Here is a 54,669-nt window from a genome sequence, read left to right on the forward strand (position 1 = left end):
CGAAGAGGTTTGGCGCGCCGCGCGCAAGGAGGAAGTCTTCAACGCCGCCCAGTTGCAGGAAATCCTGCAGCGCCGGGCGCCGATCTACGACAAGTCGGCCGACGGCCACTACAACCTGATTTCGGCGCTGCATAAGTCGGTGCGCGGCTCGGACCCCGACGCCGCGCTGTATTACCTTGCGCGCATGCTGGACGCCGGCGAGGACCCGCTGTTTTTGGCGCGGCGCGTCGTGCGCATGGCGGTGGAGGATATCGGGCTTGCCGATCCGCAGGCGCTGGTGATTTGCAATGCCGCCAAGGATGCCTTCGATTTTCTTGGGTCTCCCGAGGGCGAGCTCGCGATCGCGCAGGCCGTGATCTATCTCGCCACCGCGCCGAAATCGAATGCCGCCTACAAGGCCTTTGGCGCGGCGACGCGCACGGCGAAAGAGGGCGGGTCGCTGCTGCCGCCAAAACATATTCTCAATTCGCCGACAAAACTGATGAAGTCGGAAGGCTATGGCTCCGGCTATGAATACGATCACGACGCGCCGGACGCCTTCTCCGGACAGGACTACTTTCCGGAAGCGCTGGGGCGGCAGACCTTTTACGATCCGCCCGATCGCGGCTTCGAGCGCGAGATTCGCAAGCGGCTGGATTACTGGGCGAAGCTGCGTAAGGAACGAGGCCATCGCGAATGAACAGTTTTGAGAACCTTCTGAGGCAGGCTATTTGGACCGTCGCATGTGTGGTGACGCTGGCGTCGCCGCTTGCTGCCGCCGCTGACAGCGTCGAGGTGGCGCCGGGCGTGCAGGTGACGAAGCGAAGCTATACAGCGCCGACCAACGAGCAGCCGTTCTTTGGATTTGCGGTCAAGAATTCGGAGGAGAAGGCCGCCGACGAGAAATTCGTAAGCGCCATCATCGGGGCGACAGGCTCTCGCGAAAAAGCCTTTGACGAAATAACCCTGCGTGGTTGGAGGGCCGTGAATACCGGCAAGATACGTGAGGCCGCTCTGCGGTTTAATCAGGCGTTTCTCATTTCACCGGAGCAGAGCGCCGTCTATCACGGCCTCGCGGTGGTCGCGCAATTTCGCTTCAATGATCTCGATGCCGCCGATGAACTGTTCAGGATCGCGCTCAAACAGCCCAATCCGGTGAAGGCGCTCAGGGCCGACTATGGCCGCATGTTGCTGATCGCAAAACGCCCGCGCGATGCGCAGCCCGTGCTGGAGCAGGCGGTCAAGGATGCGCCGAATTTCGGCGACGCCTGGACCAATCTCGCCATCGCGCGCTTCCAGAACGGTGACGCGGCGGCCTGCGCAGCAGCGGATGAAGCCGCCAGGAAGCGTCCATCCAACAACTCCGGAGCCGACCTGACCATGGTGAGAAGCGCCGCGCAGTGCAAATAGCGCCGGTGATCTTCCGCGTCAGCCCGACCTTACTTCGTAGACTCGAATGCTCGAAATGAAAGGGTTGCCTTGCGCCATCTTCTCGGCGTCGTCGAGGCTTGCCGCGTTGATGATTGTGAAGCCGGTAATGGAGTCGGGTCCGAGCGGAAGGTCCTTCGTTCCGCCTTTCGAGATTTCGCGACCATTGCAGAGGCCGCCCATGTCCACGGTATGCGGCTTGGTTGCCTCGAACCATTTGCCCCAGGCGGCCATGATTTCCGGAGTGGGCTTTTCAAATCCGTAGTGCAACAGAACGAACTTCTTCATGCTCGGCTCCTTTTCATCGATCGGGGCAATTGCTTTTTCTTTGGAGAGGTCGCCTTCGGCGCGATTGCCTCGGCATACTGCAGCGAAAGATCGATCCAGAACGCGCGCTTGTCCGCGTCGGCCAGTAGCTCCTCTGGCAACCGAACATATTCACGCATCGGCCGGCCCTTCATGGGCTCGAAAACCCGTTCGCCAAATTCGGCGCTGAACCGGGCGCGATCTTTCTCCGAGAGCCGCATGACGAAATCGTTCTGGTGCAGCCCGATAAACAGATTTCCGTTGGCGAAGGCCGCCGGGTAACCGAACATCTTGCGGCGGGAGATATTTGCGCCTGGCGGAACCGACTTGTCGAACAGGTCGATCAGCGACTGCGGTGATTTCGTCCAGGCCACCGGCACCTCCGTCAGTTTGCGGCGGGCGCTATGCGCCGGCGTTCCGCAAGGTCGAACAGAAGGGGAAGCTTGCGGACGAGGGCCATCGAGCCGCTCACGCTGGCGCGCTTCGCATCGATCGCGTCCTGCAGGGACACGCTCGTCCCGACAATCTGGAGCACCGCGTCGAACGGGGCTTCCAGCGTTCCCTTGCAATCGGTGATGCCTCTCTCAATCGCCGTCCCGAAGCCGCCGCCCGCGACGGTGAAGCCTGCCGATTTCTTGCCATGGGTGACCTCAAGCCCGATCCTGATTTCCGGCACGGGAGAACGCTTCGCAATGGCGTCGAGGCCAAGCAGCACCCAATCCGGCTCGAACGTGTCGCCCGGCACCGGCGGGAACAGGAAGCGGCCGCCCCAGCGGATCAACTCCCGGATCGCGGGCTGAACTTCCCGGCCGATCTCGGTCAATTCGTATACCTGCGCATTGGCCGGCGGCGGCAAGGCGGTGCGCCGTACGACGTTGCACTCGATCAGGGCGGTGAGGCGCGTTGTCAGCAAGGTGGGGCTCATGCCGTCAAGATGACCCAGGAGATCGCCAAATCGCTTCGGCCCAAGAAGAAGCTCGCGGATAATCAGGAGAGTCCAGCGCTCGCCGATGATCTCCGCTGCGCGAGCGAGTGCGCAGAATTGCGGATAGTGAAGATTGCTCATGCCGTCGAGGTTGGCTCCTCCGCATCATGACGATAGGCGAGGGCGATCAACGGCCCCACGACTGCGAATTGCAGGATCGTGAACGCGGTTTCGAGCAGCACGTAGTCCGGCACGGAAACCATCACATTCTTGGCTGCGACCGCGAGCGTGGTGAACGACCATGACAGCAGGCCAGCGCCAAGTCCGTACAGCAGCCCGTCCTTCAGAAACGAGCCGCTACGCTGTGCGAATACGCGCGGGAACAACCACGAGAATATCGCGCCCTGGATGATCATCGAACCCAGTCCGAAGGCGATTGCCGGCTCGTCGCGATAGATCTGGAGCGCGTGGTACTTCTGCTCAAACAGGACGAGGTGCCAGACATAGGCGATCGGAAACGAGGGAAGCAGATAGGCGGCAAAGCCAAGCCAAAAGCCGCGGGCGCCGGCTGGACGGGCAACGTAAGATGCTGCTGGCATCGGAATAGCTCCACCGTACTACATTTTTTATAGTACATGCTATAAAAGCTGGAGTCAAAGGCGGCAGCGTCGCCGTGCGGCGTTCCGGGCGCGAGGCCGTAATGCCCCTGAGCTCTGTCGCTATTTCCCTGTCTTCACGAAATTCAGGATCTGATCGGTCAGCCGGGTGTCGGCGGTGTTGATCGAATACACCTCCGACATGTGGCTGTGCTGCGGCAACAGGATAGCGCGTGCGCATCCGGCGGCGCGTTTGCAGCTTGCATCTTTCGCGAGATCGAATTGCAGCACGAAGCCTTCCGGGTCCAGTTCGGCGGCGGCCATCATCAGCGGGATATCCGTTGTTGCCAAACCGGACAGTGAGGATCGTTCGACGTAGCGCGCGGGATCGGCGCCGAAATAGGCGCGCCCGGTATCGGCGAGCGGTGTCGCGGTCAGGTCGTAAACTCCCGAGAGCATGATCGCGCCGGCCAGGCCGCCACCCTTCACCTTGTGGAATTCGGGATGCGCGACATAGTTTGCGACATGAACCGCGCCGGCGGAATGTCCCATCAGGTAGATGCGCGCCGGATTGCCGCCACGCTCGCCGATCTTGTCGGCGATCCACTTGACCGCGGTGGCGATATCCTCGGTGCCCGCCGGCCAGGGTGCCAGTGGCGCAAGCCGATAGGTCACGTTGACCCCGACGAAGCCGTTCCTTGCCGCCCATAGCATGATGTTGTCGTAGAATGGGCTGGTCGGTGTGGTCCGCTTGTTGCCGCCGACGAAGGCGCCGCCATGGACAAAGATCAGCACTGGCCGGGCCGATGTCAGGTTATCCGCTGCGAATATATCGAGCAGGTTGCGATCGGCAGGGCCGTATTTAACGTCCCGGTCGACCTTGACGCCCTGATACGGCTCTTTTTCCTGCAGCGGCGCGTAGAGCTCCACCGTCTTGGGTGGGTCGATGACGCGGCCGAGTTCCAGGAGCTTCCAGGCCAGATCTTCCGGCATCTGTGCCCACGCCGTGCTTGCGACCAATGCCGCCAGAACGGTCAAAGCCGATCTTGATAATCTCATCCGGCCTGCCCAACGTTTCTTGGTTGTTTGGCCTAACATGGCCGATCCGGAACCTGATTTGTACTGAATTCGCCGTGACAATTCACGACGCACTCGGAGGCGGAATTACTATTTACGTAAGTCGTAAATGCTGCGAGGTAGATATCGTCGATTATCATTGAGGGAAGACCATCGTGCCTCGTACACCTATCCATCCGGGCGAACATCTTGCCGAGGAGTTGCGCGAACTTGGCTTGAGCGCTGCCGAGCTTTCGCGTCAAATTGACGTGCCGGTGAATCGGATCACGGGGATCATTCACGGTCAGCGCGGTATCACGGCCGATACGGCGCTGCGTCTTGGGCACTGGTTTGGCACTAGTCCGCAATTCTGGATGAACTTGCAGCAGAATTACGAGCTGCGTCTTGCCGAAAGTGAGGTAGGTGCAAAGATCGCGGTATTGCCGCGTCGTGCCATCCGCCCGACAGGTCGAAAGCTTGGAAAAACGGCATGAGTCGACGCGTCAAGAGACCTCTCCGCCCCGCGGGTGATCGCCCGAAGGGCGCGCGTCCTTATCGAGGCTCGTCAGCCGAGCGGCCGCCGGCACATCGTCTTGGCGGAAAGCCGGCGGCGCGGTTTGCGGCCCCGCCGCCCCGTGCAAAGCCTCTTGTCGCCGAGTCGGCGAAGGTTGCGCCGGAGCCGCCGCCGCTGCCGACCAAGGTTCAGACCGTCGTCGTCACGGCCGACGAAAACAACATGCGCGTCGACCGCTTCCTCGAAGCGCGCTTTCCCGGCCTGTCGTTCTCCCACATCCAGCGCATCGTCCGGAAGGGCGAGTTGCGCGTCAACGGCAAGCGCGCCGACAGCAAGGACCGGCTCGAAGAGGGCCAGAGCGTTCGCATTCCGCCGCTGCGGCTCGATGCGCCAAAGGGAACGGGTCTGCTCTCTGAAGCCGCGACCAAGACGCTGCAGGCCCTGAAGGAGATGACCCTTTACGAAGACGCCGACGTCGTGGTGCTGAACAAGCCGGCGGGGCTGGCGGTGCAAGGCGGCTCCGGCATCACGCGCAATGTCGACCAGATGCTGGAGGTGATGCGCGACGCCAAGGGGCAGAAGCCGCGGCTGGTGCATCGGCTCGACAGGGAAACGTCGGGCTGTCTGCTGGTCGCCAAGACGCGCTTTGCCGCCACCGCGCTCACCGGCTCGTTCCGCCACCGCTCCGCGCGCAAGATTTACTGGGCGCTGGTGGCGGGCGTGCCGAAGCCGAAGCAGGGCCGCATCTCGACCTATCTCGCCAAGGAGGAGAGCGAGGAGGACAGCATCATGCGGGTCGCAAAACATGGCGACGAGGGCGCCAGCCACGCGGTGACCTATTACGCCGTGGTCGAGACCTCGGCGCAGAAGCTCGCCTGGGTGTCGCTGAAGCCGGTCACCGGGCGAACCCACCAGTTGCGCGCCCACATGGCGCATATCGATCACGCCATCGTCGGCGATCCCAAATATTTCAACAAGGAGAACTGGGACCTGCCGGGCGGCCTGCAGAATCGCCTGCATCTGCTGGCGCGGCGGCTCGTGATCCCACATCCGCGCGGCGGCGTGATCGATGTCAGCGCGCCGCTTCCGCCGCACATGCTGCAATCCTGGAATCTGCTCGGGCTGGAGCACGATCGGTTCGACCCGATCGAGAACGCGCCGGAAGAGTAACAGAGCGACGGCGATAGTCATTCCGGGGCTCGCGACTTCGTCGCGACCCGGAATGACGCAACGGAACCTGGATATTGAGAACCGGGGGGTTCGGGCGAGCGGAACTCGGCTTCAGCCGGCAGAACCAGCATCGCAGCTTGCCGCCGCAACCTCCTCATCGCCTTTATTTGCATCCACCGGCATCGTATTGTCGGGACTGGATTATCACCGACCTGCTGGAAGCCGCATGCGTGAACTATTCGATGAAGTTGCCGGACAGTCTCCGCTCGATCCGACGGAAGCGGTGCGCCGCGCCACGCGCGTGCCCCAGCGCAAGCGCATCTACAAGGAAGCCGGCGTCGCGCCGGCCGATGGCGGGTTCGCCGTGACGCTGGATGGCAAGCCGATCCGCACGCCTTCCGGCCGTCAGGTCGTAGCGCCGGCCAGTGGCATTGCCGAGCACATCGCCGCCGAATGGAATGCGCAAGGCGAGACCATCGATCCCCTGACCATGCCGCTGACGCGCTTCGCCAATTCTGTCGCCGAGGTCGCCGATCGCGTCGATGCCGTGGCCGACGATGTCGAAAAATACCTCGGCTTCGACTTGCTGTTCTATCGCGCCGGCCATCCCGAGGCGCTGGTCGCGCGGGAAGCCGCGCACTGGGACCCGGTGCTGTCATGGGCCGCGAACGAACTCGGGGCTCATTTCATCCTGTCGGAGGGGATCGTGCATGTGACCCAGCCGGAGCAGGCGATTAAGGCCGCCCGTAGCGTGTTTCCGGCCGACCCTTGGGCCGTGGCGGCGCTGCATGTGGTGACGACGTTGACAGGCTCCGCGCTACTGGCGTTGGCATTGCTGCGCGGGGCCCTCGATTCCGACCAGGTTTGGACGGCCGCCCATGTCGATGATGACTGGAACACGGAGAAATGGGGCGCGGACGAGGAGGTGGCGGCTCGCCGGGCTGCCCGGCTGGTCGATTTCCGGGCCGCGGTGACCATTCTGGACGCCCTGAAGGCCTGAGCGCCAGCTGCCGGTTAAGGAGAGGTTTACGGCGCCGAGGTAGGCTTCGGGCTTGGCCGAGACCTCACACTATGGCGAATTCCATTAATCCCGTTCTCCCGGTGCTATCAGCCCAAGACGCTGGCAGCGTGGCGCCCGAACTGGTGCTGCAGCCGGGTAGCGTGGTCAACGCCCAGGTGCTGAAAGTGCTGTCCGCCGACCTCGTGCGGATTGCGATCGCCAGCCTCTCGATCGATGTGGCCTCGGAAATTCCGTTGCAGCAGGGCCAGAACCTGCAGCTTGCGGTATCGCAGACCAAGGACGGCATCCGCCTGGCCGTGGTCGGGCAGGGCAGTGATGCCGCCGGGGCATCCGCCGACGCCGTCAATTTGTCGCCCGATGCGCTGGCCGATGCCGCCGTCAATCGACCGGCCATCGTGTCGGCGAAGAACGTGCTGACGCCGCTGGAGCGGGCGGCCGTCTCCGTCGCCGCCCAAGCCGCGGCGACCGAACAGGACAGCCTGGCGCCGCTGTTTGCCAATCTGGGCGCGGCGATTTCATCCAGCAATCTGCCGCCAAAATTGCAAGCGGCGATCGCACAGGTGCTGGCGCAACAGACCAGTCTCGATCAGAATCTCGACGGCGCCGACATCAAGACGGCGTTCCAGAAGTCCGGAATATTCCTCGAAGCGTCACTGGCGTCGGGCTCAGTCCCACCAAGCGGTGTACCCGATCTCAAGGCCGCGCTGATCGTGCTGCGTCAGACGTTGCAGTCGGCGCTCGGCGTCAATTCGACGACCGCACTACCGGCGACACCGGCCGGTGCACAACAAGCTGCGCCGTCACCGGCCGCTGCGAGCCTTGCGCCGTCCTTGTCGCCCAACGTCGATCTGCCGGAAATCCTGCTGCCGCAGGCGCGATTGCTTGCAGCCGAAAATCTCGCGCTGCCGGTCCATGCCGCCCGAAGCCCGCTGGCCACCCCGCCTGATGCCGGCGCTACGCTGAAGCTGCTGCAGGAAGCGCTGCAGGAACTCGGCGTTCCAATCAGGAGTGCCACAGCCACGCCGAAAGACGTTCGGAGCGGCGACGTCACCTTCCACACCAACACCCCGCCGCCGCCCATCCGCGGCGGACTGCCGGCCGCACAGCCGATTGCTTCGCCCACCATCGCGCCGCATGCGCCGCTCGAGGCGACCGCCCATCATCTGCTCGATGATACCGATGCCGCTATCGCGCGGCAGACGCTGCTGCAGGTCGCCTCCTTGCCTGATCGCATCGATCATGCGGGGCCAAAAGCCGACGTCGCGGCGCCACGCTGGAACTTCGAAATTCCCTTCGTAACGCCGCAGGGCACCGCGATGGCGCAGTTCGAGATTTCCCGCGATGGCGGCAGCGAGGCTGTCGAGGCGGTCAAGCGGGTGTGGCGCGCGCGATTTTCCCTCGACGTCGAGCCGGCCGGTCCGGTTCATGCACTGATATCGCTGACCGGCGACAAGACTTCAGTGCGGATCTGGGCGGAGCGGCCCGCGACCGCAGAGCAACTGCGCGCCGGGACATCGCAATTGAGCGAGGCGCTCAGCCGGGCCGAATTGCAGCCCGCTGACATCGTGATCCGCGACGGCGCGCCGCCGCAGGCCGCGCCCGCCGCCCGTGCCGGTCATTTTCTGGACCGCGCGCTATGAGCGTCGAAACCAGAAGCAAGTTTGCGGTCGCGCTGCATTACGACAAGGCCGGCGCGCCGCGGGTCGTGGCCAAGGGCAAGGGCGTCGTCGGCGCGAAGATCATCGAGCTTGCCCGGGAACACGACATCCCGATCGAGGAGAACGAGGTGCTGGCGGGCGCCTTGTCCCATGTCGAAATCGGCGACGAGATTCCGCCGGAGCTCTACAAGGCGGTCGCCGAAGTGCTGATCTTCGTGCTGCGGCTGTCGGGGCGAATACGGTGACTGCGGTGTTTTTTCGCGCGAGCGGATGTCGGCTTGCGCCGGGAACATAGGGCAACTAAAGGCCCGCTTGTCATAGTTTTTCCACGATGCCATCCGCATCGTCGGCATTCCTCAACCAGCTCGGATATCCTCGTGATCAATCGTCGTCATGCGCTCGGCCTGCTTGCCGCCACGAGCCTCTTGCCCGCGCGCGGCCTTGCCAACGTCTCCTATCAGCGCAGCGAGTTTCGCGACGATCTGGCCAAGCGGTTTTTCGACCTCGGCACGACCGGCACCTTCGTTGGCTACAAGGTGGACGATTACCTGATCATCGCCAGCGACAAGGTGCGCTCGGGCGAGGGCAGGCTGCCGGCCTCGACCTTCAAGATTGCGAATTCGATCATCGCGCTGGAAACCGGCGTGGTCGAGGATCCCGACAAGGACGTCTTCAAGTGGGACGGCGTGACGCGCAGCATCGAGCCCTGGAACAAGGATCATACGCTGCGTTCGGCGATCGCGGCCTCCGTGGTGCCGGTGTATCAGGAGATCGCGCGGCGCATCGGGCAGGAGCGCATGCAGAAATATGTCGACCTGTTCGACTATGGCAACCGCGACATCGGCGGCGGCATCGACCAGTTCTGGCTGACCGGCAATCTGCGCATCGATCCGATCCAGCAGATCGATTTCATCGACCGGCTGCGGCGCGGCGTGCTGCCGGTCTCCAAGCGCAGCCAGGAATTGACCCGCGGCATCCTTCCCGTGACGAAGGTCGGCGACGCCACCATCCGCGCCAAGAGCGGCTTGCTGGGCGCGGAAGCGGGCAAGCCGTCCTTGGGCTGGATGGTCGGCTGGGCCGAGAAGGGCAGCCAGCAGACGGTGTTCGCCATGAACATGGACTGCAAGGAGCAAAGCCACATCGCCGCCCGCATGACGGTGGTGCAGCAATGCCTCGCCGATATCGTCGCGATGTAGCCCCTCCGGTTAGCGCCGGCTGAGCGCCAGCGAGACTGACGTGACGTTCGTGCCCTGGGGCTGGATCGATACCGTCTGCTTGCCGCCACGGGTCGTCAGCGACAGGTGAGCCGAAAAGTTGTCGCCTCGGGCGGCGGCATCGACATGATCGCCGGCGGCGCGCCCGGTAAGCGTTCCGGAAGCATTGCGGCTCGCTTCGCTCCATGAGCCTGAAATCGCGCCGCCACGGTATTCAACCTCGCTTGCGAGATCGAAATTGTAACTCTGGCTCGCGCACCTCAGGTTGAGTTGAAGCTGATCGCCCCTTCCGGCGACGTCGTAAGACGCGCGGCAGCGCAATTGCTCGCGTTGTCCGTCACTGGTGCTGAGCACGCCGCCGCCTGACCATGTACCCGCCATCGCAGTGAAGGGCGAGGCAGGTGCCGCCATCGCCGCGCTGGCGGTCAGGCTGAGTGATGCCAAAAGAAGCGCTGCTCTCGTGAGATTGGATCCGTACATCTGATGGGCCTCCTTCGGTTTGGCAATCAACGTCATCAAACGGCTCACGGTTCCTTCACCGGCAAGTGTGCTGCGAGGTTCCGTTGCCCGAGATGGATGTCGGCCGTGAAACGATGGGCCTCGTTGCCGCTTTCCTCGACAGGGAGCGGCACAGCATCACGGCGTATGGTCAATCCGGCTCCCCCGACAATCGGCCGCTCGATGGCGACACGATGTTCGAGATCGGCTCCATCACCAAGGTGTTCACCGCGCTGGTGTTTGCCGACATGGTGCTGCGCGGCGAACTCGCACCTGATGATCGTGCGGCGAAGTATCTGCCCGCCAGCGTCAGGATGCCCGATTTCGAGGGTGCGCCGATCACGCTGATGGACCTTGCGACGTATACGTCGGGCCTGCCGCGGATGCCGTCGAATTTCGCGCCGAAAGATTGGAGCAATCCCTATATCGACTACACGACCGAGCGGCTCTACGACTTTCTCTCGAACCACAAGCTCGGCCACAAGCCGGGCAAGCACTACGAATACGCCAATCTCGGTTTCGGCCTGCTCGGCCACATCCTCGAACTGCGCGCCGGCAAGAGCTACGAGGAGTTGGTGATCTCGCGGATTTGCACGCCGCTCGGCATAGAGGATACGCGCATCACGCTTTCGAGCTCGATGCAGCAACGTCTGGCGCGTGGCCACAGCGCCGCGCTGACACCCGTCGCGAATTGGGATTTTTCAGTGCTCGCCGGCGCCGGCGCGTTCCGTTCGACGGCGAACGATCTGATGAAATTCTTGCGGATGTGCATGAATCCCGCTGACGGGCCGGTCGCCTCGGCGGTGAAGATGACGCTTTCCAAGCGCCGTCCAATGATGGAGGAGAGCGACGTGGCGCTGGGTTGGTTCATTTCGTCGCGGTTCGGCGATGAATTGATTTGGAAGAGTGGAGGCACCGGCGGCTATGCAAGCTTCATCGGCTCATCGATTAAAACCCGACGAAACTGTATCGTGCTCTCCAATGCGGCTGACTATAACCCAAATATCGCGCTTGGCATGCATCTCATCAATGCGGCATACCCGCTCGCAAAAATTCGCCGCGAGGTGCCGGTCGACCCTGCCGTGCTTGCGGCCTATGCCGGACGTTACGAGCTGACTCCGATCTTCGCGCTGACGGTGCGCGCCGATGGCGCGCGGCTGTTCATCCAGGCGACGGCACAGCCCGAGGTCGAGGTTTACGCCGAGAGCGAGACGGAATTTTTCGATCGCGTGGTCGATGCCCAGATCAGCTTCGCGCGGTCCGAAGGCGGCGTGGCGCCGTCGCTGACACTGCATCAGAACGGCAAGGACCTGCCGGGCAAGCGCCTGCCTTAGCGTGATCCAAATGCAGCCAAGGTCAATTCGAAGGCTTCCCGATCCGTCCCAGATGGGTGAAGCCAAAACCGGTGGCGTATTTCAGCCCGTAGCCGAGCGCGCGGTCGAGGCCGATATGGGCCAGCCAGATCATGGCAATCGAGAGCGTGAGCGGGGCGGCGGTGGCAAATCCGGTTGTCATGATCGCCATCGGCGCGAGGTAGCTGTGCGCGGCGTTGTAGACGAAGGCCCCGGTTCGCGGTCCTCCCAGATAGGCGGCAAAGCTGAGGTCAGGCACGAAGAACAGCAGGGCGTAGACCCACCACGATCCGTCCCAGATATAGTAAAGCAGCGTCATACCGATAAAGAGCGCTAATCCCTCCAGCCGCAGCACCGTTCGCACACCCCCTGTAACGGCGCCCGAGGTGTCGGCGCTTGCGGTATCGGTCATTCCGGTCCCCATAGTCAGGATGCCCATATAGGAGGCGCCGGGCCGCGGTACCAGAGGCGGGATGAGGGTGTTTCCGCTTCCGAAAAGGCCGTGTTAGAAGGCCTTCAAATCGTTACCCAAAAGGCGGGCGGAAGCAGCATGAAGGATATCCTGGACACCCTCGAAGAACGGCGCGCCGGCGCCAAGCTCGGCGGCGGCGAAAAGCGCATCGAGGCGCAGCACGCTCGCGGAAAATTGACCGCGCGGGAGCGCATCGAGCTTTTGCTCGACAAGGGCTCGTTCGAGGAATTCGACATGTTCGTCGAGCACCGCTCGACCGAATTCGGCATGGAGAAGACGAAAGTGCCGGGTGACGGCGTCGTCACCGGCTGGGGCACCGTCAACGGCCGCAAGACGTTTGTGTTCGCCAAGGATTTTACCGTGTTCGGCGGTTCGCTGTCCGAGACCCATGCGCTGAAGATCACCAAGCTCCAGGACATGGCGATGAAGGCGAGGGCGCCGATCATCGGCCTCTATGACGCCGGCGGCGCGCGCATCCAGGAGGGCGTGGCGGCGCTCGCGGGCTATTCCTACGTGTTCCGCCGCAACGTGATCGCATCGGGCGTGATCCCGCAGATCTCGGTCATCATGGGCCCGTGCGCAGGCGGCGACGTCTATTCGCCGGCGATGACCGACTTCATCTTCATGGTAAAGAACACCAGCTATATGTTCGTGACCGGCCCCGACGTGGTGAAGACCGTCACCAACGAAGTGGTGACCGCGGAAGAACTCGGCGGCGCCTCGGTGCACGCGACGCGCTCCTCGATCGCCGACGGCGCGTTCGAGAACGATGTCGAGACGCTGTTGCAGATGCGCCGGCTGATCGACTTCCTGCCGTCCAACAACACCGACGGCGTGCCGGAATGGCCGAGTTTTGACGACATCGGCCGCGTGGACATGTCGCTGGATACGCTGATCCCCGACAATCCGAACAAGCCCTACGACATGAAGGAGTTGATCCTCAAGGTCGTGGACGAGGGCGACTTCTTCGAAATCTCCGAAGCGTTCGCCAAAAACATCGTCACCGGCTTCGGCCGCATCGCCGGCCGTACGGTCGGCTTCGTCGCCAACCAGCCGATGGTGCTGGCGGGCGTGCTCGACTCTGACGCCTCGCGGAAAGCCGCGCGCTTCGTCCGTTTCTGCGACGCCTTCAACATCCCGATCGTGACGTTTGTCGACGTGCCGGGCTTCCTGCCGGGCACCGCTCAAGAGTATGGCGGCCTGATCAAGCACGGCGCAAAACTGCTGTTTGCGTACTCGCAATGCACGGTGCCGCTCGTCACCGTCATCACCCGCAAAGCCTATGGCGGCGCCTTCGACGTGATGGCTTCGAAGGAAATCGGTGCCGACATGAACTACGCCTGGCCGACCGCGCAGATCGCCGTGATGGGCGCCAAGGGAGCCGTCGAAATCATCTTCCGCGCCGACATGAATGATCCCGAGGCGATCGCCAAGCGCACCAAGGAGTACGAGGACCGCTTCCTGTCCCCCTTCATTGCCGCCGAACGCGGCTACATCGACGACGTCATCATGCCGCATTCAACGAGGAAGCGGATCGCAAGGGCGCTGGCGATGCTCAGGGATAAGAAGGTCGAGATGCCGGCGAAGAAGCACGACAATTTGCCATTGTGACAGGTGCTGTAGGGTGGGCAAAGCGAAGCATGCTCACCATCCAGATATCCAGCGGCAATGGTGGGCACGCTTCGCTTTGCCCACCCTACCAAGGCCTCACAAATTCGCCTACGCCGCCTTGTGCTGCTGCTTCATGAACTCCGTCGCGCGCTTCTTAAGTTCAGTCGGCGATACGTCCTCGATATGCGTGCCGATGTGCCAGCTATTGCCGGCCGCGTCCTTCACGCTGCCGCTGCGGTCGCCATAAAATTGATCCGCGGGCTCCATCAACGATGTCGCGCCGGCTTTGAGCGCCTTCTGATAAACCGCATCGACGTTGGGTACGTACAGATACAGCATGGTGGATGTTGGTTGTGCACGCTCCGAGGAGTCGGAAATCATCACGATGGAATCTCCGATCTTGAACTCCGCATGCATGACCTTGCCGTCGGGCCCCATCATCGGCTCGAAGACCGGTTCGGCTCCGAAGGCCTCTTTCATGAAGCGAATGACCTTCTCCGCCCCGTCGACGACGAGATAAGGCGTGACGGTGTGAAATCCCTTGGGAACCGGTTTTACCTGTGTTGCCATGGCTGTCTCCTCTGGTTTGATGGACTTAAATCCATGCAGGACGGCCCAGCCCGCTTATTGTTTTGCTGGCGATTGTCGATCCGGTCTTTGAGCAAAGTGTGGCGACTGCGTTCCGCGCACTGGTGGTCGCGTCAACGTGTGTCCGCTGCCAAGTTCCCCTAGCCGGAGAACCTAACCCGGCAAAAGAGGAACAAAATCGTATTCGCCGACCCCCTGCAGGACCAGGAAGGTGAGCGACTTCGTGCCAGCGTTGGTCACCAGATGCGGTCGCGTCGGCCTCACGACATAGACTTCGCCGGGCCTCAAATTCACTTCCTCTTTCGGATCCTGCAGGAACAGCCTCATCTGGCCTTCCAGAACGTAAAAAGTATCGGAGACCTTGGTGTGGGTGTGCCACGGCACCTTCTGGGTTGCGGAGAGCTGCAACTCCATGATGCGAAAGCCGGGACGCGCAGCGTGCTCCGCACGACGTTCGACGTCGTAAAGGTGACTGGCGTCCTTGATGGGCTGCGGCTGGTTCATGACGGCCTCCTTCGGATCATCCGCCCCCATCAAGTGGTGATGCCGCGCAAATGATAGCCTTGCTCTGCCGTTCGCGAAACTGTCGGGGAGGTCCTACGTCGTTCACTCCTTGTCGTCCCTTATGCGCTGCTCCCCCTCGCGAAGCCGTTGCGCGATCGCCGTTCGTCTTGGGATCAGCGCGGCTTCGTCGGCGAGCCGTTGCGCAAGGTCGGAGTGATATTGCTGCACGACGTCGAGGACCGCTTCCTTGGCGAGTCTTCGGTGGTACTCCGCTAGGAATTTGTGCAAGTCAGCAAGCTGTTCGTCATCCATCGCTATCGCGCCTCAGCCGCGATCTCGGAATATACAGCAACCCGTTGATCCCGCACAGCTTGCACCATCCCAATCTCGGTGGGGTTTCACCACCCGGCCGAGTAAAGCGGCGACTGCGGCACGCTCAAGTCGGTATCTGGCCGTCCTTTTAACCGTTTGTTAACCATAAGGCCCCTAACTTAAGGGGACTATCCGGTCATCATCAGACGATTCCAGTGCGGTTCGTTCGGGGAGAACAGCCGATGTCCGTTGAGATTCTGACCTATGCAGCCCTGGGCGCCCGCCTGAACATCTCGGCAGCGGCCGCCCGTTCGCTTGCCAGGCGGCTCCGATTGCCGCGCTCGCTTTCCGATGACGGGAAGGCCCTGGTGAGCGTTGATCTCGCTGAAATCAGGCATACGCCACACCCACCGGGCGGTCACCGGGCGGGCGAGGCCGCCCAGTTGAGGGCGCTCGTCGTAACGCTGCAGGCCGAGGTCGCGCAGTTGGAGGCCAGGGCAGCCGGTCATCGCGCAGATTTCGAGTACGAACGCCAGCGCGCTGATCACCTGATCGCCGAGCTGCTGCAGGCGTCTGCTGAGACCAAAGCCGCCAGGGAGGCGACGGCGCGGCTTGAGGGGGAGGTGGCAGCGCTTCGGACCACTCTCCGAACTAGCAGTCCGAGCGAGAATCACGGACATTCTGCGCGCCGGCTGGGGCATCTGGCTGCGAGCTTGGTGGAAGCAGACCGCAAGGCTGGTCGTGGGTAACAAATCTCTTCCTATTCCGCGGTTTGGCGGAGCAACCGTGGGGCAAAAATGGGTGGCACCGATATTCGCGAGTTGAGGGCGCGCATTATCGTGTTCGGGGTGGGCGGTGCCGGCGGCAATGCCGTCAACAACATGATCGACGCGGGGCTTGAAGGCGTCGAATTCATCGTCGCCAATACCGACGCCCAGGCGCTCACCAGTTCGAAGGCCAGGCGCGTCATCCAGATGGGCACGCAGGTAACCGGTGGCCTAGGCGCCGGTGCCCAGCCCGATATCGGCCGCGCCGCGGCGGAAGAGGCCATCGACGAGATCCGCGATCATCTGACCGGCGCGCACATGGTGTTCATCACCGCCGGCATGGGCGGCGGCACCGGCACCGGAGCCGCGCCCGTGATCGCCAGGACCGCGCGTGAACTCGGCATTCTCACCATCGGCGTCGTCACCAAGCCGTTCCAGTTCGAGGGCCAGCGCCGCATGCGCTATGCCGAAGCCGGCATTGCGGAACTCTTGAAGGCGGTGGACACCCTCCTGATCATTCCGAACCAGAACCTGTTCCGGGTGGCCAACGAGAAGACCTCCTTTGCCGATGCCTTCGCGATGGCCGACCAGGTGCTTTATTCGGGCGTGGCCTGCATCAGCGATCTCATCGTCAAGGAAGGTTTGATCAATCTCGATTTCGCCGACGTGCTCTCGGTCATGCGCGAGAAGGGCAAAGCGATGATGGGCAGGGGCGAAGCTTCCGGCGGCAAGCGCGTGCTCAACGCTGCGGTAGCTGCGATTTCCAACCCGCTGATCGAGAATCCCTCGATCAAGCGCGCCAGTGGCCTCATCGTTTCCATCACCGGCGGCCGCGACCTGACGCTGTTCGAGGTCGATGAAGCCGCCACCCGCATCCGCGACGAGGCCGATCCGGACGCCAACATCATCGTTGGCGCGACCTTCGATGCAAGCCTCGAAGGCATCGTCCGCGTCTCGGTCGTGGCCACCGGCATCGATAATCTCGACGCGACAGGCCAGACGCAAGCCACGGAAGGCCTGCTCACAGACCTTGCCGGCAGGCTGAGCAACGACCGGCGTCGCGTCGCCGAGCGTGGCGTATCGCAGCCGCAATTCGCCAGCCCGCCCTCGCTGATCCCGCCGCCTCGCCACCTCGAAGCACGGACGCCGATCGCCGAACCGGCGCGGCATGCGGCACCGCAGCGCCTCGATCCCTACGGTCGAGCTTCTCCCGCGCGCAATCCGATCGAGGAAAAGGTTCTGGATCTCCCGGCTTTCCTGGGCAGCAAGGCCAACTGACCCGTCATAAGAGCCAACTCGCCTGGAGGTGGTAGACCGCCGCGATGCGACTTCAACAAGTCCATCGTCGAGGCACCCGCGCGGTGCCTGAAGGTCTATTGCCCAAAATCGGTCCTATACTTTCCATCCTCCAGCCTTGCTTTGGTCAAAACGACGGTAGGAAGTGTCTAAAATCAGACGACCGTCCATTCAGGTGATCGCAAACCGGGCAGGAGGCGCTCATGGATACCGCGGTAAATACCAGGCAAACCGATCCACGCGATGTCAATCCGGGACTGTCCACGCAAGACATCGAACTGGTCGCGCGCGCCGATGAACGGCTCGCGCATGCTTATGAAAAGATTGCCCGCGCGGATGAACAGCTCGCGCTTGTCAATGAACAGATTGCCAGGCTGGAGAAAAAGCCCGTTAACAGCCTTCGTCAGTCATCGCGCGGCAGGCCGGCGCTGCGCGGCTTTATCGGTCTGCTGTTGACAGCGGGAATCTGTATCGCTGCTTTCGCTTCGCAATCTTATGGCGAGGCGGCGAGGCTGATGATCGCCCCGTGGGTACCGCAGCTTGCTCCGGCTTCGTCGTTGCCATCGGACACACCGAAGCTCGCCGCCCAGCAGAGCGAGCCTATGGTTCAGGTAGCTGCAGCGGATGCCACAGTTTCGCAATTGCAGCCTCCGGATCAGACCGCACCGCAAGACGCAGTCGCGGCTCCGGTCTCTCCCGAGGTGACACAATTGCTCCAAACGATGACGCGTGATCTCGCCAACGTGCAGCAGGAGATCGAACAGCTCAAGGCTGGCCAGGAAGAGTTGGTCCGCGAAAATGCCAGCACCGCCCAGCAGCTCAAGGCAAACCAGGAGCAAATGGCGCGCGTGATCGCGAACGCCTCCGCGCAACAGCCGCGGCCCAAAGCATCAGCGACGACATCGGCCAATCCGCCACCGCCGATTGCGACCTCTCCGCGCAAGCCCGTGTCGACTGCTCCGCCGACACAAACCAGAGTGCAAGCGCGAGCGCCGGTACAGTTGCAGTCCGGACAACAATAGTTTTCGCCAGCGCTGGCCGAAAGCTTGTGCCGGCAGATGGGGACAAACGGCAGTTGGAACTCGGGCAGAGTATGTTCACTCTGCCCCAAGCACTCGACAACTTGTTCCACTGCGCTTTCGATCCTAGATAGCGGACGGAGCCTTCGATTTTGGATGGCCGCATGATCATGAAGATCTTGCTGCTACTCGTTCTGTCCATGGTTGTCGTCGCACGGGAGGCGGCGGCACAGGAAGTACAATGCGACCGCGAACGCGCGGCCATGGTTGAATCTATCAGAGCCTACGCCCGTCGTTCCCAAGCCAGTGTTTTGGGACAACGGGGCCTCTCCGAGAGAGTTCTCGAGGCCATGGGGCGAACGAAACGCCATCTGTTCATCCCTGAGCGGTCCTGCTCCATCGCATACGCGGACAGGCCGGCTTCGATCGGCCACGGCCAGACCATATCGCAGCCGTTCATCGTGGCCTTGATGACGGAGCTGGCCGAGGTCACGCCGGATCATGTCGTGCTCGAGGTCGGTACGGGATCGGGCTATCAGGCCGCCATCCTTGCGCATCTGGCACGGAAGGTCTGCACCATCGAGATCGTCCCGTCATTGGCCGAGGCTGCCGCGAAAACACTCAAAGAGTTCGGATATGACAATGTGAGCGTCAGAGCGGGTGATGGTTATGCTGGCTGGCCCGAATGCGGTCCTTTTGATGCCATCGTCGTAACGGCGGCACTTGGCGAGGTGCCGTCGCCGCTGATCGAGCAGCTTAAAGTGGGTGGCCGGCTCGTCATGCCGGTGGGATCCGCCTATACCAGTCAGCAACTCACGGTCGTCGAGAAAGTCGCCCCTGACAAGACGACCACGCGGGCAGTTGCCCCCGTGCGCTTCGTGCCCTTCACGCGTTCGAAAGATTAAGAGCCGGTACGGCGGCTCAGATAGAAAAAAGCAGGGAGCAGGCCTTGAGCAGTGCAAGGTTAAAACATTACGGCTGGGGCCGCGAAGACGAAGGCATGACTGCCGAGGAGCAGGCCTTTGTGCTCGGCCGTTACCGAGAAAAATTTGCACGCGATGCGTTCGAGACAAAAGTTGTCCCGCGCCTCGAGGACCTGGCATTGCGCGCGCCGCGCGTGGTGCCACCGGCCTCACTTGCCGCTTTTTGCACGAGCGACCGATACGACCGCGCCGCGCACGCCTACGGCAAATCCTATCCAGACTACGTGCGAGCCATGCTCGGCGATTACGATAGCGCGCCCGACGTGGTCGCCTATCCCAGGAACGAAACAGAGATTGCCGCTGTCATGGACTGGGCCGGTGGTGTCAGCGCCTCGCTTACGCCGTTCGGAGGCGGGTCGAGCGTCTGCGGCGGTGTCGAGCCGCGCGTTGACGGTATCAGATATAAAGCGGCCGTCACACTGGACTTGCGCAATCTCGGCAACGTCGTCGAGGTGGATCAGATATCGCGCGCCGCACTGATCGAGGGTGGTGCCTTTGGTCCATCTCTGGAGAACCAGCTTAAGCCGCATGGTGTCACGTTGCGTCATTTTCCGCAGAGTTTCGAGTATTCAACACTTGGCGGCTGGATCGCGACGCGGTCGGGCGGTCATTTTGCCAGTCTCTACACGCATATCGACGATTTCGTTGAAAGCCTGCGCGTCGTGACGCCGCGCGGCATAATGGAAACACGTCGCTTGCCGGGATCGGGTGCCGGACCGAGCCCCGACCGTATGTTCATAGGCTCCGAAGGAACGCTCGGGGTGATTTCGCGCGCCTGGATGCGATTGCAGCCGCGCCCGAAATTCCGTGCCGGCGCGTCGGTTCGTTTCCACTCGTTCTTCGGTGCGGCCCGCGCGCTGCGCGCGATCGCACAGGCCGGTCTCTATCCATCGAACTGCCGCATCCTTGATGCGCAAGAGGCATTCAACACTGGAGCTGCCGACGGCAGCGTCGCGATCATGGTGCTCGGTTTTGAATCGGGCGACCATTCGCCGGATGCCTGGATGGCACGCGCGCTCGAATGCTGCGCCGACCATGGCGGGATACCGGAGGCGGCAAAGGCCGGCGATGCACATCTCGAAGGCGCGGCAGGAATCTGGCGTAACGCATTCATTCGTATGCCCTATGCGCGCGAGTTTCTGACCCCGGCCGGCATCATCAACGACACCTTCGAAACCGCGATCACCTGGGAGCGGTTCGAAAGCTTCCACGACAAGGTGAAGGAGGCAACGGAGCGTGCGATTCTCGAGGCGACTGGCGTAAAAAGCGAGGTCACATGCCGCTTCACCCATGTCTATCCTGACGGGCCCGCGCCATATTTTTCTTTCCATGCACTCGGCCGCCACGGCGCTCTGCTGGAGCAGTGGCAGGCGATCAAGAATGCGGCCAGCGATGCGCTGATCGAGGCGGGCGGGACGATCACGCATCATCACGCTGTCGGCCGCGATCATCGTCCCTGGTACGATCGTCAGCGCCCGGAGCTTTTCGCGACCGCGTTTCGGGCCGCAAAAAGAGAACTCGATCCGCAAGGCATGCTCAACCCTGGAGTGCTCATCTCCCCGTAAGGAAATTGGCGCGGCAGCAAAAACATGGAGGAACGGCAGAGGCTCGCGTCAGACATCTCGCGGCCTCCTTTTTCCGAAGCTAGGACGCTGGTCTCGCCTTAGCCGGCAATTCGTTACTGGCCTCTACCCGACGACCTGGAAGGCGTCAGCGGCACGCAAGACGGTGCCGTCCTCCCAATGGCGTCCGATCAGCATCATGCCGACGGGGAGCCCAGCAGACATGCCAGCCGGAACCGTGGCGGCCGGATGGCCAGTGACGTCGAACGGGCAAGTGTTGGAAATCATTTCGAGTGCCCGGGCAACGTAGTCCTCGCGGCTCGCGTCCGGGGCTGGGAGCAGCGTAGCTTTCAAGGGTAATGTCGGCATGAGCAGGAGATCGACGCCGCTGAGCGCCTCATCATAGGCGGCGCGGAGCACGCGCGCGAGGTTTTGGGCCTTGGCGTAGTAGCGGCCCTGGTAGTTGTCCTGCATGTACTGGCCGAGCAGGATGACAAGCTTGACGGTCTCCGAAAGGTCGTTGGCGCGCACCCGCCGGCTCCGGCCGTAGAAGTCCAGAAGGGAAGTTGTGTAGTGCCCCTTCCAATTGGTTCCCATGCTGTTGCCGGCGACCATCAGCATCGTGGCGCCCTCAACGGCAATGGCGTTCCAGATATGGATGCCGTCGCGGTGGAGAGGGATCGATAGCTCGGTCACGGTTGCCCCCGCTCGGGTCAGGCGCTGCGCCGCCTCGCGTACCATGGAGTCGACATCGGACTCCGAATTGGGCCAGCCAAACCCTTCCTTGACCATCCCGATTCGCAAGCCGCGGGCGTGTCCGCTGAGCTGCTTGGTGTAGGCGTCGATCCGCAGTCCCGCCGGTTGGCGCGGGTCGAGGCCATCTGCCCCGGCGAGCACCTCGAGAAGCTGGGCGGCATCGCCGGCGGTGCGGGCAATGGGCCCGGTGTGATCGAGTGTCAATTCAATCGGGAAGACGCCTGTGTATGGTACAAGCCCGTGGGTGGGCTTGTGGCCAACTGCTCCGCAGAACGAGCTGGGAATTCGGATCGACCCGCCTTGATCGCCCCCGATGGCCATGTCGCACTCGCCGGCGACGACGAGCGCCGCGCTGCCACTGGAAGAGCCTCCGGCAGATCGCTTCGGGTCGTGCGGGTTAAGCACGGGTCCGGTGTCGGAGGTATGGCTGCCACCGGAGAAGCAAAGATGCTCGCACACCGCCTTGCCTACGATCTCCCCACCGGCATCGAGGATGCGGGTCACAATGGTCGCGTCCACATCGGGGACGTAGCCCTCCAGCACGTTGGAGCCGTTCATCATCGGGACGCCGGCGACGCACACATTGTCTTTGATGGCGATTTTCTTGCCCGCCAGAGGTCCCGACGTTGCGCCCTTGATCGAGCACCTCCAGTACCAAGCGTTGAGCCGATTGTCCGAGGCAGGTGGACGGAACCCCGGGTCTCGCGGGTACTTCACTGTCAGCGTCGGCTCCGCAAACTGGTCCAGCCGACGGTACGACGCGAGCACACCGTCCATAAGGTTGCGGAACGACGCCAGATCGTCGCGGCTGAGATTCAAGTTGTAGGATTTGGCGACGCGCTCCAGTTCAGGCAACGGTGGCTTGCGCAGAATTCGTGGTGCCGTCGCCGTCGGGGGTGGCGCTTGCATGCTGGCCCCGGTGGCCGCTCGAACGGATGTCGTCGCGGCGACGACGGCCGCCGTTACCCCGGCAGTGCCGGCATGAAGGAAGCGACGGCGCGAATAGTTTGGCGATGCTCTCATAGCATATCCCTCCTTCGACCAATGGGTTGACTTCTCGATTTCCCCGCTCGCTCTGAAGTATTGGGACCGACAGGGGTCAGTGGCCCCGACGGTCACTGAACGGACGCTGCCGACGCTGCGGCCGGCGTGCCAAGCTGCAACATCTCAGTGAGCTTTTGCATCCGGACAGGGCTGAGGCGCAGCAGCCGCATGAGATCGGGAAGTGAAGAGTGTGCGGAGATGAAGACCGCTACAGGATGCCTCCAGCATCCACGCGCGACTACGGAGCGACGCGCCGTCCGAAGGCAGATTATCGTGCAGCCGGCGGCGATCTTCAAGAGCTGTGGCTGTCACCGCACTCGTGAGCCATGTTGCAGAGCACTCGACCGTCGCGACACATGCACGGCAAGCCACTCGCGCGATGTCGCTTCCTGGTCCCTTTTCCGACATCCGACATACGCCGAACGTCCGCTCTCTGCGCTAACAGCGGCCGATCCTGCAAGTCCCGATTTGGCGGGACGAGCTGGCCCCGTTCACCAAGGCGCAGACGGAAGGGTCGACTACCGCCTGCCTGCACTTATCCAGTACCGGTAAGATGATGTAGTCGTGCTTTGGGACCACTTGCGGTCAGATCCAACGTCGCCAGCGTGATAGGCAGGTTGAAACGGCGTGGTCCAGCACTTCCAGGATTAAGATAAAGCACCCCGCCTGTCGTCTCAATCAGCGGCCGATGCGAATGGCCGGAAATAACCACGTTGATCCCGCACTCCGCCGGATCAAGTTGCAGGTCCTGGATGTCATGAAGGATATGGATCGACTGCTCGCCAAGCCTGACCGTCTCTGTATCAGGATAATTCTCCGCCCACGGCCCTTTATCGACGTTCCCCCTGATTGCAATAACAGGCGCAATCCGGCGGAGTCCGTGGATGACTTCGGGGCGGCCGATGTCACCGGCATGGATGATGTGGGCTACGCCGGCCAGCCGTTGCTCGGCTTCAGGACGCAGAATCCCGTGTGTATCCGAGATAACTCCGATTCTAAGCACGACGGGTGGTCCTGATCGTCCGAACGCCCCTTGAAGATTTAGGAACGACCTGTGCGTGGGTGAATGGTGAGTAGCCAATCTATAGAAATGGTGTAGCCATCTTGCCCTGTTCTGCGCTGATAACCTCCGGCTGTGCTCTCTGGGTCCGCTTCGCGCTGATTGTGTTGAGTAAGTCCACGAACTGGCAATTTGGGATCGAACGATGCGACCGGCGCACGGGTGCTTGATTGTCTCTAAGCGGGCTGGAGCGCAAGGTCCGGGATCAGCTTTGCGAGCTTCCGGAGGCTCTGGGCCGTTGCGTCTGCCCAGCAGCGGCGCCAAACCGGAGAAGTGACGATGCGGCGCATCGCGACTTCAAACCGGCTCGGGCGAGATGTCATCTTGTTTGCATGCGGCGGCAGTCAGGCTGATCGGCCCAGAGGATGAGCTTTCGTGACTGATACGAAGACATGGCCCGCAAGAAGTAAAGTCGTGCACTCTGCACACGAACTTGGGATTCTGCTCGGACGTCAAACAGTCGTCCTCCGTCACGAGGCGCGAAACAGCCGCGCGATCTCCACAGTACATCACATCAAGGGGGGTGGTCGAGGCCGAGGTATTCCGCAACACGAAGACCAGCAGCCAACCTATCCGCACTGCGGCTCTACGAAGAAACAGTCCCTTCGGTGTAGCGTGCTCTTCATCGCCCTTGGCCGATGAGCCTTTCGAGATTTCCGGCACCGCCCCGCGGGAAACGGCGTGCATCGCATCGTACATGTAACGCTCCTGCTTCGTTGAGCGTGCGCATGATGAAGTCCGGATGTCGCAGAACTTTGCCGACCGCGACCGGAAATTGTCGCGATCTGTCTCAGGAACACTGCATTGCATAGTTCGCGACAGTTGCGGCCAAGCTTGATGGCCACTCCTGTCATCCGCTCTTGAATGACCTTGTGAATGACCTTGCTCTCAATGCGGCTTCTTAAGTTGCATCAAGCCTGAACAGGCATACGGGTCTTGCGACAATTTGCGACAAAGATGGCTCACCGGGACAACGTTCTGCGACAGCTTGCGCCTAAATTGCTTCAGCCAGATCGGGGAATCATGCACATGAGGCCGGTTCCCGCTCGGATCGGCCGGCATCGGAATCGGGATCCTGCGATCCCGATCCGATGACGCGACGGTCTCAGTGAAGCCAGCCACAAGCATTTGATTTCGGTCGATCACACGCGGCCGATACATTCTGTTACACTTTATCGATGGGTTGGGTGCAGGACTTCAGTATGATCCGGGACGGAGCAAACTAGATGGACTCGGCACCGCACATCGCCGTCGTGGATGATCATCGCGATATTCGCGATCTGGTCGGCAAATACTTGATGCAGCATGGCTACCGCATTAGTCTTGCGGAGAGCGCTGTTGCGCTCCGCCGCTTGCTCGAACGAAGTGCTCTGGACCTGGTGGTTCTTGACGTCATGATGCCGGGCGAGGACGGACTGTCCCTCTGCCGCCATCTGCGCAGCACCACGGATCTTCCCGTTATCCTGTTGACCGCGATGGCTGAGGAGACCGATCGAATCGTCGGCCTGGAAGTAGGTGCCGATGACTACGTGAGCAAACCGTTCAATCCCCGCGAACTTCTCGCCCGTATCAAAGCAGTGCTTCGACGAGTCCAAAGTCTTCCGCCGCAAAAGGGCCGGCTTGCGACCAAGGTTGTACGCTTTGATCGATGGACCTTTGACGTCAACCGGCGCGAGTTGACGGGCGACGACGGCGTTGCTGTGCCGCTCAGCACGGCGGAGTTCCGCCTGTTGTGTGCATTTCTTGACCATCCCGGCCTGGTACTCAGCCGCAATCAGCTTCTCGACCTGACGGTCGGCCGGGATGCCGATCCATTCGACCGGAGCATCGACAATCAGGTCAGCCGCTTGCGGAAAAAGATCGAGGCCGATCCGAAAGTACCAGCCTTGATCAAGACTCACTGGGGCGGTGGATACAGCCTCGCCGCCCAGGTCGAGCAGCCATGATGAGCTTGTGGAAGCGTAGTCTTGCGGCCCGTTTCATCTGTTTCACGCTGCTGTCTTTAGTGCTGTCACAAGCAATCGTGTTCTTCATTTCGTGGGATGAGCACGGGCAGGCGATTCGGAAGGCCGCGAAAGGCGAGATATTCAGCCGGTGCGCCTCGCTCGCCCGGGTCCTGGAGGCGACGCCTCCAGCGCTGCAGAGCGATATCCTTAATGCCAGCAACACCAGTTCAGCGAGATATTGGATATCGACCAACGGTCTGAAGGATGCCTCCGCGTGGCGAGAGGAGGCATGGGAGCGCTTGGCGCAGCCATTGCCGCGCCTATCTTTTCCCGGTCACAACGTGCCCGCCGAGGTGAGACCGGATTTCGCCCGAAACACTGCCACCACCAGCAGCGCCACCTCCTCACACTGGATCGACCTAAGGCCGGAAGCCTGGCCGCTGTCCCGACCAGCGAAATTTCTTTATCTCGATGATGCCACCGGCATGGGTTTGGCCGTTCAGTTGGCAAACGGCGCATGGCTGAACACAGCATTTGCCAAACCCGCGCAGGACGGCTTCTGGACCTCCAAGTCCACCTTGGCACTCGGCCTCTCCGCGTTGTCGTTGTCGATTATTGCCGTATTCGCCGCTCGAGGGATCGCGCAACCATTGCGCCGCTTGGCGGTAGCGGCCGAAGCCTTCGGCCGTGGTCAGGAGATCGTACCGCTGCCGGAAACCGGCCCCGACGATATCCGGCGTACCGCCGAGGCATTCAATCGCATGCAGGAGCGCCTGCACCGTTTCGTCGACGACCGCACCAGAATGCTGGCTGCCATCGGCCATGATCTGCGCACACCTCTGACCTCGCTCCGTTTGCGTGCGGAGTTTGTGCCCGACGAGGACGTCCGCGAGAAAATGCTCTCCACAATTAGCGAGATCCAGACGATGACGGAGGCGACTCTCGCATTCGCTCGCGAAGATGCGACCGCAGAAAGCACGCGGACCGTGGACCTCTCGGCTCTCGTGGAAAGTCTCTGCGATGATCTCGCTGAACTCGGTTATGACATCTCCTTTTCTGAAGGGCAGAAGATCAGCTATAGCTGCCGACCAGACGCACTGCGCCGCGCGTGCCGCAACCTCGTCGAGAATGCCATCCGGTATGGCGAGCGCGCGCGCGTCAGCGTGGAAAGGCAAGCGGATAGTGTCGAAATCACCGTCTCGGACGACGGCCCCGGTATTCCAGACAGTGCGAAAGAGCAGGTTTTTACGCCGTTTTTCCGGATTGAGAATTCGCGGAACCGCGAAACAGGAGGCGTGGGTCTCGGCCTTTCCATTGCCCGGACCATTGTCCGCCACCACGGCGGCGATATCGTCTTAACCAATAAGCAGAAGGGGCTGCAGGCGGTCATTAGCCTGCCAGCGCTGGACGGCGGGCCGCCGCCTCCCATCAGCCGCCCGGTCGCAGGAGCGAGGGACGTTACCAGCGCTCTCGAAAAGGCAGGGCCTTCGTCGGTGGCCACGCCAACGGCTGCCACTCATTGATCAGGTGACGCAAAGATAACTGACTTCGAAGGTCATTTGTGCAGCACGTTGGTGTGGTGCGGCAAGCGGGTGCGATAGGGAACTCGCTACTCATGGATGAGTTTGTTTCTGGGTTCGCAGACCTTCAATCCGGAGGGAAGCCATGGAGCATCTCCGCTACCCGAACGAAACTGCCGAGTACCGTGCTGTCAGAAACGCGCTTCTAGACGACGAGATCGCACTTCGTGCCCACATTGAAGCTGTGGCAGCCAAGCGCCGCGCCTTGCCGCTCGGCGGCGAAATACCGGAAGACTATGTATTCGAGCGGATCGGCAAGAATGCAGCGCCTGAGAAGGTCAGGATGTCCGAGCTGTTCGGTCCGCATGACACGCTCATTCTGTACAGCTTCATGTATGGACCCGAACGGGAGCTGCCGTGTCCCGGTTGCACGCACTTGCTCGATGGGCTCGACGGTGCGGCAAGACACATCGGCCAGCGAGCTGCACTTTACATTGTCGCGAAATCCCCCATCGCACGTCTCGCCGCGTGGGCTCACGAGCGCGGCTGGGACCATCTGTCGTTTGTGTCTACGGCGGGCAATAGCTACGACGCGGATTATTTTGGTGACACGTCGAAGTTTCCCAAGGGCTTGCGTGCGCAGCATCGCGTTCCGGATGGCGAGAACTGGGACGAAACGATCTTCAACGTGTTCAAGAAGAGTGGCGGAGCAATCCGTCACTTCTGGGGTTCAGAGATGAGCTTCGCACCAACCGAACCCAATCAACATCATCGCGCCGGAGATCTGGTAGACCCCTTGTGGGGTCTGCTCGATATGACCCCCGAAGGGCGTGGAGACTTTTTCCCCAAGGTAAAGTACGATTGACCCTCGGATCGACGGTCCGTGATGGAGGGAGCGACACGATGTCGGCGGTGCCAGAAGTCAAGTCCGCAGGCGCGGACGACCGGGCAAACGCGATCAGCACCATTGTGCTCGGCTTTGCGGCCGATCCGATGGCGCGTTTTGCTTGGCCCGATCCGTCCGAATACCTCAGAACAATGCCTCGGATGGTCAATGCCTTCGGCGGCCGGGCTTTCGAGCATGGCACAGCCTACATCACCGAAGGGGCCCGCGCTGCCGCCTTATGGCTGCCGCCGGGCGTCGAGCCGGACGAAGCAGAAATGGACGCAATCATGGAGGAGTCCCTGCGCCCGGAGATCGCCGGGGATATCGCGGCCATCATGAAAGGAATGGCCGAACATCATCCGCATGAGCCGCATTGGTATCTGCCTCTTATCGCCGCCGATCCGAAATGGATCGGGCAAGGGCTTGGCGCGTTGCTGATGAAACATGCGATTCGGCGATGCGACGAGGAGGGGATCGCGGCCTACCTCGAAAGCTCGAACCCGCGCAACATTTCGCTCTATGAACGCCACGGCTTCAAAATCACCGGGAGAATCCAAAGCGGCTCTTCGCCAGTGGTGACGCCGATGCTGCGGCCCGCATCCTGAACGCTCGACGCGCTCGCGCTATCACCGTGCATCTCAAGAATAAGCGCAATTGCGCTTACTCCGAGAGGTTCTAGGGCGACCTTCGCATTGACCAGAGGATAGCGTTGGTGAGGAATCGCTGGAAGCGCGCGTCCCGCCAAACTGACGGCTCGTGGCCTAGTGCCGTATAGAACACGCGTCCCTCGCCGTAGAACCGAGTCCATGCGAGAGGCCAACCATAGAATCGTTGATGCACGCCAGCCTTGCCAAGGTCCACCGAGCCTGGATCGAGGCGCAGGAGCACGCGTGATCGACGATAGTCGAAGTCGCTGATTTGGTAGATCTCGTCCTCGACCTGCAACGATTTCCCGAGGAAAGCTACCAGAGGATCGCGCGGATCAACCACCTCGATGGTGACGGTCTGATGCCAGGGATGACCATTGAAGTAGCCGCCGACGAGGTCGAGATAATCCGGCCAGGCGTAGAATGTGTCCGTCGCCGAATGAACACCGAGGAAGCCGCGGCCCGAGCGCACAAAATTGAGAAGAGCTGCCTTTTGCGCCTCGCTCATTGGCAGTTCTCCTGACGTGTAGAACATCACCGCGGCGTAGCGTCCGAGGTTAGCGGGGGATAATTCGGACGTATCTTCCGTTGCCGTGACTTCAAAGGCGCCCGAATCCCTTCCAAGCTGGGTCAGGATTGCCTCGGAAAGCGGTTTGACATCATGCCGGTAGCCGGCCGAGTGCGTGAAATAGAGGACGCGCTCGCGCGCGGCTTGCGCATGCGCGCTTAGCGGTCGGATGGCCGCCGCGCCGCCGAGGAGCGCGATGAAATCGCGTCGCCGCACAATCCCCTCCGCTAAATCCAACCAGCAATGTATTGAAAGAAGCTTAGCACAGGTCGGCCCGGCGCTGGCCATGGGCCATCGCTACTCTCTGCCGTCCTATGCAACGCCACGTGCAGTTCATGCCTTCGGCTCTTTGGGGTCCCCATAGGCGATCGAGATTTGGCGGGCTGCCGCCGTCGGTATTTCGCGTCTCGGAAAATGCCGGTTGCGAATGCCATGATTCGGTTGGCCATCCGCGAAAGCTCGTATCTGATGTGCGCCAATCTGTCCCGCCTTTCACCTATGGCAGGGGCGGGACGATGCGGTACGCTCGTTGAAAATCAGGGAGCGAATATGCCAATGAGAATCAGCCGCCGTCACTTTATCGCCGCCGGTGCGGCCGCCACCGCAACGCCTTTCCTCGTGCGTGGCGCCTCCGCGCAAGCCGCCTGGCCGTCGCGGAATATCCGCATGGTCTGCAGCTACCCGGCGGGCGGGCAGACGGACCTCTTGGCGCGCGCCTTCGGCGATTACATCTCCCGGCAGGTCGGGCAGACCGTCTTCATCGAAAACAAGGCGGGCGCCTCCGGCTCGATCGGCGCGGCGGAAGTGGCGCGCGCGGCGCCGGACGGCCACACCATCCTGTGCTCGATTTCGACCACCTATGTGATGAACCGGGTCATGATGAAGAACCCCGGCTACGACATGGACAGAGACCTGACGCTCGTCAGCATCATCCCGGGCGCCGGGCTGCTGCTCGTCGCGAGCCTGGCGTCCGGCGTCAAAACGCTGGACGATTTCGTCGCGTTCGCACGCAAGAAGGGCCAGGTGAACTTCGGCACCTATAGCGCGGGCTCGGCCCCGCACATGACGATTAACGAACTCAACAAGCAGTACGGCCTCAAGATAGAACCGATCCACTACCGGGGCGAGGCGCCGATGTGGACGGGTCTGATGGACGGCACGCTTGACGTCGCGATGGGCAGCTACACGGCCGCTCAACCCGTCTTGCAAGGCAACCACGGCGTGGTGTTCGCGGTGCATTCGAAGAAGGTAGCTGCGATCCCGAGCGTCAAGACCCTTCCCGAACAAGGCGCGACGTCGAAGTTCTTCAACGTGAGCGGCTTCACCGGCTGGGCATTGCCGAAGGCGACGCCGCAACCGATCGTCGATCGGCTTTCGGAACTCTGCGTGGCCGCCAACAACGATCCGAAAGTGAAGGAAGTTCTCGCCACGTTCGTGCTCGAGCCGGCGCTTGGCTTCAAGGAAAGCAATGCTCTGTATCAGCGCGAATTGCCGACCTGGATCGAGACCGCGCAGGCCCTCGGCCTGGAGCCCGCGTAGCGACCAGGATGTAGATGTAGGGTGGGCAAAGCCAACGGGTCGCGCGAATGCGCGCCCGATGACAGGCTCCGCGTGCCCACCATCAAAACGGGATTGTGGATGAATGGTGGGCACGGCGCTTGCGCGTCTTTGCCCACCCTACGAGCTCGAGCCCGTCACTTCATCCCCGTACAACTCGCATAAAACGTCGTCGTCGCCGGCCAGTCCGAGAACATGCCGCGGATGCCGACCTGTTTGGCGAGCACGTCCAGCACCGTCAGCGTATCGCCGTCACGATCAACCGCCGATTTGATCGACTTGTGGTAGAAGCCGCCGCCCTTGTGCAGCGGGCCGTCGCGTTCCAGCGACCAGCCGATCAGGCCGAGCCCGGCTGCCTTAGCGGCTTTCGCGTATTCGGACGGGACGATTTCTTGTCTGTCGTTCAGCGTCAGCATGGTCCAGATCGGCGGGCCGAGGATCGTGACGCCTTGCGACTTCAATTCCGCCATCGACGGTTTCCACGTCTCCGGCTTCTTGGGATCGAGACCCTGTTTTTCGTAACGCTCTTCAAGATAGACCGCCTGCTTCGCGAATTCCGGTTCGGTCTTCACCCAATAGAGCACGTCTGCGAGATTAAAGCTTTGCGCAAAGACATCGCTCGGCGGAATGCCGGCCTTCTTGTAGGCGTCAAGCATCTGCGACGCGTATTTCTCCTGGGTGTAATCGCCGTCGAACGGCATCGGCACCTCGGGCGCCTTGAGCTCAGGCGTGAACTTGGCGCCGAGACCTTTGATCAGTGCGATGCTCTCGTCATGGGTCATCAGCGTGCCGGAATTGGCGTAGAGGTCGGTGCGCCAGCGCGGCGTGCCGTTCTGATACTCCTCAGGCGTCTTCGCGTCGGGATTGAAGCCGTCCATCTTCGCGCGCAGCCGCCGGAATTCGGCGAGCGTGATGTCTGACGTGCAGCACTTTGCAGAGGCTTTCTTGCCGGTCGCGGAATCAGCCGAGCTGAAGGCTTGCGTACATTTTGCGGCAAGCTCCGGCACGGTCAGAATGTTGGTGGTGGTATGCAGGTCGCACTGCGAATGGCGGCACACGAGCTGGCGGTCTTTCGTAAACGTCACGTCGCATTCGATGATGCCGGCGCCCATCCGGGCGGCGGCAATATAGGATTCCCTGGTATGCTCAGGAAATTCCAGCGCGGCGCCGCGGTGGCCGATGGAAAAATCGGTCTTGCGAAACGGCCCAGTGCACTGGCTGAGTTGTTGCTTCAGCGGCCCCTCCTTCATCTTGTCGACGAGATAGAACGGCCGCGGGCCAATCTGTGGCTCGCGCGGCAGCAGGATGTCCTCGGCCGCGGCGGGAAGGATCGCGGTCAACAGCCAGAGCGCTGAGAGGAGGGCGGAGCGATGGCGGACGGGCATGGGTGGCACCTCGGATAACGCATTGCGCGCAGCCTTGATATCACGGAGCATGTGACAGTTGCATGTTGAAGGGATGTAGGTGCGTAGGGTGGGCAAAGCGCAGCGTGCCCACCATTTCCTGCACTGTTGTTGATGGATGGTGGGCACGCTGCGCTTTGCCCCCTACAAATCTTTGGGAGAATGACATGCCCGCAGCCTTTTTCGTCGTCCGCGCCACCGTGTCCGATCCTGCCAAGCGTCAGGCCTTCGACACCTGGTACTCGCGCGAGCACCTGCCGGATGCGATGAAATCGTTCGGCGCGGTGAGGGCGTGGCGCTATTGGAGCGCTACCGATCCATCGCTGCACGAGGCGATGTACCAGTTCACGGACAAGGCTGCGCTCGATCGCGCGATCGAGGGACCAGAGCTGAAGCGGCTGGTCGCTGACTTCAACCGCGACTGGCCGGACGTGACGCGGACGCGCGAGGTGCTGGTGCTTGCCGAGGAGCGGGTGGCGTAAGACGCGAGACGACGTGTCCATCGTAGAGAAGACGCGTGGTCACACATATGCCGACGCGGAATTCCGCAACGACGACAAAAGTTCCGCTGCAAACAACAGCGAGCGAAAATAGTTCTCGATCGACTCCGTTCGCGACAAAGCTGAACACGCAGTTCACCGCGCATTCATCTCGGCGCCGTGAAACTCTCTTTCTTGCACACAGCAAACGGAGGAAGGGATGTGATGGAACGCCGCCACTTTCTGAAGCTCGCTCTTGGATTTGCTGCAGGCGGCGTCGCGCTTGCAGCGAGCGCGCAGGCCGCGCCGCTGATGCCGGCGCCGCTTGCCGACGACGACAAAATGCCCACCAACAAGGATGCTCAACCCGCCGTCACATCAGGCGATGAGGTCGATCGGCTCTCGGTCGAAAAAGTGGGCTGGGGCCGCGGCCGACGTCGCGGTTGGGGCCGAAGGCATTGGGGCTGGCGCCGCCGCCGTTGGCGCCGCAGGCACTGGGGTTGGCATCGCCGCCGCCGTCGTTGGCGCCGCCGATACTGGCGCCGTCGTCGTTACTATTGGTAAATCGCGGTCAGGAATTGTTTGAGCAAGCCAATAAAAAAAGCCCCGCGCGAGCGGGGCTTTCGTCGTTATTGGAATTCTCAGTAAGCGCGGCAGCGTCCGTAGCGCCACACGGTGCCGTAGGGGCACACGCGGCCGGGCCGCACCACGACGGTTCGAGCTGGAGGCCGCACCACGACGACCGGGGGCGCCGGCCGAACAACGACCCGGCGATTGGGTTGGCAGCCGCCATAGGGACCGCGATGCCAGCCGGGGCCGCATCCGCCCGCGGCTTCCGCCGCGCTGAAGCTGGCAACGGTGCCCAAGGCCAAAACTGCTGCGAAAAGGTACTTCATGTTTTCTCCCGTTCTTGGCCGCGAGGCGGCACGTTCGGAACCTAGTCACGAACACCTGAATGGAACATGAATGTCGTGATTCGTAATCTCGTGATTTGTCATGGGGCTACGGCCAGAAATCCGAGCACCAGCTCGTCGTATTTCGCCGACGCTTCCAAAAAGACCAGGTGTCCGGTGTTCGGAATCACCTCGGCCCTGCCGCGTGCCATCTTGGCGGCGAGCGCCTTGGCCAGCTCGGCGTTCTGTCCCATCTTCGGGCGCAGCGCCTCCGGCGCATTCGCTTTTCCCGGCGCGTTATGATCGTTGGCGCCCATCACGAACAGCGTCGGCTGCGTGATCAGCGGGATCTCGTGCACGACAGGCTCGCGATAGATCATCTGTGCGGAACTAACGAACGCGCGCAGCCAGCGCGGATATTCGGCGCTTCCCTTGATGTTGAAGCGCGCATCGATGAAGGGCGTGATCTGTTCGGGCGGTAGTTTGAGGGCGTAGTTGGTTTCGAGCTGTTTGCGATAGGCGTCCGCTGTAAGTTTATCTTCGTTCTCCAAAATCTTTTCGGTCGGCGTCGGCGGGACGTAGAGCCGGTAATCCTCCAGGCCGATCGGAGCGGTCATTACCAGATGCGCGATCCGGCCGGGGTAGGCGCGTGCGATCCGCACCCCGAGCATGCTGCCGAGCGAATGGGCCACGATATCGGCCTTGGCGATTTGCAGATGATCGAGCAGCGCGATCGTGTTGCGCGCCAGTGTATCGAAATGCAAATCGCCTTGCGGTTTTGACGATTTTCCAAAGCCGATCTGGTCCGGCACGACCACGCGGTAACCGGCATCGCTCAAGGTCTTGATGACCGGCGCCCAGTAGCTCGATGGAAAATTGCGGCCGTGCAGCAGCACCACGGTGCGTCCATTGGGCTGCGCGGGAGCTATGTCCATATAGGCCATCCGCACCTGCTCGCCGTCATTGACCAGCGGCAGCAGATGGACGGGGTAGGGATAGGCAAAACCTTCGAGCGCAATGCCGTAGGGTTCGCGTGTGGCCGGTCGTTCGGTTTCCGCCGCGGCCGCAGCCAATAACGGCATCGCGGAGAAGGCGACTGCTACAGCACCGATGCATATCCGTCGCATTGCAAAACTCCTGTCCTCGAGACAGGGGCGTATTGATGCCGAGCTCTCGCACTGTAAAGACTTTGCAATTCACGTTTTGGCGAGAGCGCCAGTTGATTAACCCTCATGGTGAGGAGGCGCGCAAGCGCCATCACGAATGAGCTTCGCTGCTCCCAAACAGCGCTGCGAACCGCTTTTCGCCGGCGCGCGTGAAATTCACGACGCGGCTGCCGGGCGCGGGATCGCGCGCCGCCCAGTTCAATTCGGTGAAGCGGTTCATTACCGCAGCGCCCAGCGTGCCGGCGAGATGGTGCCGTCGTTCGCTCCAGTCGAGACAGGCTTTGCACATGGGCCGGCGCGGGTGGGCGAGCATATCTGCGTCGATCTGCAGCGCCTCGGCGATGAAGCGCTTGCCTTCGCCGGTGAGTTCGATCGCCTGTTTGGTTTGCCGGACCAGCTTTTGTTTTCGCATGCTGTCGAGCATCTGCACGCCGAGATCGCCGGCCAGATGATCGTAGCAGATCCGGGCGCGGCGCAGCGCCGGCTCCTTCGGCCCGGTGCGCACGCGCGTGTGCCCGGCGCGCTCGGCAAGGCCCGCCAGCCCTTCGAGCACGCCCGCGACATCGGGGCCGGTGAGGCGGTAATAGCGATGACGGCCCTGCTTCTCCGGCTCGATCAGGCCGCCGGCCTCGAGCTTGGAAAGATGCGAACTCGCGGTCTGCGGCGTGATGCCGGCCTGATGCGCCAGCTCGCTCGCGGTCAGCGCGCGGCCATCCATCAGCGCGGTCAGCATGTTGGCGCGGGCGGGATCGCCGACCAGGGAGGCGACCATGGCGATATCAGGACCTGCTTTCATAGTTCGATGATAGCCGAAGCATCGATGACACGCAAGCGGGTAGTATTGCCTCGAACGTCATCGCGGGCGAAGCGAAAGCAATCCATCGCGCCACGAGCGAAGGAATGGATTGCTTCGTCGCTAACGCGCCTCGCAATGACGGAGTGAACCATCGGAGTGCCAACCAATGACCGTCACCGTCTTCATCCGCTATCAACTCGACCCGTTCAAGCGCGCCTTGTTCGAAGAATATTCCAAAAACTGGCTCACCATCATTCCGAAATGCGGCGGCGACCTGATCGGCTACTGGATGCCGCACGAGGGTACCAACAACATCGCCTTCGCGCTGATCTCGTTCGACAACCTCGCATCTTATGAAAGTTACCGGGCGCGGCTACGGTCAGACAGCGAAGGCAAGGCCAATTTTGATTTCGCCGAGGAGAACAAGTTCATCCTCGCGGAGGAGCGGACGTTTCTGCGCAAGGTCGTGGCGTGAGACGTCTGGCGGAGCAGACGCAGCGTTACTATGTAGGCGGCGCCAACAAACCGAGGGGGAGCGACCCATGCTGACATCTGCTGACAAACGCGCCGCATTCAGGAAGTTGCACGAGAGCGGATGCTTCATCATCCCCAACCCGTTTGACGTCGGCAGCGCGAAGGCGTTGCAGCATCTCGGCTTCAAGGCGCTGGCGTCCACAAGCGCCGGCTTTGCCTGGACGCTGGGCAAGGCCGACAACCACGTCACCGTCGACGACGTCTGCGCCCATCTCGCCGCGATCTGCGCGGCGGTCGATATTCCGGTTAACGCCGATTTCGAGGACGGCTTTGCGCACGAGCCGGACAAGGTCGGCGCCAATGTCGCGCGCGCCGTCACGACCGGCGTGGCCGGCCTGTCGATCGAGGATTTTACCGGAGACAACACAAAGCCGCTGTTTGATCGCCCGTTGGCGGTCGATCGCATCAAGGCGGCGCGCCAGGCGATCGATGCCGACGATAGCGGTGTGCTGCTCACCGGCCGCTGCGAGGCGTTCCTGCGCGGGCAGAAGGATTTGAAGCTCGTGATCGACCGGCTCACCGCCTATGCCGAAGCCGGCGCCGATTGCCTCTATGCGCCCGGCATAGCAACGCCGGAAGAGATTTCGGCAGTCGTGAAAGCGGTGCATCCAAAGCCGGTCAACCTCCTGGTCGGCGCGGCCGGCCCGTCGCTGCAGGCGGCCTCCGATCTCGGCGTGCGCCGCATCAGCGTCGGCGCTTCGCTGGCGCGGATGGCCTGGGCCGGCTTCATGAAGGCGTCAAAGGAGATGGCGGAGAAGGGCACCTTCGGCGAATTCGCCAACGGCTATCCCGGCGGCGAGATCAACAAGATGTTCAGCTAGGGCAAGCGACGCGCAAAAGAAAAGCAGCGGGCTTTAAGCCCGCTGCTTTGTTAGCGTATGTCCACTCTTACTGCTTGGAGCGATCGACCTCGGTGCCGGTCGGGTTCTGCGACGGCGGCGTCGGGCGACTGGTCGCGGCGCCGGTGGTCGTGCCAGGATCGGTGTTGGTGCGCGGCGTTACGTCACGCATGCCCGGAGGCGCCGACGGGTTGGCCGGCTGCGTCTGCTGCGCGGTGTTGGTCGACGAGGTACCGGCCTGCTGCACGCTGGTGTTGTTCAGGCCATAGAACAGCGCGCCGAGTACGAGCGCGATGGCAACGGCGAACATCGCGACCTTGCCGCCACTCGGCGGTCCTTCGGACAGCGCGGGATCGGGCTGCAGCTCGTTGTCGAGACTGTTGAAGCGGGCCTGACGGCCGACTTCTTCATCGCTCAGGCCGGCGCGGTAAGGATCCTTCGGATCGGGTTGGTATGCCATGAATGGGTTCCTCCGTTAGCATCCCGAAGTCAAGCGCAGGGACAATGGCTGGCCTGCGCGGATGTTCCGCGCCAACATTGCAACTCGGTAATGTTGGAACCCGTGACTCCCTCAGGGTCCGCGCGTTGACGATGGCGTTCCCCGGATGCAGCGCAGCGCGCCGTTCTTGCGGCGTGATGCTGCTAATCCGGGGTCCAGAGAAGCGTGGGTCCCGGCTCTGCGATGCAGCGCTGAAAAAGGGCTGCATCGCGTCCGGGACACGATCATTTACGCCGCGATCATTTCGCCGCGCGTTCGCGACTTCCGCCGCCGTCACCAGCGGCGCGGCATTGCCCCAGGCATTGCGGATATAGTTCATCACATCGGCGATCTCCTGGTCGTCATCTTGGCGGCATAGCCCGGCATCGATCCCTTGTTGGGGGCGCGCGGCGTCGTCACGGTCTCGGCGCCGTCGAGAATGACGCGCAGCGCAGAGCGGGCGGTAGAAATCGTCATCGTTCCACGCGCCGAGTCCGGTTTCGCGATCCGGCGTCAGGTTGGGCGCGTAGATGCCGCCGAACGGCGTGTCGATCCGCTTGCCCCCGGCGAACGGCTTTGCGGGATCGGCGGTGTGGCAGCTTGCGCAGTCGCCGGCGCCCGTCAGCGCCTGCCGCGCGCGATGTCGTCGGCCATCGCCGGTTCGCCCTTGGGCTGGGCATGACCTTGCCGGCTATGAACGCAGTGCACAAAAGCAGTGCCGCGAGAATCGCCCGCATGGTCGTCCCTGACCGATTGACCTTCCCGAGCGTTATAGCGCGAAAGTGCACACAGCGGGGCGGCATGCCATTTCGCGCCGAGGCTTCCGGACGACACAAACCGAAAAGCCGCGCCGATTTTCCCGGCACGTTGTTGCGAAGTTTGAGGGCGCGGCTTTCTTGCCGAGATTTGTGGTGCGCGGCCGGGAAAAACCGACATAGACTGGTTCTAACGAGCTCAGATGCTTAGCTAAAAAAGCGTCGTCACGATCAAGGCTTACCGCCAAAGAGGGCTGCAATGGGAATTAACCAGGGTCCGATCAGTCTCGATCAGAAGTACACGCAAGGCTCCGGCCACATTTTCCTGACCGGCATCCAGGCGCTGGTCCGCCTGCCGATGGCGCAAATCCGCCGCGACCGCGCCGCAGGGCTCAACACCGCGGGCTTCATCTCCGGTTACCGCGGCTCCCCCTTGGGCGGTTACGACCAGCAGCTCTTCGCCGCCCGCAAACATCTCGAGCAGTACAACATCAAGTTCCAGCCCGGCGTGAACGAGGATCTCGCGGCCACCGCGATCTGGGGCTCGCAGCAGCTCAATCTCTCGCCCGGCGCCAAGTACGACGGCGTGGTCGGCATCTGGTACGGCAAAGGCCCCGGCGTCGACCGCTGCGGCGACGTCTTCCGCCACGGCAACACGGCCGGCTCGGCTAAACATGGCGGCGTGCTGTGTCTCGCCGGCGACGATCATGGCGCCAAATCCTCTACCGTCCCGCATCAGTCCGACCATGCCTTCATCTCCGCGCTGATGCCGTACCTCTATCCCTCCAGCATTCATGAAATGATCGAGATGGGCCTTCTGGGTATCGCGATGTCGCGCTACTCCGGCTGCTGGGTCGGCATGAAGGTGATCACGGAGACGGTGGAAACCACCGCCGAGATCGACCTCACCGACGAGATGACGCCGTTCGCGATCCCGACCGATTTCGAGATGCCGCCGGGTGGACTCAACCTGCGCTGGCCCGACGACCGCTATGCGCAGGACCTGCGCCTGCAGGACTACAAGGGCTATGCCGCGATCGCGTTTGCGCGCGCCAACAAGATCAACCGCATCACGATGGATTCGCCGAATGCCCGCTATGGCATCATGGCATCCGGCAAGAGCTACGAGGATATCCGTCAGGCGCTGCGCGAGCTCGGGATCACCGAGGAGGTCGCCGCCAAGATCGGCTTGCGGCTTTACAAGATAGGCATGCCCTGGCCGCTGGAGCCCGAAGGCGTCCGCAACTTCGCCATCGGCCTCGAAGAAATCTTCATCGTCGAAGAGCGCCGCGAGATCGTCGAGAACCAGGTCAAGCAGGAGCTGTTCAACTGGCGCGACGACGTTCGGCCGCGCATCGTCGGCAAGATGGACGACCACGACAAACGGTTTCTCACCTTCGCCGCGGAACTTTCGGTCGCCTCGCTGGCAAGCTCGCTGACCGAGCGCCTGCTTCGACTTAATCTCAATCCCGAAATCGCCGCGATGCTGCGCGCCAAGGCCGACTGGTTCAATGGCCGACAGGCGACCCAGATGCAGGCGGTGGCACCGGTCACCCGCACGCCGTATTTCTGCTCGGGCTGTCCGCACAACACCTCGACCAAGGTGCCGGAAGGCAGCCGCGCCTTTGCCGGCATCGGCTGCCACTTCATGGCGCTGTGGATGGACCGCAACACCGAGACCTACACCCATATGGGAGGCGAGGGCGTGCCGTGGGTCGGCGTCGCACCCTTCACCAAGGAAGCGCACGTGTTCGCCAATCTCGGCGACGGCACCTACTTCCACTCCGGCAGCCTTGCGATCCGCCAGGCGATCGCCTCGGGCGCCAACATCACCTACAAGATCCTCTATAACGACGCGACCGCGATGACCGGCGGTCAGCATGTCGACGGCGAATTATCGCCGCAGCAGATCACCTTCCAGCTCCACTCCGAAGGCATCCGCAACATCTACCTCGTCTCGGAAAATCCCGGCGCCTATCCGGCGTCCGAGATCGCGCCCGGCGTCAAGACCGCGCATCGCGACGAACTGCAGGACGTCATGAAGACCTGCCGCACCCTGAAGGGCACGTCGGCGATCGTCTTCGTGCAGACCTGTGCCGCGGAAAAGCGCCGCCGCCGCAAGCGCGGCCTGATGGAAGACCCGGCGCGCCGCGTCATGATCAATCCGGCCGTGTGCGAAGGCTGCGGCGATTGCTCGGTGCAGTCGAACTGCATCTCGGTCGAGCCGCTGGAAACCGAGATGGGCCGCAAGCGCACCATCAACCAGTCGACCTGCAACAAGGATTATTCCTGTCTCAAGGGCTTTTGCCCGTCCTTCGTCACCATCGACGGCGGCAAGCCGCGCCGTCGCGCGCCGGCCAGCCTTGACGGTACAGGTGTTGGCGACATCGGCAATCTGCCGGAGCCGGCCTCATTCCCGTCGTTGGAACGGCCCTACAACATCGCGGTCGGCGGCGTCGGCGGCACCGGCGTCTTGACCATCGGCGCGCTGCTCGGCATGGCCGCCCATATCGAGGGCAAGGCCAGCATGATCCTCGACATGTCCGGCCTGGCGCAGAAGGGCGGCGCGGTGCTGAGCCACGTCCGGCTTTCCGAACACACCGCCGATGTCACCTGTTCGCGGATCGTCACGGGCACCGCCGATCTCGTGATGGCCGCCGACGAGGTGGTCGCCGCCGCCAAGGATACGATTACGCTCTGCGAAGCCAGCCGAACCGTCGGTGTCATCAATACCCACGTGATCCCGACCGCCGACTTCATCCTCAACCGAGATTTCAATTTCCAGAGCCGCAAGGTCAACCACGTGCTGGAGACCGAGCTGCGCAAGGACTCGTCGTTCTACGATTTCACCAAACCTGCCGAAGCGCTGCTTGGTGACTCCATTGCTACCAACATCATGATGCTGGGCTATGCCTATCAGAAAGGCCTGCTGCCGCTGTCGGCAAAGGCGATTCTGCAGGCGATCGAGGTCAACGGCGTTTCGATCAAGATGAACACGCAGGCCTTCCAGCTCGGCCGTTTGGCTGCCGCCGATCCGGCGCGGCTCGACTCCATGATGAAGGGCCAGGACGACGTTGTCGCGCCGAAGACGCTGGATGCAATGACGCTGGACGAGATCATCGTCCATCGCAGCGCGCACCTCGCCGACTATCAAAATACCGCCCTCGCCGAGCGCTATCGGGCTCTCGTGAAGCGCGTCCGCGATGCGGCGATCGACGGCGGCTATGGCGAGGCGCTGCCGCGCGCGGTTGCGGTCAATTACGCAAAACTGCTCGCCTACAAGGATGAGTACGAAGTCGCGCGGCTGTTCACCGATGGGCGGTTCGAAAAGCAGCTCCGCGACCAGTTCGAAGGCGAGTTCAAGTTCAATTTCAATCTGGCGCCGCCGATCCTCGGCGGTGGCCTCGATGCGCTCGGCCGCCCGAAGAAGCGCGCCTTCGGCGCGTGGATGATGCCGGTATTTCGAACATTGGCAAGGCTGCGCTTCCTGCGCGGCACGCCGCTCGACATCTTCGGCTACAGCGCCGACCGCAAGCTCGAGCGCGACTTGATCGTGGCTTACGAGAAGGATGTCGGCACCGTGCTAGGACTGCTGTCGCCGGTCACCCACGACACCGCGGTCGAGTTGTTGTCCTTGCCCGACCGCATCCGCGGTTACGGCCCGATCAAGGAGAAGGCGGTGCACGACGCCAAAGCGCGCCACGAGCAGCTCTCGGCGGACCTTGCCAACCCGCCACCCGCTCCGCGGCAGTTGGCGGCGGAGTAACGCTGCCGAAGGGTGGGCAAAGACGCGAGGCGTCGTGCCCACCATCGCTCAACGATCGCGGTGCCAAATGGTGGGCACGCTTCGCTTTGCCCACCCTACGGGGTTGTCTCCAGAGCTTTGATCGGGTGTAGTCGCCATCAGCTTGCCACTGCGTTGACGCATTGCCTGCTTCACACCAGCAACGGGTTAGCGGATGGACCAGCCCCTCGACGACATTGGCATCATCTCCGCCTATCGCTTCGCGGGCGACGGCTCCGCGACGAAGCTCGATGTCGCCAACCTCGATGCGGAACTCGCCGATCCGCACGGCTGGTTGTGGCTGCATTTCAATCTGTCCAACCGTCGCTGCCACGACTGGCTCGCCAGGAGTGCTGCGCTGTCCGATGTCGCGCGCGAGACCCTGCTCGATGCGGACGAGCATATCCGCCTCGATATCTTCGATGAAGAGATCGCCGGCGTTTTGCCCGACCTGCATCAGGAGTTCATGCAGGAGGGCGACGATCTCCTGCGGGTGCACTTTGCGATCTCGTCGAAGCTGATGGTCACTGCCCGGCGCAAGCCGCTGCGCGCCATCGAGCTGACGCGGCGTGCGCTCGATAGCGGCCGCAAGTTTCCCACCCCGGTGTCGCTGTTCGATGCGATCGTCGACCAGTTCGCCGATGTGATCGGACGCTATTCGGCAGGACTCGGTGACGAGCTCGACATCGTCGAGAATCATGTACTGCACGACGAGATCGACGATGAGCGATTGCGGCTTGGCCGCGTGCGCCTGCAGGCGATCCGCACGCGGCGGCAACTCTCGCAGATCCGTGCGCTGTTTCATCGCATGGAGACGCGCGAGGACGTCGAATCCGAAACCCTGCTGTCGGCGATGCGCAAGCTTGCGCAGAAGTTCGACGCGCTCGACTACGAGTTCAGCGCGATCTACGAGCGCGCGCGGCTGCTGCAGGACGAGATTGCCGGCCGCATGACGGCGATCACCAACCGCCGCCTGTTCACGCTGTCGGTCCTGACCGCGTGCATGCTGCCCTCGACGCTGGTCACCGGCTTCTTCGGCATGAACACCAAGGACATGCCGCTCCAGACCGGGGACGGCGGCACCTGGTACGCGCTTCTGCTGGTGATCGCGGCGGGAGGACTAACCTGGTGGCTGCTCAGGCGAACCAAGGCCCTGTAGGCCGAGAGCCGGACAAATCTCGCCGCATGTCGTTCAAGCAACGTCAGCAACGACTAGCCTGTCGCTCGCAGTCGATGTATAATCATCTTCATGGGTTGGGATGCGAAAGACGTAGCACTGCTCAAAAAGCTCTGGGCCGATGGCCACAGTGCCGGTCAGATCGCAAGTCGGCTAGGCCTTAGCCGTAATGCGGTGAGCGCCAAGCTGCAGCGCTTGGGCCAGAAGCGCGGTCGTAAGCCGCCAACCGCCAACCCCAGGATCGTGTCGGTGCCGAAGCGAAAGGTGGCGCAGTTGGCCTGTGCCCGCCCGGCGGACAAGGTCGTGTCCCCGCGCAAGCCGGCGGCAACGCAGCCCAAGGAATTCACCAAGCGCCAGCTTTACGCGATGCTGGTTGATGCGGTCAGGAATACCGGCTGACACTTGCTGATTGGGCGTCGACAAATCAGCGGGCGCCGATCATGCGCATCGAAAACCGTCCCAAGCCCGCTGCGCCAAAACACGAATTTCACTTGCCTATTCAACGTGATTTGGGTCGTCCAGATCGCGCGGCGAAAATATATCGCTTCTCATTACCCCCAAATCAGCTCCATCTTTGCGCCATCCCGCCTCATCGAAGAGGGGCGTACGCGTCGTCACGATACGTGGAGTGCGGGGAGCGGTGGACGCGAGGGCGCTCGCGCGCGCGAGGCATTGCAGGGCGGCCTTCGGGCTGTGAGCAATTAATCAGCGCAGGACGAGCGGCGCATTTCGCGTACGGCAAAACCGTGTGGTCCTGGCACCCGTGGCTGGTGTCAAGTCGGCGGAGGTTTTGCGAGGCCCGACCGGGTTTCCAATACCTTCAATCCGCCGGCGATGGAGGCAAGAGGAATTCGTCTCCAGGGAGAGCACGGCATAAGCCGTAAAACCACTGCGCAGGGAAGGCCGGTTGTTTCGGCTGATACCTGTATGCTCGTGTGCGTATCTTTGCGCATTGCCTGCACACGAGACCGCGGGTGCCAGCCAGCACCCGGTCTTCCCTGCGCCCTCTCGACAAGGAGGGGCAAGCGATCAGGTACAACTCGGGCGCGTCGCGCCGCGAGAACGCGGCGTCGTGAAACGTGAAGCCGAACGGCGGGCGCGCGCTCCGGCCTGATAAGATTTCCGCCGATAATCATCCCGACTTGAGTCTAGTCGCTACGCTCTCGCCCGGCGGAATATTTCCGCGCTTGCCAAGGGGGCGGCGACAGGCCAGAAAACTTTCGGAAAGAAGAAACGCCAACGGAGAACGATTTGACCATCAAAGGCAAAGCCTACATTGCCGGGATCTACGAGCATCCCACCCGGCACGCACCCGATAAATCAACGGCACAGTTGCACGCGGAGGTCGCCAAGGGCGCGATCGAGGATGCCGGGCTCACCAAAGCCGATATCGACGGCTATTTCTGCGCCGGTGACGCTCCCGGCGGCGCCTGGCCGATGGTCGATTATCTCGGATTGAAGGTGCGCCACGTCGATTCCACCGAGACCGGCGGCTGTTCCTATTTGATCCATCTCGGCCATGCGGCTGAGGCGATTGCCGCGGGCAAATGCTCGATCGCGCTGGTCACGCTCGCCGGCAAGCCGCGCACTGGGGTGATGCCGCCGCGCGCAGCGGGCGCTGAGGCTGATTTCGAGGCGGCCTATGGCGCCACCACCCACAATGCCTATGGCATGTGTGCCATGCGCCATATGCACGACTACGGCACCACCAGCGAGCAGCTCGCCTGGATCAAGGTCGCGGCCTCCCACCACGCCCAGTACAATCCGCACGCGATGCTGAAGGAGGTCGTCACCGTCGACGACGTCATCAACTCGCCGATGATTTCGGACCCGCTGCACCGGATGGACTGCTGCGTCGTCACCGATGGCGGCGGCGCAATGATCGTGACCACGCCGGAAATCGCCAAAAGCCTGAAGAAGCCGCTGGTGCGCTTGATCGGTCATGGCGAGGCGATGAAGGGTCCGCGCGGCGGCAAGGATCTCGATCTCACTTATTCCGCCGGCGTCTGGTCCGGCCCGCGCGCCTTCGAGGAAGCTGGCGTGACGCCAAAGGATATCAAGTACGCCTCGATCTACGACAGCTTCACCATCACGGTGCTGATGCAGCTCGAAGACCTCGGCTTCTGCAAGAAAGGCGAGGGCGGCAAGTTCGTCGCCGACGGCAACCTGATCTCCGGCGTCGGCAAGCTGCCGTTCAACACCGATGGCGGCGGCCTGTGCAGCAATCACCCGGTCAACCGCGGTGGCATGACGAAAATTTTGGAAGCCGTCCGCCAGTTGCGCGGCGAAGCGCATCCGAAGGTGCAAGTACCGAATTGCGACCTCGCGATCGCCCATGGCACCGGCGGTCTTCTCGGCGTGCGTCACGCCGCCTCAACCTGCATTCTGGAGCGCGTGTGATGGCTGAAGCAAAGAAATATCCGGCGCCGGTGACCAACCCCGAGACCGCGCCGTTCTGGGAAGCCGCCAAGGCCGGCAAGTTCATGATCAAGCGCTGCACCGCTTGCGGCGAGGCGCACTACTTCCCACGCTCGATCTGCCCGTTCTGCTTTTCGGACAAGACGGTGTGGGAGGAAGCTTCCGGCGAGGCGACGATCTACACCTACAGCCTGATGCGGAAGTCGCCGACCGGTCCGTATGCGATCGCCTATGTGACGCTGAAGGAAGGACCGTCGCTGCAGACCAACGTCGTCGATTGCGATCTGGAGAAGATCAAGATCGGCCAGAATGTGAAGCTGGTGTGGAAGCCAACCGACGGCGCCCCACTGCCGTTCTTCACGGCGGCTTGACGGAATTGTCCGAGCTGCGCGCCAAACAACAGGTCGTCATCCCCGCGAAAGCGGGGATCCAGCAAACGCCGGTGGTTACTGGACCCCCGCTTTCGCGGGGGTGACGAGAAGCGAATGGGGAGAGCATTCAAACATGCCGATCAACTACGAACAGCTCATGGCCCTGAAAAATCTTGGCCAGAAATACGCCTATACCGATCGCGAGGTGATGCTCTACGCCTATGGCATCGGCATGGGCGCCGATCCGATGGACGAGAACGAACTCGCCTTCGTCAACGAGGGCACGCTGACGCCGCGCCCCTTGAAGGTCGTGCCGACCTTCACCTCGGTGGCGGCCTGGGGCTCAAGCCCCGGCGAAATGAACCTCAACCGTGTCATGGTGGTCGACGGCGAGCGCGACATCACCTTCCACAAGCCGCTGCCGAGCGCGGCCAAGATCACGGCCGACTCCACCGTGCTCGACGTCTTCGACAAGGGCAAGGACAAGGGCGCGGTCATCCGGCACCAGACCGTGTTGAAGGATGAGAACGGCGAGAAGCTGGCGACGCTCGTCGCCTCGCGTTTCGCCCGCGGCGACGGCGGTTTTGGCGGCCCATCCGAAGGCCAGCCCGAGCCGCACAAGGTTCCGAACCGCGCGCCCGACAAGATCGTCGATATCACGACGCGCCCGGACCAGGCGCTGGTCTACCGCCTCTGCGGCGACCGCAATCCGCTGCACTCGGATCCCGAGTTTGCGAAGAAGGCCGGCTTTCCGCGGCCGATCCTGCACGGCATGTGCACCTACGGCATCACCTGCCGGGGCGTGCTGCAGACCTACGCCGATTACGATCCGTCGGCCTTCAAGCAACACGTCGCGCGCTTTTCCTCGCCGGTCTATCCCGGCGAGACCGTGACGATGGAGATGTGGAAGGACGGCAACGTCGTCTCGTTTGAAGCCAAGGTGAAGGCGAGGGGCGTCGCTGTCATCAAGAATGGCAAGACGGTGCTGGGCTAGAGCGGCGAGGCGGTGCGCTCCCTCGCCCCGCTCTTGCGGGGAGAGGGTCGGGGTGAGGGGTCTATCCGCTAGTCCTATCTCACCGGTGAGACCTGTACCCCTCACCCGGATCGCAAGGGCGATCCGACCTCTCCCCGCAAGCGGGGCGAGGTTAAGGAAGAAACCGAAACGGAGAAACACCATGGGATTGCTCGACGGCAAGGTAGCCATCATCACCGGTGCAGGCGGCGGGCTCGGTGAGGCCTATGCCAAACTGTTCGCGCGCGAGGGTGCGGCGGTCGTGGTCAACGACCTCGGCGGTCCCCGCGACGGCTCCGGCGCCGACGTCTCCATGGCGCAGAAGGTAGTCAACGCCATCAAGGAAGAGGGCGGCCGTGCCGTTGCCAATGGCGCCGACATCTCGACCATGGCCGGCGGGCAATCGGTGTTCGACGACGCCATCAAGAATTTCGGCCGCGCCGACATCCTGGTGAACAATGCCGGCATTCTGCTCGACGAAACCTTCGCCAAGGCCAATGAGGCCAATTGGGACAAGGTGATCAGGGTGCATCTCAAAGGCACCTTCTGCTGCACCCAGCCGGTGTTCAAATGGATGCGCGAGAATGGCGGCGGCGTCATCGTCAACACCTCCTCGACCTCGGGCTTGATCGGCAATTTCGGCCAGACCAACTATGGCGCCGCCAAGGGCGGTATCTGGGGACTGTCGAACGTGCTGGCGATCGAGGGCCGCAAGTACAATATCCGGGTCTGGACGCTGGCTCCGGGAGCGTTGACCCGCATGACCGCAGATCTGCCGCGGTATAAAGAGAATCCCGACGCCGCGCTCGGCCCAGACGGCATCGCGCCGGCCGTGCTATACATGGTCAGCGATTTGTCGGGCGACCAGACCGGCAAGGTGCTCGGCGTCTCCGGCCCGCGCGGGGTGCGCGAGATGCGGATGATGGAAATGGAAGGCTGGAAGCCTCCGTTCACGGGCTGGAAAGCCGAGGACATCGTGACCCACGCCAAGGAGATCTTCTTCTCCGAGGAGCAGATCAAGATGGGCGCACGAAGGTTTTGATGTTACCCGTCGTTCCGGGGCGCGTAGCGAACCCCAATGCGCCATTGCGCATTGGGGAACCTCGAGATTCTCAGGTGCGCAACTGCGTCGATGCTGCGCATCGCCCCGGAATGACGAAATAGGATAGAGGTTTATGACAAAACTCACCGCCCAGGCCGCCGGCACCTTCGCAATCGCGCCAACGCCGTTCCACGATGATGGCCGCATCGACGAGAAATCCATCGACCGGCTGACCGACTTCTACGCCGATGTCGGCTGCGACGGCGTCACCGTGCTCGGCATTTTGGGTGAGGCGCCGAAGCTCGATGCTGATGAAGCCGAGCAGGTGGCGATCCGCTTCGTCAAGCGCGCCAAAAACATGCAGATCATCGTCGGCGTCTCGGCGCCGGGCTTCGCCTCGATGCGCTCGCTGGCGAAGGCGTCGATGGACGCCGGCGCCGCCGGCGTGATGATCGCGCCGCCGCCACATCTGCGCACCGACGACCAGATCACGGGCTATTTCAAGCAGGCACAGGAAGCGATCGGCGACGACATTCCCTGGGTACTGCAGGACTATCCGCTGACGCTCAACGTCATCTTCACGCCCGCCGTGATCCGCAAAATCGTGATGGATAGCCCGTCCTGCGTGATGCTCAAGCACGAGGACTGGCCGGGCCTGGAGAAGATCACGACGCTGCGTAATTTCCAGAAGGACGGCTCGCTGCGGCCGCTGTCGATCCTGGTCGGCAATGGCGGACTGTTCCTCGACTTCGAAATGGAGCGCGGCGCCGACGGCGCCATGACCGGCTACGCTTTCCCGGAACTGTTGATCGACGTCGTAAAGCTGTCGAAAGCCGGCAAGCGCGACGCCGCTCACGATCTGTTCGACGCGCATCTGCCGCTGATCCGTTACGAGCAGCAGCCTGGCGCGGGCCTGTCGGTGCGCAAATACGTGCTGCAGAAGCGCGGCATCATCTCCTCCAGCGCGCAGCGCAAGCCCGGCGCGACGATTACGGCAACCGCAAAGGCCGAAGTCGATTATCTGCTGTCGCGGGTGGCGCGCGTCGACCGCCGCGCCAACCTGCAACCGCAATCCAGCGCGGCGGGCTAGTCATATGGCCGAAGTCGTCGCCCCGCGTCCTGCATCCACGATCCTGCTGCTGCGCGACAGCGCGGAGCGTAAGGAAATCGAGGTCTTCATGATGGTCCGCCATTATGAGATCGACTTCAATTCCGGCGCGCTGGTATTTCCCGGCGGCAGCGTCGACAAGGGCGATAAGGAGATCATCGCGCGGCCCGAATTCTATTCGGGCGGCGAGGGGCTCGATGAGGCGACCTTGAGCTTTCGGATTGCCGCGATCCGCGAAACGTTTGAGGAAAGCGGCATCCTGCTGGCGCGGCCGAAGGGGGCGACGGCTCTGGTGGATGCCAAGCGCGCCAGCGAGATCGAGGCCGCGCATCGCGCCGACCTCTGCGACAGCAAGATCAGCTTCCTCCAGGTACTGGCCGACAACGGCATGGTGCTGGCGCTCGACGAACTCGTTCCCTACGCGCACTGGATCACGCCGGAGGGCATGCCGAAGCGGTTCGACACCTGGTTCTTCCTTGCCGCCGCGCCACCGGAACAGGTCGGCGCCCATGACGGCAGGGAATCCACCGACTCGATCTGGGTGTCGCCGCGCGAGGCGTTGGAGGGCGGCGAGAGCGGGCGCTTCAAGCTGCCGTTCCCGACCACCCGCAACCTGATCAAGCTCGGCAAGCAGGCTAGCGTGAAAGCTGCGCTCGACGACAGCCGCGGCAAATCGGTCATCACCGTGACACCGGTGATGACCAGGAACAATGGCGGCCGCCAGCTTCGCATCCCGCTCGAAGCCGGCTATGACGGTGACGTGTTCGAGGTCGGCTCCGTCGGCTGACACACTTCGACACATAACGAAGTATTTTGCGTGCCCGCGCTGTAGGTTGCGCTTCGACAGCAATCGAGAGCGAGGTCGGCAACGCATGGACGAAGCACATCCGCGACCTCCCGCTATGGCGACCGAACTGGCGCTCCTGCTCGCGCTCGCGACACTGTGGGGCGCCTCGTACACCTTCATCCGGATCGGCGTCGCCACCATCCCGCCGATCACCCTGATCGCGGGCCGCACGCTGATTGCCGGGCTGCTCCTGCTCATCATTATGCGTTGGCGCGGCGTGCGAATGCCGGTGGATGCCGCGACCTGGCGGCGATTCCTGTTTCAGGCTTGCCTCAACAGCGTCATTCCGTGGACCATGGTCGCCTGGGGCGAGCGGGCACTGGAGGCAGGCCTTGCCACCATCCTCAACTCCACCGCGCCGATTTTCACATTTTTCCTGACGCTCGCAATCACACGCCACGAGGCCGTGACGTCGCGGAAACTGCTCGGCGTCATTGCCGGGATGGCCGGCATCTGCCTGATCGTCGGGGTGCAGGCTCTCTCAGGCTTCGGCGAGGAACTGACGGCCCAGATCGTGATGGTGCTCGCCGCTATCGCCTACGCGGGCGCGGCGATCTTCGGCCGGAGCTTCAAGGATCTTGATCCGATGGTGCCCGCGGCAGGGTCGTTACTATCAGGCGCGGCGATCCTGATTCCGGTGAGCCTGGTCGTGGAGCAGCCGTGGACGCTAGCGCCGTCGATCGATTCGGTGCTGGCGCTGCTAGCGCTCGCGGTATTTTCCACGGCGCTCGCCTTCGTGATCTATTTCCGCCTGATCCAGACCCTGGGATCGGTCGGCACCACGGCTCAAGCCTATCTACGGGTACCGATCGGTGTCGCGCTGGGCGTTGTCTTCCTCGGCGAGCAATTGAGGGCGACGGCATGGATCGGCCTCGTCTGTGTTGTGATCGGCGTCGCGGCGATGACCATCCCAGCGCGAAAAACCGGTGCGGCCGGAAAGGCCGCCTGAACAGGCTCATGTGAGGAAGGCGTCAACCAGCGCCTGGTCCTGGTCGTAGACCCAGCATTCCCCTAGCAGTCCGTCGCGCACAGCGTACACCAGCAGGCGCTCGACCTCGGCCGTCTTGCCGTCGCGCTCAAAACGCTCTCGGACCAGCAGCGCGCCACGTTCGGGACCGGCCATAATGTCGACGATGGCGAGCAGCTTGCGATTTGTGCGCCTCGTGACCTCGGTCAGGACGCCGAGCGCGGCGGCCTTGCCCGAGTGGTCGCCGGCGAGCGGGTTGCGGCCGAAATAATGCAGCGTGAAGTCGTCGTGATAGCAGGTGGCGAGCGCAGCGCGGTCGCCTGCGAGCCATGCCTTAGCATAGCGGCGGACGGCCTGCCGCGTGTGCTCGATTGCTGCTTGGTTCTCGATTCCAGATCGATTACTTTCCATTGTCCTCACCTCGCTGATCTCCGACATCTCCAAGACTAGATCGACCGGACCATGCGGGCTTTCAGAAACTGGCTATTGGCGCAATGGCAGCCGCGAAACTGATCGGGTGGGGCGCTCGCGTGCTGTATCTGGGCCCGGCCTTCGGCTTGACACCGCACCGGAATGCGACCGCCGTCCTTGCCGTGGCGCTCGATGGACCGCTGGAGGTCGCCGAGGATCCCGCGGATCACATGACGCGGTATCACGTGGCCCGCAGCGTGCTAATCCTGCCCAACAGCCTCCATCATCTCCGCATCGAACGGGGGCGGATGGCGTTCCTCTACGTCGATCCGCTAGGGCGCGACCTCCGCGCGCTGATCGCCCGTATGACAAATCCGACGCTGCGTGGGGCCTTCGACCTGAGGGAGGAGGCCGCCGTGATCGAACTGATGACGAAGCTGGCCGAGGACCGCATCGGCCGGCAGGAGGGCTGCGCCTCGCTCGGTGAACTGCTGGGCGTGGGGACGCACAAGCGAGCCACGACGCGGATTGCCGCAGCGCTGCGGCATATGCGGGACGAGCCACACCTTGCCCACCGGCTGACCACGCTGGCGGCCCGGGCCGGCCTTTCGCCGTCGCGGTTTCTTCATCTGTTCAAGGCGGAGACGGGGGTACCGCTGCGGCGCTACCGCATCTGGAATCGGATGGGCGCGGCCGTTCGCGCCTGTGGCGAGGGCGCATCCTTGACGGAGGCCGCCCATGCCGCCGGATTCGCCAGCTCGTCACACTTTTCCAGCGCATTTCGCGAGATGTTCGGCATGATGCCGTCGGACTTAGCCAAAGCCCTGCAAGCGGGGGCGGACTGACCCCGGCCAGCCGTTCGGCCGCGTAGCTCATATCCGGCTATTAACCACCCGCCGGCATGTTCCCCACGGGCCGAAATACATCGTATATTGCGCCCGATTGGAGCCCGGCCCCGACCCACATGACCGCTGAAACGCCGCCGAATTCGCCGCCGCGATCGTTCTCGCTTTCGATCGGCCAACTGACATTCGGCAGTTTCATGCTGGTGCTGGCGGTGATCATCATCACCTCGACCGCCAGCGTCATCGCCATCCGCCACATCGATTCGACCTTTGCCGAGTTGCAGCGGCTGCAGAGCGTCGGCGACCTGGCCGAGGATATCGACCGCCGCATGAACGAATTGCGGCTGGCGGCGCGGGATTTCGTCACTGATCGCGGCAACCAGTCGCTCCAGGTTGGCGAAGCCGCCAACGCGCTCGGCGAGATCCTGAAGAAGACGCGGCTGGAGCTCGCGCCAGAGCAGCAGGACATGATCGACGGCGTCACCGAGCGCCTGGCAACCTACCGCACCGGTATCGAGCGGATTTCCGCGCTGATCAACCGCCGCGCCGAGATGATCGTCGCGTTGCCGCCCTTGCGCGAGCAATTCGATACGGCGATCTCCGAGGCGTCCGATCCCCACCTTGCGATGGCCCTGGCTCAGACGCAGAGCCGGATCGCTTCGGCGCTGCTGGCGCATAACCCTTCGGCGGCTGAACAGGCTGCGGAAAGCATGCGCTCTATGACGATCGCGGACTCAAAGCTGCGCGCGATCGTCGACGATTATGCGCTGGCGATCGTCAACATATCGATCCGCGAACGACAGATATCTGACATAGACAGGGAAGTGCTCGGTGCGGAGGGCCGCCTGATCCAGCGCGTCACCGAATTGTTGCGCGACGTTAGCGAGCGGCGGGGGCGCGTCCTCTCGCGCGAATTTGCGAGGACCCTGACGGAGGCGAAATGGCAGAGCATCGTTCTCGGCACTGCCGGCGTCCTGATCGGGCTGTTCGCGTCGCTGCTGGTGGTTAGGCGCACCGTACGTCCGCTTGCCGCGATCGCAGGCTCGATCCGCGCGGTAGCCGGCGGCGAGAAGAACGCCTCGATCCCGGCGACTGACGTGGACAACGAGATCGGCGACATCGCCCGCGCGGCCGAAGTATTCCGGCAAACGCTGGTCGATGCCGACACCGCACGCGAGGCGGCGGTGCGTGCGCTCGCCGAACAGCGGCTTGCGGAGGAAAGTTACCGCAAGCTGTTCGAATCCTCGGTAGATGGAATTTACGTCACGACGCCCGGCGGCGCGCTGCTGAACGCCAACCCGGCGCTGGCGCGGATGATGGGCTATGCCACGCCGCAGGATCTGATCAACGGCATCGGCGACATCGCGGATACCGTTTACGTTCAAGCCGAAGCGCGGGCGGAATACGCCCGGCTGATGCAACGCGACGGCATGATCCGCGAATATGAATACCAGGTTCGCACCCGCACTGGCGCGGTGCTCTGGCTCTCCGACAGCGCCAGCGCGGTGCGCAACGAAGCGGGGGAGATCGTCCGCTACGAAGGAACGGTGCGTGACATCACCGACCAGAAGCGTGCCGAGGATGCGATCGCCGAAGGTCGCCGCCTGCTGCAAATGGTGATCGACACCGTGCCTGCGGTCATCAACGTCAAGGATAAGCAGCTCCGCTACGTCCTGATGAACCGCTATATGGCCGGCATTTTCGGGGTCGAGCCGGGGTATGCGATCGGCCGCACCACCGCCGAGTTGATGTCGCGCTACGGCGCGGGAAAGACCGACGAACCCGACAAGCGGGTGCTGGCGGTCGGCAAGGAACTCGGCTTCTACGAGGAAGAATACAAGGACGCGTCCGGCCATATGCGGCAATGGCTGGTCAACAAGCTGCCGATCCTGGATGCGGCCGGCGAGATCGAGAACATTGTGACGGTTGCGCTCGACATCGGGGAGCGCAAGCGCGTCGAATCCGAGATGCGCAAGGCCAAGGATGCGGCGGAGGGAGCGCTACGGAACCTGCGTGAGACGCAGAATTCGCTGATCGAGGCGGAAAAGCTCGCCGCGTTGGGACGGCTGGTGGCCGGCGTAGCCCACGAGGTCAACAACCCCGTCGGCATCAGCCTGACGGTGGCGTCCGCGTTGGAGCGAAAGACGTCGAACTTTGCGGCAGAGGTCGCCCGCGGCGAGTTGCGGCGTTCCAGCCTGAACGATTTTCTCGATACCAGCCGCTCGGCGTCGTCGCAGCTTGTCGCCAATCTCAACCGCGCCGCCGAGCTGATCCAGTCGTTCAAGCAGGTGGCCGCCGACCGCAACTATTCGGACCAGCGCACCTTCGATCTCGGCGACCTCACCGAGCAGGTGGTGATGTCGTTGCGGCCCGGCCTGCGCAAGCACAATCTGACGCTCAACGTCGAGTGCCAGCCCAACCTGATGATGAACAGCTATCCCGGGCCGTACGGACAGGTGCTTACCAACCTGTTCCTCAATTCGGTGGCGCATGCCTTCCCAGACGGCAAGCCGGGCACGGTTGATATCC

Annotated in this window: 58 protein-coding genes (2 of these 58 only partly in view); 36 read left to right on the top strand and 22 right to left on the bottom strand. The window is 62.6% G+C overall.

Going from position 1 to position 54,669, the window contains the following annotated elements:
* Together CQ13_RS14810 and CQ13_RS14815 are read left to right on the top strand one after the other, a co-directional pair.
* Window positions 1-679 carry the 3' portion of a replication-associated recombination protein A gene (locus CQ13_RS14810; protein ID WP_057843603.1) on the top strand. It extends 659 nt beyond the left edge of the window, so 679 of the gene's 1,338 nt are visible here — the last part of the coding sequence; its start codon lies off the left edge, out of view; it ends in the stop codon at window positions 677-679.
* Window positions 676-1,389, top strand: coding sequence for a tetratricopeptide repeat protein (locus CQ13_RS14815; RefSeq protein WP_057843604.1), 714 nt, complete (start codon window positions 676-678; stop codon window positions 1,387-1,389). The genes CQ13_RS14810 and CQ13_RS14815 overlap by 4 nt, the downstream gene beginning before the upstream one ends.
* An 18-nt stretch (window positions 1,390-1,407) precedes the next feature.
* On the opposite strand, the gene CQ13_RS14820 is transcribed toward CQ13_RS14815, so the two are convergent.
* From CQ13_RS14820 to CQ13_RS14840, 5 genes are all read right to left on the bottom strand, one after another.
* Complete coding sequence (locus tag CQ13_RS14820) at window positions 1,408-1,695, bottom strand: YciI family protein (RefSeq protein WP_057843605.1); 288 nt, start codon at window positions 1,693-1,695, stop codon at window positions 1,408-1,410.
* Window positions 1,692-2,087, bottom strand: coding sequence for a TfoX/Sxy family protein (locus tag CQ13_RS14825; protein ID WP_156433680.1), 396 nt, complete (start codon window positions 2,085-2,087; stop codon window positions 1,692-1,694). Before CQ13_RS14825 ends, CQ13_RS14820 begins: the two co-directional genes overlap by 4 nt.
* Before the next feature lie 11 nt (window positions 2,088-2,098).
* Window positions 2,099-2,779, bottom strand: a complete 681-nt coding sequence (locus CQ13_RS14830) for a winged helix-turn-helix transcriptional regulator (protein ID WP_057843607.1) — start codon at window positions 2,777-2,779, stop codon at window positions 2,099-2,101.
* On the bottom strand, window positions 2,776-3,237 hold the full coding sequence (locus CQ13_RS14835) for a hypothetical protein (protein WP_057843608.1): 462 nt from the start codon (window positions 3,235-3,237) through the stop codon (window positions 2,776-2,778). The genes CQ13_RS14830 and CQ13_RS14835 overlap by 4 nt, the downstream gene beginning before the upstream one ends.
* A gap of 120 nt (window positions 3,238-3,357) precedes the next feature.
* Window positions 3,358-4,293 (bottom strand): alpha/beta hydrolase, encoded by a 936-nt coding sequence (locus CQ13_RS14840; protein ID WP_082637477.1) that lies wholly within the window; start codon window positions 4,291-4,293, stop codon window positions 3,358-3,360.
* Window positions 4,294-4,466: 173 nt separating this feature from the next.
* Here CQ13_RS14840 and CQ13_RS14845 point away from each other — a divergent pair, with 173 nt between their 5' ends.
* The 6 genes from CQ13_RS14845 (at window position 4,467) to CQ13_RS14870 (ending at window position 9,849) form a co-directional block, all read left to right on the top strand.
* Window positions 4,467-4,784, top strand: coding sequence for a HigA family addiction module antitoxin (locus CQ13_RS14845; RefSeq protein WP_057843610.1), 318 nt, complete (start codon window positions 4,467-4,469; stop codon window positions 4,782-4,784).
* Window positions 4,781-5,974: an RluA family pseudouridine synthase gene (locus tag CQ13_RS14850; RefSeq protein WP_057843611.1), complete on the top strand. Its 1,194-nt coding sequence runs from the start codon at window positions 4,781-4,783 to the stop codon at window positions 5,972-5,974. Before CQ13_RS14845 ends, CQ13_RS14850 begins: the two co-directional genes overlap by 4 nt.
* Window positions 5,975-6,200: 226 nt before the next feature.
* The gene (locus CQ13_RS14855; RefSeq protein ID WP_057843612.1) at window positions 6,201-6,974 is read left to right on the top strand and encodes an ATP12 family chaperone protein; all 774 of its coding nucleotides are present in this window, start codon (window positions 6,201-6,203) and stop codon (window positions 6,972-6,974) included.
* 71 nt (window positions 6,975-7,045) lie between these two features.
* The gene (gene fliK, locus CQ13_RS14860) at window positions 7,046-8,635 is read left to right on the top strand and encodes a flagellar hook-length control protein FliK (protein ID WP_057843613.1); all 1,590 of its coding nucleotides are present in this window, start codon (window positions 7,046-7,048) and stop codon (window positions 8,633-8,635) included.
* Entirely contained in the window at window positions 8,632-8,898 is a 267-nt protein-coding gene (locus tag CQ13_RS14865; RefSeq protein ID WP_057843614.1) for an EscU/YscU/HrcU family type III secretion system export apparatus switch protein, read from the top strand. The genes fliK and CQ13_RS14865 overlap by 4 nt, the downstream gene beginning before the upstream one ends.
* Window positions 8,899-9,030: 132 nt before the next feature.
* Complete coding sequence (locus CQ13_RS14870; protein ID WP_057843615.1) at window positions 9,031-9,849, top strand: penicillin-binding transpeptidase domain-containing protein; 819 nt, start codon at window positions 9,031-9,033, stop codon at window positions 9,847-9,849.
* 9 nt (window positions 9,850-9,858) lie between these two features.
* Here the strand turns inward: CQ13_RS14870 and CQ13_RS14875 are convergent, their stop codons facing one another.
* Window positions 9,859-10,383, bottom strand: coding sequence for a hypothetical protein (locus CQ13_RS14875; RefSeq protein ID WP_063800084.1), 525 nt, complete (start codon window positions 10,381-10,383; stop codon window positions 9,859-9,861).
* 56 nt (window positions 10,384-10,439) lie between these two features.
* Between CQ13_RS14875 and CQ13_RS14880 the strand changes: the two genes are divergently transcribed.
* Window positions 10,440-11,699: a serine hydrolase gene (locus CQ13_RS14880; RefSeq protein WP_057843616.1), complete on the top strand. Its 1,260-nt coding sequence runs from the start codon at window positions 10,440-10,442 to the stop codon at window positions 11,697-11,699.
* A 22-nt stretch (window positions 11,700-11,721) separates the two neighbouring features.
* Here the strand turns inward: CQ13_RS14880 and CQ13_RS14885 are convergent, their stop codons facing one another.
* Window positions 11,722-12,129, bottom strand: coding sequence for a DUF4260 domain-containing protein (locus tag CQ13_RS14885; RefSeq protein WP_057843669.1), 408 nt, complete (start codon window positions 12,127-12,129; stop codon window positions 11,722-11,724).
* Window positions 12,130-12,267: 138 nt separating this feature from the next.
* On the opposite strand from CQ13_RS14885, the gene CQ13_RS14890 reads away from it, so the two are divergent.
* Entirely contained in the window at window positions 12,268-13,800 is a 1,533-nt protein-coding gene (locus tag CQ13_RS14890; RefSeq protein ID WP_057843617.1) for an acyl-CoA carboxylase subunit beta, read from the top strand.
* Window positions 13,801-13,908: 108 nt separating this feature from the next.
* Here the strand turns inward: CQ13_RS14890 and CQ13_RS14895 are convergent, their stop codons facing one another.
* The 3 genes from CQ13_RS14895 to CQ13_RS14905 form a co-directional block, all read right to left on the bottom strand.
* Window positions 13,909-14,370, bottom strand: coding sequence for a VOC family protein (locus tag CQ13_RS14895; protein WP_057843618.1), 462 nt, complete (start codon window positions 14,368-14,370; stop codon window positions 13,909-13,911).
* 171 nt (window positions 14,371-14,541) lie between these two features.
* Complete coding sequence (locus CQ13_RS14900; RefSeq protein ID WP_063800087.1) at window positions 14,542-14,892, bottom strand: cupin domain-containing protein; 351 nt, start codon at window positions 14,890-14,892, stop codon at window positions 14,542-14,544.
* 102 nt (window positions 14,893-14,994) lie between these two features.
* Window positions 14,995-15,204: a hypothetical protein gene (locus CQ13_RS14905; protein WP_057843620.1), complete on the bottom strand. Its 210-nt coding sequence runs from the start codon at window positions 15,202-15,204 to the stop codon at window positions 14,995-14,997.
* A gap of 242 nt (window positions 15,205-15,446) precedes the next feature.
* On the opposite strand from CQ13_RS14905, the gene CQ13_RS14910 reads away from it, so the two are divergent.
* The 5 genes from CQ13_RS14910 (at window position 15,447) to CQ13_RS14930 (ending at window position 20,834) form a co-directional block, all read left to right on the top strand.
* Window positions 15,447-15,953, top strand: a complete 507-nt coding sequence (locus CQ13_RS14910) for a hypothetical protein (RefSeq protein ID WP_057843621.1) — start codon at window positions 15,447-15,449, stop codon at window positions 15,951-15,953.
* A gap of 48 nt (window positions 15,954-16,001) precedes the next feature.
* Entirely contained in the window at window positions 16,002-17,249 is a 1,248-nt protein-coding gene (gene ftsZ, locus CQ13_RS14915; RefSeq protein ID WP_057843622.1) for a cell division protein FtsZ, read from the top strand.
* Window positions 17,250-17,470: 221 nt separating this feature from the next.
* Window positions 17,471-18,289: a hypothetical protein gene (locus CQ13_RS14920; RefSeq protein ID WP_057843623.1), complete on the top strand. Its 819-nt coding sequence runs from the start codon at window positions 17,471-17,473 to the stop codon at window positions 18,287-18,289.
* 197 nt (window positions 18,290-18,486) lie between these two features.
* Window positions 18,487-19,191 (top strand): protein-L-isoaspartate(D-aspartate) O-methyltransferase, encoded by a 705-nt coding sequence (locus tag CQ13_RS14925; protein WP_430649687.1) that lies wholly within the window; start codon window positions 18,487-18,489, stop codon window positions 19,189-19,191.
* Window positions 19,192-19,286: 95 nt separating this feature from the next.
* The gene (locus CQ13_RS14930; protein WP_057843624.1) at window positions 19,287-20,834 is read left to right on the top strand and encodes an FAD-binding oxidoreductase; all 1,548 of its coding nucleotides are present in this window, start codon (window positions 19,287-19,289) and stop codon (window positions 20,832-20,834) included.
* A 123-nt stretch (window positions 20,835-20,957) separates the two neighbouring features.
* Here the strand turns inward: CQ13_RS14930 and CQ13_RS14935 are convergent, their stop codons facing one another.
* From CQ13_RS14935 to CQ13_RS42965, 3 genes are all read right to left on the bottom strand, one after another.
* The gene (locus CQ13_RS14935) at window positions 20,958-22,496 is read right to left on the bottom strand and encodes an amidase (protein WP_057843671.1); all 1,539 of its coding nucleotides are present in this window, start codon (window positions 22,494-22,496) and stop codon (window positions 20,958-20,960) included.
* 670 nt (window positions 22,497-23,166) lie between these two features.
* A complete protein-coding gene (locus CQ13_RS41070; RefSeq protein WP_082637479.1) occupies window positions 23,167-23,634 on the bottom strand; it encodes a metallophosphoesterase family protein in 468 nt (155 codons plus the stop codon).
* A gap of 354 nt (window positions 23,635-23,988) precedes the next feature.
* A complete protein-coding gene (locus tag CQ13_RS42965) occupies window positions 23,989-24,390 on the bottom strand; it encodes a hypothetical protein (RefSeq protein ID WP_156433682.1) in 402 nt (133 codons plus the stop codon).
* A 527-nt stretch (window positions 24,391-24,917) separates the two neighbouring features.
* On the opposite strand from CQ13_RS42965, the gene CQ13_RS14950 reads away from it, so the two are divergent.
* From CQ13_RS14950 to CQ13_RS14965, 4 genes are all read left to right on the top strand, one after another.
* Window positions 24,918-25,637, top strand: coding sequence for a response regulator (locus CQ13_RS14950; RefSeq protein WP_057843627.1), 720 nt, complete (start codon window positions 24,918-24,920; stop codon window positions 25,635-25,637).
* Window positions 25,634-27,160 carry a sensor histidine kinase gene (locus tag CQ13_RS14955; RefSeq protein ID WP_082637480.1) on the top strand — a complete coding sequence of 509 codons (1,527 nt, stop codon included), beginning with the start codon at window positions 25,634-25,636 and terminating at the stop codon, window positions 27,158-27,160. The genes CQ13_RS14950 and CQ13_RS14955 overlap by 4 nt, the downstream gene beginning before the upstream one ends.
* A 142-nt stretch (window positions 27,161-27,302) precedes the next feature.
* A complete protein-coding gene (locus tag CQ13_RS14960) occupies window positions 27,303-28,022 on the top strand; it encodes a DUF899 family protein (RefSeq protein WP_057843628.1) in 720 nt (239 codons plus the stop codon).
* A 38-nt stretch (window positions 28,023-28,060) separates the two neighbouring features.
* Window positions 28,061-28,648: a GNAT family N-acetyltransferase gene (locus CQ13_RS14965; RefSeq protein ID WP_057843629.1), complete on the top strand. Its 588-nt coding sequence runs from the start codon at window positions 28,061-28,063 to the stop codon at window positions 28,646-28,648.
* Between the two features lie 70 nt (window positions 28,649-28,718).
* Here CQ13_RS14965 and CQ13_RS14970 read toward each other — a convergent pair whose 3' ends face one another.
* On the bottom strand, window positions 28,719-29,546 hold the full coding sequence (locus CQ13_RS14970) for a ThuA domain-containing protein (protein WP_245309185.1): 828 nt from the start codon (window positions 29,544-29,546) through the stop codon (window positions 28,719-28,721).
* Window positions 29,547-29,807: 261 nt separating this feature from the next.
* Between CQ13_RS14970 and CQ13_RS14975 the strand changes: the two genes are divergently transcribed.
* A complete protein-coding gene (locus CQ13_RS14975; protein WP_057843672.1) occupies window positions 29,808-30,797 on the top strand; it encodes a Bug family tripartite tricarboxylate transporter substrate binding protein in 990 nt (329 codons plus the stop codon).
* A gap of 155 nt (window positions 30,798-30,952) precedes the next feature.
* Here CQ13_RS14975 and CQ13_RS14980 read toward each other — a convergent pair whose 3' ends face one another.
* The gene (locus CQ13_RS14980) at window positions 30,953-32,200 is read right to left on the bottom strand and encodes a glycerophosphodiester phosphodiesterase family protein (RefSeq protein ID WP_057843673.1); all 1,248 of its coding nucleotides are present in this window, start codon (window positions 32,198-32,200) and stop codon (window positions 30,953-30,955) included.
* Between the two features lie 185 nt (window positions 32,201-32,385).
* Between CQ13_RS14980 and CQ13_RS14985 the strand changes: the two genes are divergently transcribed.
* Together CQ13_RS14985 and CQ13_RS14990 are read left to right on the top strand one after the other, a co-directional pair.
* Window positions 32,386-32,700, top strand: a complete 315-nt coding sequence (locus tag CQ13_RS14985; protein WP_057843631.1) for a hypothetical protein — start codon at window positions 32,386-32,388, stop codon at window positions 32,698-32,700.
* Window positions 32,701-32,922: 222 nt separating this feature from the next.
* The gene (locus CQ13_RS14990; protein WP_057843632.1) at window positions 32,923-33,261 is read left to right on the top strand and encodes a twin-arginine translocation signal domain-containing protein; all 339 of its coding nucleotides are present in this window, start codon (window positions 32,923-32,925) and stop codon (window positions 33,259-33,261) included.
* 77 nt (window positions 33,262-33,338) lie between these two features.
* Here the strand turns inward: CQ13_RS14990 and CQ13_RS41075 are convergent, their stop codons facing one another.
* From CQ13_RS41075 to CQ13_RS15000, 3 genes are all read right to left on the bottom strand, one after another.
* On the bottom strand, window positions 33,339-33,593 hold the full coding sequence (locus CQ13_RS41075; protein ID WP_082637481.1) for a GCG_CRPN prefix-to-repeats domain-containing protein: 255 nt from the start codon (window positions 33,591-33,593) through the stop codon (window positions 33,339-33,341).
* Between the two features lie 98 nt (window positions 33,594-33,691).
* Entirely contained in the window at window positions 33,692-34,717 is a 1,026-nt protein-coding gene (locus CQ13_RS14995) for an alpha/beta fold hydrolase (protein ID WP_057843633.1), read from the bottom strand.
* Window positions 34,718-34,847: 130 nt separating this feature from the next.
* A complete protein-coding gene (locus tag CQ13_RS15000) occupies window positions 34,848-35,552 on the bottom strand; it encodes an ArsR/SmtB family transcription factor (protein WP_057843634.1) in 705 nt (234 codons plus the stop codon).
* A gap of 166 nt (window positions 35,553-35,718) precedes the next feature.
* Between CQ13_RS15000 and CQ13_RS15005 the strand changes: the two genes are divergently transcribed.
* Both CQ13_RS15005 and CQ13_RS15010 read left to right on the top strand, forming a co-directional pair.
* Window positions 35,719-36,027: an NIPSNAP family protein gene (locus CQ13_RS15005; RefSeq protein ID WP_057843635.1), complete on the top strand. Its 309-nt coding sequence runs from the start codon at window positions 35,719-35,721 to the stop codon at window positions 36,025-36,027.
* A gap of 67 nt (window positions 36,028-36,094) precedes the next feature.
* Entirely contained in the window at window positions 36,095-36,907 is an 813-nt protein-coding gene (locus CQ13_RS15010; RefSeq protein ID WP_057843636.1) for an isocitrate lyase/PEP mutase family protein, read from the top strand.
* A gap of 67 nt (window positions 36,908-36,974) precedes the next feature.
* On the opposite strand, the gene CQ13_RS15015 is transcribed toward CQ13_RS15010, so the two are convergent.
* From CQ13_RS15015 to CQ13_RS47120, 3 genes are read right to left on the bottom strand one after another with little or no spacing between them, the layout of a single operon-like run.
* On the bottom strand, window positions 36,975-37,385 hold the full coding sequence (locus CQ13_RS15015; protein ID WP_057843637.1) for a hypothetical protein: 411 nt from the start codon (window positions 37,383-37,385) through the stop codon (window positions 36,975-36,977).
* Window positions 37,333-38,028: a c-type cytochrome gene (locus CQ13_RS45640; protein WP_430649688.1), complete on the bottom strand. Its 696-nt coding sequence runs from the start codon at window positions 38,026-38,028 to the stop codon at window positions 37,333-37,335. The genes CQ13_RS15015 and CQ13_RS45640 overlap by 53 nt, the downstream gene beginning before the upstream one ends.
* Complete coding sequence (locus CQ13_RS47120; protein ID WP_156433684.1) at window positions 38,025-38,339, bottom strand: hypothetical protein; 315 nt, start codon at window positions 38,337-38,339, stop codon at window positions 38,025-38,027. Before CQ13_RS47120 ends, CQ13_RS45640 begins: the two co-directional genes overlap by 4 nt.
* Window positions 38,340-38,417: 78 nt before the next feature.
* On the opposite strand from CQ13_RS47120, the gene CQ13_RS15030 reads away from it, so the two are divergent.
* The 10 genes from CQ13_RS15030 to CQ13_RS15075 all read left to right on the top strand — a co-directional run bounded on the left by CQ13_RS15030 (window position 38,418) and on the right by CQ13_RS15075 (window position 50,866).
* Window positions 38,418-41,924, top strand: a complete 3,507-nt coding sequence (locus CQ13_RS15030; protein WP_057843640.1) for an indolepyruvate ferredoxin oxidoreductase family protein — start codon at window positions 38,418-38,420, stop codon at window positions 41,922-41,924.
* 193 nt (window positions 41,925-42,117) lie between these two features.
* Window positions 42,118-43,101, top strand: coding sequence for a transporter (locus CQ13_RS15035; RefSeq protein WP_057843641.1), 984 nt, complete (start codon window positions 42,118-42,120; stop codon window positions 43,099-43,101).
* Between the two features lie 90 nt (window positions 43,102-43,191).
* The gene (locus tag CQ13_RS15040) at window positions 43,192-43,518 is read left to right on the top strand and encodes a GcrA family cell cycle regulator (protein WP_057843642.1); all 327 of its coding nucleotides are present in this window, start codon (window positions 43,192-43,194) and stop codon (window positions 43,516-43,518) included.
* Window positions 43,519-44,370: 852 nt separating this feature from the next.
* Complete coding sequence (locus CQ13_RS15045; RefSeq protein WP_057843643.1) at window positions 44,371-45,519, top strand: thiolase domain-containing protein; 1,149 nt, start codon at window positions 44,371-44,373, stop codon at window positions 45,517-45,519.
* Window positions 45,519-45,908, top strand: coding sequence for a Zn-ribbon domain-containing OB-fold protein (locus tag CQ13_RS15050; protein ID WP_057843644.1), 390 nt, complete (start codon window positions 45,519-45,521; stop codon window positions 45,906-45,908). The genes CQ13_RS15045 and CQ13_RS15050 overlap by 1 nt, the downstream gene beginning before the upstream one ends.
* Window positions 45,909-46,041: 133 nt before the next feature.
* Window positions 46,042-46,902: a MaoC/PaaZ C-terminal domain-containing protein gene (locus CQ13_RS15055; RefSeq protein WP_057843645.1), complete on the top strand. Its 861-nt coding sequence runs from the start codon at window positions 46,042-46,044 to the stop codon at window positions 46,900-46,902.
* A gap of 181 nt (window positions 46,903-47,083) precedes the next feature.
* On the top strand, window positions 47,084-47,962 hold the full coding sequence (locus CQ13_RS15060) for an SDR family oxidoreductase (RefSeq protein ID WP_057843646.1): 879 nt from the start codon (window positions 47,084-47,086) through the stop codon (window positions 47,960-47,962).
* Between the two features lie 133 nt (window positions 47,963-48,095).
* A complete protein-coding gene (locus tag CQ13_RS15065; RefSeq protein WP_057843647.1) occupies window positions 48,096-49,052 on the top strand; it encodes a dihydrodipicolinate synthase family protein in 957 nt (318 codons plus the stop codon).
* Between the two features lie 4 nt (window positions 49,053-49,056).
* A complete protein-coding gene (locus CQ13_RS15070; protein ID WP_057843648.1) occupies window positions 49,057-49,857 on the top strand; it encodes an NUDIX hydrolase in 801 nt (266 codons plus the stop codon).
* Window positions 49,858-49,942: 85 nt separating this feature from the next.
* A complete protein-coding gene (locus CQ13_RS15075; protein WP_057843649.1) occupies window positions 49,943-50,866 on the top strand; it encodes a DMT family transporter in 924 nt (307 codons plus the stop codon).
* A 6-nt stretch (window positions 50,867-50,872) separates the two neighbouring features.
* Here the strand turns inward: CQ13_RS15075 and CQ13_RS15080 are convergent, their stop codons facing one another.
* On the bottom strand, window positions 50,873-51,295 hold the full coding sequence (locus tag CQ13_RS15080) for a nuclear transport factor 2 family protein (protein WP_057843674.1): 423 nt from the start codon (window positions 51,293-51,295) through the stop codon (window positions 50,873-50,875).
* Window positions 51,296-51,378: 83 nt separating this feature from the next.
* On the opposite strand from CQ13_RS15080, the gene CQ13_RS15085 reads away from it, so the two are divergent.
* Complete coding sequence (locus tag CQ13_RS15085) at window positions 51,379-52,140, top strand: helix-turn-helix domain-containing protein (protein ID WP_057843650.1); 762 nt, start codon at window positions 51,379-51,381, stop codon at window positions 52,138-52,140.
* Window positions 52,141-52,259: 119 nt separating this feature from the next.
* A protein-coding gene (locus tag CQ13_RS15090) for a PAS domain S-box protein (protein WP_057843651.1) crosses the window boundary here: on the top strand, window positions 52,260-54,669 show its 5' portion. It continues 269 nt past the right edge of the window; the window shows 2,410 of its 2,679 coding nt (coding positions 1-2,410); its start codon is at window positions 52,260-52,262; the stop codon falls past the right edge of the window.

Source organism: Bradyrhizobium retamae (assembly GCF_001440415.1).
Lineage (GTDB): Bacteria > Pseudomonadota > Alphaproteobacteria > Rhizobiales > Xanthobacteraceae > Bradyrhizobium > Bradyrhizobium retamae.

What these genes read in the sequence shown, in the direction of transcription:
- CQ13_RS14815 (WP_057843604.1), top strand. Translation starts at nt 676, where the DNA reads ATGAACAGTTTTGAGAACCTTCTGAGGCAGGCTATTTGGACCGTCGCA.
- CQ13_RS14820 (WP_057843605.1), bottom strand. Translation starts at nt 1,695, where the DNA reads ATGAAGAAGTTCGTTCTGTTGCACTACGGATTTGAAAAGCCCACTCCG.
- CQ13_RS14830 (WP_057843607.1), bottom strand. Translation starts at nt 2,779, where the DNA reads ATGAGCAATCTTCACTATCCGCAATTCTGCGCACTCGCTCGCGCAGCG.
- CQ13_RS14835 (WP_057843608.1), bottom strand. Translation starts at nt 3,237, where the DNA reads ATGCCAGCAGCATCTTACGTTGCCCGTCCAGCCGGCGCCCGCGGCTTT.
- CQ13_RS14840 (WP_082637477.1), bottom strand. Translation starts at nt 4,293, where the DNA reads ATGAGATTATCAAGATCGGCTTTGACCGTTCTGGCGGCATTGGTCGCA.
- CQ13_RS14850 (WP_057843611.1), top strand. Translation starts at nt 4,781, where the DNA reads ATGAGTCGACGCGTCAAGAGACCTCTCCGCCCCGCGGGTGATCGCCCG.
- CQ13_RS14855 (WP_057843612.1), top strand. Translation starts at nt 6,201, where the DNA reads ATGCGTGAACTATTCGATGAAGTTGCCGGACAGTCTCCGCTCGATCCG.
- fliK (WP_057843613.1), top strand. Translation starts at nt 7,046, where the DNA reads ATGGCGAATTCCATTAATCCCGTTCTCCCGGTGCTATCAGCCCAAGAC.
- CQ13_RS14865 (WP_057843614.1), top strand. Translation starts at nt 8,632, where the DNA reads ATGAGCGTCGAAACCAGAAGCAAGTTTGCGGTCGCGCTGCATTACGAC.
- CQ13_RS14875 (WP_063800084.1), bottom strand. Translation starts at nt 10,383, where the DNA reads ATGACGTTGATTGCCAAACCGAAGGAGGCCCATCAGATGTACGGATCC.
- CQ13_RS14880 (WP_057843616.1), top strand. Translation starts at nt 10,440, where the DNA reads ATGGATGTCGGCCGTGAAACGATGGGCCTCGTTGCCGCTTTCCTCGAC.
- CQ13_RS14885 (WP_057843669.1), bottom strand. Translation starts at nt 12,129, where the DNA reads ATGACCGATACCGCAAGCGCCGACACCTCGGGCGCCGTTACAGGGGGT.
- CQ13_RS14890 (WP_057843617.1), top strand. Translation starts at nt 12,268, where the DNA reads ATGAAGGATATCCTGGACACCCTCGAAGAACGGCGCGCCGGCGCCAAG.
- CQ13_RS14895 (WP_057843618.1), bottom strand. Translation starts at nt 14,370, where the DNA reads ATGGCAACACAGGTAAAACCGGTTCCCAAGGGATTTCACACCGTCACG.
- CQ13_RS14900 (WP_063800087.1), bottom strand. Translation starts at nt 14,892, where the DNA reads ATGAACCAGCCGCAGCCCATCAAGGACGCCAGTCACCTTTACGACGTC.
- CQ13_RS14905 (WP_057843620.1), bottom strand. Translation starts at nt 15,204, where the DNA reads ATGGATGACGAACAGCTTGCTGACTTGCACAAATTCCTAGCGGAGTAC.
- CQ13_RS14910 (WP_057843621.1), top strand. Translation starts at nt 15,447, where the DNA reads ATGTCCGTTGAGATTCTGACCTATGCAGCCCTGGGCGCCCGCCTGAAC.
- ftsZ (WP_057843622.1), top strand. Translation starts at nt 16,002, where the DNA reads ATGGGTGGCACCGATATTCGCGAGTTGAGGGCGCGCATTATCGTGTTC.
- CQ13_RS14920 (WP_057843623.1), top strand. Translation starts at nt 17,471, where the DNA reads ATGGATACCGCGGTAAATACCAGGCAAACCGATCCACGCGATGTCAAT.
- CQ13_RS14925 (WP_430649687.1), top strand. Translation starts at nt 18,487, where the DNA reads ATGGTTGTCGTCGCACGGGAGGCGGCGGCACAGGAAGTACAATGCGAC.
- CQ13_RS14930 (WP_057843624.1), top strand. Translation starts at nt 19,287, where the DNA reads ATGACTGCCGAGGAGCAGGCCTTTGTGCTCGGCCGTTACCGAGAAAAA.
- CQ13_RS14935 (WP_057843671.1), bottom strand. Translation starts at nt 22,496, where the DNA reads ATGCAAGCGCCACCCCCGACGGCGACGGCACCACGAATTCTGCGCAAG.
- CQ13_RS42965 (WP_156433682.1), bottom strand. Translation starts at nt 24,390, where the DNA reads ATGTACGATGCGATGCACGCCGTTTCCCGCGGGGCGGTGCCGGAAATC.
- CQ13_RS14950 (WP_057843627.1), top strand. Translation starts at nt 24,918, where the DNA reads ATGGACTCGGCACCGCACATCGCCGTCGTGGATGATCATCGCGATATT.
- CQ13_RS14955 (WP_082637480.1), top strand. Translation starts at nt 25,634, where the DNA reads ATGATGAGCTTGTGGAAGCGTAGTCTTGCGGCCCGTTTCATCTGTTTC.
- CQ13_RS14960 (WP_057843628.1), top strand. Translation starts at nt 27,303, where the DNA reads ATGGAGCATCTCCGCTACCCGAACGAAACTGCCGAGTACCGTGCTGTC.
- CQ13_RS14965 (WP_057843629.1), top strand. Translation starts at nt 28,061, where the DNA reads ATGTCGGCGGTGCCAGAAGTCAAGTCCGCAGGCGCGGACGACCGGGCA.
- CQ13_RS14970 (WP_245309185.1), bottom strand. Translation starts at nt 29,546, where the DNA reads ATGGCCAGCGCCGGGCCGACCTGTGCTAAGCTTCTTTCAATACATTGC.
- CQ13_RS14975 (WP_057843672.1), top strand. Translation starts at nt 29,808, where the DNA reads ATGCCAATGAGAATCAGCCGCCGTCACTTTATCGCCGCCGGTGCGGCC.
- CQ13_RS14980 (WP_057843673.1), bottom strand. Translation starts at nt 32,200, where the DNA reads ATGCCCGTCCGCCATCGCTCCGCCCTCCTCTCAGCGCTCTGGCTGTTG.
- CQ13_RS14985 (WP_057843631.1), top strand. Translation starts at nt 32,386, where the DNA reads ATGCCCGCAGCCTTTTTCGTCGTCCGCGCCACCGTGTCCGATCCTGCC.
- CQ13_RS14990 (WP_057843632.1), top strand. Translation starts at nt 32,923, where the DNA reads ATGGAACGCCGCCACTTTCTGAAGCTCGCTCTTGGATTTGCTGCAGGC.
- CQ13_RS41075 (WP_082637481.1), bottom strand. Translation starts at nt 33,593, where the DNA reads ATGAAGTACCTTTTCGCAGCAGTTTTGGCCTTGGGCACCGTTGCCAGC.
- CQ13_RS14995 (WP_057843633.1), bottom strand. Translation starts at nt 34,717, where the DNA reads ATGCGACGGATATGCATCGGTGCTGTAGCAGTCGCCTTCTCCGCGATG.
- CQ13_RS15000 (WP_057843634.1), bottom strand. Translation starts at nt 35,552, where the DNA reads ATGAAAGCAGGTCCTGATATCGCCATGGTCGCCTCCCTGGTCGGCGAT.
- CQ13_RS15005 (WP_057843635.1), top strand. Translation starts at nt 35,719, where the DNA reads ATGACCGTCACCGTCTTCATCCGCTATCAACTCGACCCGTTCAAGCGC.
- CQ13_RS15010 (WP_057843636.1), top strand. Translation starts at nt 36,095, where the DNA reads ATGCTGACATCTGCTGACAAACGCGCCGCATTCAGGAAGTTGCACGAG.
- CQ13_RS15015 (WP_057843637.1), bottom strand. Translation starts at nt 37,385, where the DNA reads ATGGCATACCAACCCGATCCGAAGGATCCTTACCGCGCCGGCCTGAGC.
- CQ13_RS47120 (WP_156433684.1), bottom strand. Translation starts at nt 38,339, where the DNA reads ATGTCGGTTTTTCCCGGCCGCGCACCACAAATCTCGGCAAGAAAGCCG.
- CQ13_RS15030 (WP_057843640.1), top strand. Translation starts at nt 38,418, where the DNA reads ATGGGAATTAACCAGGGTCCGATCAGTCTCGATCAGAAGTACACGCAA.
- CQ13_RS15035 (WP_057843641.1), top strand. Translation starts at nt 42,118, where the DNA reads ATGGACCAGCCCCTCGACGACATTGGCATCATCTCCGCCTATCGCTTC.
- CQ13_RS15040 (WP_057843642.1), top strand. Translation starts at nt 43,192, where the DNA reads ATGGGTTGGGATGCGAAAGACGTAGCACTGCTCAAAAAGCTCTGGGCC.
- CQ13_RS15050 (WP_057843644.1), top strand. Translation starts at nt 45,519, where the DNA reads ATGGCTGAAGCAAAGAAATATCCGGCGCCGGTGACCAACCCCGAGACC.
- CQ13_RS15055 (WP_057843645.1), top strand. Translation starts at nt 46,042, where the DNA reads ATGCCGATCAACTACGAACAGCTCATGGCCCTGAAAAATCTTGGCCAG.
- CQ13_RS15060 (WP_057843646.1), top strand. Translation starts at nt 47,084, where the DNA reads ATGGGATTGCTCGACGGCAAGGTAGCCATCATCACCGGTGCAGGCGGC.
- CQ13_RS15065 (WP_057843647.1), top strand. Translation starts at nt 48,096, where the DNA reads ATGACAAAACTCACCGCCCAGGCCGCCGGCACCTTCGCAATCGCGCCA.
- CQ13_RS15070 (WP_057843648.1), top strand. Translation starts at nt 49,057, where the DNA reads ATGGCCGAAGTCGTCGCCCCGCGTCCTGCATCCACGATCCTGCTGCTG.
- CQ13_RS15075 (WP_057843649.1), top strand. Translation starts at nt 49,943, where the DNA reads ATGGACGAAGCACATCCGCGACCTCCCGCTATGGCGACCGAACTGGCG.
- CQ13_RS15080 (WP_057843674.1), bottom strand. Translation starts at nt 51,295, where the DNA reads ATGGAAAGTAATCGATCTGGAATCGAGAACCAAGCAGCAATCGAGCAC.
- CQ13_RS15085 (WP_057843650.1), top strand. Translation starts at nt 51,379, where the DNA reads ATGGCAGCCGCGAAACTGATCGGGTGGGGCGCTCGCGTGCTGTATCTG.